Here is a 55779-nt window from a genome sequence, read left to right on the forward strand (position 1 = left end):
CGCAGCAGTCCCTATCTGCGGAGGGTCGGCCTCAGCCGTCCGGCAGCGGGAAGTGCAGCGTGACCTTGGTGCCGCCGACCGTGCCGCTGCTCCAGTCGACCGCGCCGCCGAGCGCTTCGGCGCGGCGGCGCATGCCGTGCACACCCTGCCCCGGCGGCTCGGCGACGCCGGGGCCGTCGTCGGTAATGTCGAGATAAAGCGCGCCGCCGTGGCGGCGCACGCGGATGCGCACGGTGCGCGCCTGCGCGTGCCGGAGTGCATTGCTGAGCGCCTCGCGGACGATGCGGTACAGATGCAGCGCCTGCGCGGCGTCGAGCGCCGGATCGGGCAGCTCGTCGGCGGCCTCCCAGGCCAGCCGCGCGCCGGCGGCGGCCAGGCGCTGCTCGGCCTCGCGGCGAATCTCGCCGAGCGCCATCTGCAGCGTGCCCGGCTCGCCGCGCGTGCGGCTGACCACGTCGCGCAGATCCTGCAGCGCGCTGCGCGCCAGATCGGCGAGGGCCGGATCGGCGGCGCCGTGCACCAGCGTCAGCAGCTTGGCGCCGAGATCGTCGTGCAGATCGCGATAGATGCGCTCGCGCTCGGCGGCGACCGCGGCCGCCTGCGCCTGCAGGCTCTGCTCCTGTGCGATCAGGCTGCGGCGGCGGCGCATGATGCGGCCGTACGCGAAGGCGACGGCGGCGGCGGTCGCTGCAGCGGTCGCTGCGGCGAGCAGCGCCGCGAGCACCCCGCCGTTCACGACGCGGCCGGCACGGCGCGCACCTGCCCGAGCTTGGCGCGCAGCTCGCGCGTGCGCACATGCTCGGCGCCGAACTTGGCCTCGCAGAGCTGCGTCGCGCGCTCCAGCTCGGCGCGCGCCTCGGCATCGCGGCCGAGCGCCAGCAGCGCTTCGCCGTGCAGGCCGCGGATCGTGAAGCTGCGCGGGTGCTCGTCGCCGAGCGCGGCGATCGAGCGCGGCAGCAGGCTGGCGAACTCGCGTTCGGCCTGCGCCTCGCGCCGCGTCTTCAGCAGCAGCTCGGCATAACCCTGGCGGCGCGCCAGCGTCTCGTTGTCGTCGCCGTAGTTCAGCCGCGCCAGCGTCGCGAGCAGCTCGCGATACAGCGCCTCGGCCTGCTCCGCCCTGCCCTGCGCGAGCGCGGCGCGCGCGTAATCGTCGAGCGCCTGCTGCGTCGCGCGATTATCGATGCCGTATTGCGAACGCAGCTGCTCGGCCGTCTCCTGCGTCAGCCGGTACAGCTCCGGCGAGGCCGGGTCCTTCATGCGCAGCATCTGCAGCATCAGGCGCCGCGCCGCCAGCGTGAAATCATGCGTCGGCCCGAACACGCGGGCGCGGTCGGCGGCGACCTGTGTGATCGTCGCGATCGCCGCGTCCAGCTCGCCGAGATCGCGCAGTACGATGGCCTGCTGCTGGCGCATGATCAGCGTGTACGCGTGCAGCGCGCCGATGCTGCGGTCCATGCGCGGCAGGATTTCGTCGAGCGCGGCGCGCGCCTCGGCGAGCTTGCCGTTCTGATACAGCAGCGTGATCTCGTTGGCGCGCGCGCTGAAGGTGCTGACATCGTCGGCACCGAGCAGACGCGCCGACAGATCGCCGAGGCCGGCCATGTACGCGCCGGCCTTGTCGAGATGACCCTGCGCGAACTGCGTGTTGGCGGCCACCGCGCGCGCGTCGATCCAGATGCGCGCCAGGCCGGGCTCGGACGGCGGCTCCGCCGTCAGCAGCGGCTGCAGCGTCTCGAACGCGCCGGCCCAGTCGGGCAGCTGCGTCTGCACCTGCGCACGCACCAGACGCAGCTTGGCGGCAGCCATCGCGTTGAGCGCCTGGGCGGCGGTGCGCTGCGCGGCGCCGTCGAGCAGCGCCATCGCCGCCGTGTTGTCGCCGAGCTGGCTGTAGCTCATCGCCAGCGCGACGCTGGCCAGCACGTCGGCCGACGGCGGCAGCGTGTGCTGCTGTTCGAGACCGATGCGCGCGCGGTCGATGATCTGCCGCACCGTCATCGGCTGGCCCTGCGCCTTCTCGGGATCGGCGGCCGACAGCAGATCCTCGAGGAAGCGGTTGGTCGCCTCAACCGCGGCGGTCTGTTCCTCGGCAACACGGCGAGCCGCCTGCTCACGCAGCGCGAAGGCCGTCGACACCAGCGCCGCCGCCACCAGCGCGACGAGCGTGAGCGCGGTCGCGACCGTCAGCGCGCGATGGCGGCGCACGAACATGCGCAGCAGGTAGCGCGTGGTCGGCGGCCGCGCTTCGATCGGCAGGTCGGCGAGGAAGCGCTCGATGTCGCTGGCCAGTGCCAGCGCCGAGTCGTAGCGCGCCGCCGGGTCCTGGGCGAGCGCCTTCATGACGATGGTGTTGAGATCGCCGCGGCAGTCCGGGGCGATCGACTGCAGCGGCGCCGGCTTGCCCTGGCGCAGCACTTCGAGCGCGGCGGCCACCGAGTGCGTCGGCAGCTCCGGATACGGACGCTGTCCGCCGAGCAGTTCGTAGGCGATGACGCCGAGCGCGTAGACATCGACGCGCGGATCGGCGCGGCCGGCCTGGCCGCTCAGCTGCTCCCAGGCCATGTACGGCAGGGTGCCGAGGATTTCGCCGATGCCGGTCAGCTGCGTCGCCTCGCCGTCGTCGCGCGCGCGGGCGACGCCGAAGTCGAGGATCTTCGGCTCGCCGTCGGCCGTCACCAGCACGTTGGCCGGCTTGAGGTCGCGGTGCACGACGCCGCGCGTGTGCGCGTAGTGCACGGCGCGCGCGAGCTTGGCGAGCAGTTCCAGCTTGCGGCGCTGCGGCCAGCCGGCGGTCGCGCTCGTCAGCGGCTGGCCGTCGACCAGCTCCATCGCCAGATACGGCACCTCGCCCTGCTCGGTGACGGCGACGCCGGCATCGTAGAGGCGCGCGATGTGCGGGTGCTCCAGCGTCGCCAGCAGCGCGATCTCGCGCCGGAAGCGCTGGAACGCATCGCGCGCCGCGCCGCTCTGCGGCAGTTTCAGCGCCACCGCGCGCTGCGGCGATTCCTGCCGGGCCCGGTAGACCCGGCCCATTGCCCCCTCGCCGATCAGATCGACGAGCTGATAGGGCCCCATCCGCCCTGACGGAAAGGCTGTGCTCATGTACGCGCCCTGAAAGTGGAAACCGCGCGGCACCCCCCGGTGCCGCCGCGGCGATCCCAAGTGTCCCGGATTCGCCCGCGCTTGTGCAGGGGCGCCGCGTCACGGCGACTCTGGCGGACCTGCTGCGCTGGCCAAGCCGGCGACGCGCGGGCAACATCGCGCCCATGTTCGCAGCCCGAATCCCGGCCCCCACCGCCCGCCCGGCGGACCGCCGATGAAAATTCCATCGCCGCGACCGTCCTCGCGCCTGTTCGTGCGCGCCAGCCGCTCGCCGGGCCAGATGCTGCTGGCGCGCATCGCGCTGCTGGCGGCGCTGGTCGCGCTGGTGATGGCGATCTTCTGGTTCGACCGCGACGGCCTGCGCGACCAGATCGACGGCGAGATCAGCTTCGGCGACGTCGCCTACTTCACGGCGGTGACGGTCTCGACCGTCGGCTACGGCGACATCGTGCCGGTGACGCGGCGCGCGCGCCTCGTCGATACGCTGCTGGTCACGCCGATCCGCCTGGTGATCTGGCTGATCTTCCTCGGCACCGCCTACGAGCTGGTGCTGCAACGCTGGCTGGAGGCCCGGCGCATGAGCCGACTGCAAGAAACCCTGCGCGGACATCTGATCATCTGCGGCTACGGCCACAGCGGCGAAGCCGCCGCGCAGGAAGCCGTCGCCCGCGGCACGCCGCCGGCCTCGGTGCTGGTGCTCGACATCGACCCCGGCCGTCTGGCGCAAGCCGCCAAGCGCGGTTACATCGGCCTGCTCGGCAACGCCACGCACGAACAGGATCTGCAGGACGCCGGCGTCGGCTACGCCCAGGCCGTGCTGATCTGCCTGCCGCGCGACGATGCCGCGGTGCTGGCCGTGCTCACGGTGCGCCAGCTCAGCCGCAGCGTGCGCGTGATCTGCTCGGTGGCCGAGGAAGAGAACATCAAGCTGATCCGCCAGGCCGGCGCCGACGCGATCATCGCGCCCTCGATCGTCAGCGGCTACCTGATGGCCGATTCGATGCGCTCCTCGCACATCAGCGACTACATCGATGACCTGATGCGCTCCGACGGCCGCGTCTGCCTGATCGAACGTCCCGCCACGGGCGCCGACGTCGGCCGGCCGATGCGCGAGATCGGCCCCGGCCTCATCGTGCGCCTGATCCGCGACGGCCAGCACATCGGCTTCTGGGAAGGCGAGCGCGCCATCGTGCAGACCGGCGACCAGCTGCTCGAGATCAAGCCGCAGGCCTGAAACGGTGCGGCGGCTGCGCCGCCGACGTGACGGCCGCAGTCCGGACTACATCGACGCGCCTCGTCCATCGGGCCTGCGGCTCTCTTCATCCACGGCCGCTCGCGCTGCCGCGCTGACGGCCCCGCACCTCGGCCGCAGATCAGTCGCCGAGTTTCAGTTTTCCCTGCCGGAAAACCGTACGCGGTGGTTTTCCCTTCGGCACAAAGCCGTGCTCCCGCATCCAGCCGAGCCATTGCTTCAGTGTTTCGGGGCTGAAGCGTTCCTTGGCGATGTGCCAGTTTTCCCTTACCTCGACGACCATCTCATCATCAGTCGGCACACGCCCATCGAGAAGCGCATCGTTCCACACCGCGAATAGCGTGGCGATGATCTCCACGTCTTCCGTTCTCTTGTTCTGCATGAGCCCAATGACACGCTCGAATTCCGCTGCAGTGGAACTGTTCGGGCGTGAGGGGCATGGCTGGGTTTATGGAGGAAGCGGTTCAGTGTCGCGGCTCAGCAGCACCAGATAGGCGTCGTAAGCGAACAAGCGGTTCCGGCGATAGCCGGTGAGTTCCCGGACGATGCCCAACTCGATCAGCTTGTTCAGCGCCGTTACGGTGCTGCTGCGATTGACCCCCGTCTTCTCTGCCGCGACACCGGCGCTGCTGACCACGCGCAGCCGCAAGTGTTCGTGGAGACGCAGCGCGCTCCCGGAAAGGCGGCCGAGTTGGGCGATGCGAGCGCGATCCGCATCGAACAGCGCGAGAATCTTCTGGGCGGTTTCGGCGGCTTCGCGGGCCGTATGAATGACACCACGCAGGAAGAATGCCAGCCATCCCTCCCAGTCCCCATGGGTGCGCACTCGGCCGAGGCGGTCGTAGTACTCGGGGCGATTGGCCTTGAAGTGGAGACTGAGATAGAGCAGCGGGTACTGCAGCACCTTGGCCTCCACCAAGAGCAAAGCGATGAGCAGGCGCCCGAGACGACCATTGCCATCCAGGAAGGGGTGAATGGTCTCGAACTGCACATGGGCCAACGCAGCCTTGATCAGCGGCGGGGTGTGCGGATCGTGCAGGAAGGTTTCGAACGGGCCGAGACAATCCATCAGCTGTTCGGGTGGCGGCGGCACGAACTCCGCATTGCCGGGGCGGGTACCGCCCAGCCAGTTCTGACTACGGCGGAATTCGCCAGGCTGCTTGGTGGCGCCGCGCCCGCTCGATAGCAACACCGCATGGATCTCGCGGAGCAAACGTAGCGAGAGCGGCAAGGAGTTCAGGCGCTCCAAGCCATGATTGAGCGCGCGGACATAACAGGACACCTCTTCGACGTCGTCCTCCGGAACGCCCGGCACTTCCTCCATCTCGTGGATCAGCAGGTCGGATAGCGACGACTGCGTCCCCTCGATTTGAGAGGAGAGCACGGCTTCCTTGCGGACGTACTGGTACAGGAGAAGCTGGGGGTCGGGCAGGGCGGTGGCCAGACCGTCGAGGCGGCCCAGCAGTCGATTGGCCTCCTCCAGCAGGCCAATCAGCTCGCCGCCGAATGCCAGCGGCGGTTGCGGCGGCAGGGGAGGCGGCACGAACGCGCGATAGGGCTCTCCCGCGCCATTGCAGGTCACATAGCGGCCTTGGCGACCTGCCTCCATGGGCCTTCCCCAACCCTTTATAAGAGCCGGGATATTGCTCCCTTACAAAGAGTTTGGCAATAAAGTCTTTATAAGGCAGGACAGGTGGCCGCCTTGCGCAGACTTCGCGGCTACATGCGGAACACGCCGTAGCGCGGATCGCCGATCGGCGTGTTGAGCGCCGCGGAGATCGACATGCCGAGCGCGTTGCGGGTGTCGACCGGATCGAGCATGCCGTCGTCCCAGATCTCGGAGGTCGTGTACCAGGCGCTCTGCTTGCGCTTGAACTCGCCGAGCACCGGATCGCGGATCGCGGCGATGTCGGCCTCGCTGAGCTTCTTGCCCTGCTTGGCGAGCTGGCGGATCTTGACGTCGGCGAGCGTGTTGGCCGCCTGCTCGGCGCCCATCACCGAGGTCTGCGACTGCGGCCAGCTGAACAGGAGGCGGCTGTCGAAGGCGCGGCCGCTCATGCCGTAGTTGCCGGCGCCGAAGGAGCCGTGGCACATGACGGTGAACTTCGGCACCTCGCAGTTGCTCACCGCCATGATCATCTTGGCGCCATCCTTGGTGATGCCGCGGCGCTCGTATTCCCTGCCGACCATGAAGCCGGTGATGTTCTGCAGGAACAGGATCGGCACGCGGCCCTGGTTGCACAGTTCGATGAAGTGCGCGCCCTTCAGCGCCGAGTCGTTGAACAGCACGCCGTTGTTGGCGAGGATGCCGATCTTGTAGCCCCACAGGTGCGCGTAGCCGCAGATCAGGGTCTTGCCGTAGTTCGGCTGGTACTCGTGGAAGCGCGAGCCGTCGACGAGGCGTGCGATCACTTCCTTCATGTCGAACTGCGCCTTGATGTCGCGCGGCAGGATGCCGTACAGCTCGCGGCCGTCGTAGTACGGCGCTTCCGGCTCCTGCCATTCGATCAGCGATTTCTGCGGCCGCTTGAACTGCGCGACGATGTCGCGCGCGATCGCAATCGCTTCCTCTTCCGAGCCGGCCGGATAGTCGGCGGTGCCGGACACGCTGGTGTGCATGTCGCAGCCGCCGAGTTCGTCCACGGAAACATCTTCGCCGGTCGCCGCCTTCACCAGCGGCGGGCCGGCGAGGAAGATCGCACCGGTGCCGCGCACGATGACGTTGTAGTCGGACAGGCCCGGCACGTAGGCGCCGCCGGCGGTGCAGTGGCCGAGCACGACCGACACCTGCTGCACGCCCATCTTCGACAGCATGCACTGGTTGCGGAAGATGCGGCCGGCCATGTACTTGTCGGCGAACAGATCCGCCTGCAGCGGCAGAAAGCCGCCGGCGGAATCGCAGAGATGCACGACCGGCAGGCGGTTCTCGATCGCGATGTCGAGCGCGCGCACGGTCTTCTTCACCGTCAGCGGATACCAGGCGCCGCCCTTGACCGACGCATCGCCGGCGTTGATGACGACTTCGCGGCCCGAGACGATGCCGATGCCGGTCACGCAGGCCGCGCCCGGCACGTCGCCGTCGTAGGCTTCGTTGGCGGCCAGCGACGAGAACTCCAGGAACGGCGTGCCCGGATCGAGCAGCAGCTTCAGGCGCTCGCGCACCAGGAGCTTGTTCTGCTGGCGCAGGCGGTCGATGTCGCGCTGCGGCCGCGCATGGCGGACCTTGTCCTGCTTCTCGCGGAATTCCTCGGCGAGTCGGCGATTGTGCTCGGCGTTCGCCTGGAAATCGGCCGAGGCGGTGTTGAGCTTGCTCTCGATTCTTTTCATGGGTCTTCTCTCGTAGGGCGGGTTGGCGGCGAAGCGGCGTAACCCGCTTGATCGCGGACGGCGGCTTGCACCCGCCCTACGTCTGCGCTTCCAGACTCAGCAGCAGCGCGTCGCGATCGAAGGTCTGTCCCTTCTCGTACGTCACCGTTGCGATCACGCCGTCGCGCGGCGCGGCGATGGTCGTCTCCATCTTCATGCTCTCCATGACCAGCAGCGTCTGGCCCTTCGTCACCGCGTCGCCGGCCGCCACCGAGACCAGAACGATGCTGCCCGGCATCGGCGCGCGGATGTGATCGTCGGCACTGCCGCCGGCCTGCGCCGCAAGACGGTCGAGCGGATGCCGGTAGCGCAGCTGGTAGGCCTCGCCGTCGACGTGCACGAACACGTCGTCGCCGCGTGTCGCGACGACGACTTCGAGATGGCGCTCGCCGAGCGTCAGCCAGGCGCGGCCGTCGGCGCCGACGGCGAGATCGACGTCGAGCACCGCATCACCGATATGCAGGCGGTAAGCCTGCGCCGAGCGCGACAGCGCGACGTTGTGCTCGGCGTCGCCGAGCTTGAAGGCGTGATGCATGCGTTAGCTCCTGTTCCCCTCTCCCGCCTGCGGGACGAGGTCCCGGGTTTCATACGGGAGAAGGGTTGGGGGAGAGGGCGCCTCGCCGGCGGCGAGGCGGATGCTTTCGAGTACCGCGTCGGTGTTCTGCAGAATGTCGTCGTTCCAGAAGCGGAGTCCGCGGAAACCACGACACGCCAAGAACGCGTCGCGCGTCGCGTCGTGTCCTGTGTCGCCGTGCTGGCCGCCATCGGCTTCAACGATCAGGCCGTGCTCCAGACAAACGAAGTCGGCGATGTAGGGACCGATCGGATGCTGGCGCTTGAACTTCAAACCCAGGAAGCGGCCAGCGCGCAGGCGATACCAGAGGCGCAGCTCAGCGTCGGTCTGGTCGCGACGCAGTGCTTTGGCCCTGCCGAGCGCGACGCGCTTTGCCTTCCGCGCCTGCGGCGCGGCCCTCTCCCTGCCCCTCTCCCGCTTTGCGGGAGAGGGAATGGTTGCTTCACCCCTTCCCGCTTGCGGGACTAGGTCCCGGGTTTCATACGGGAGAGAGGCTGGGAGAGAGGGCGCCTGCGTAGCAGGCGTGGCGCGCGCTCGTCGCATCAGTTCCGCCACGCGCCGATCGCCGCATGCAGATCCGGCACCGCGTCGGCGACGTCGCGCATCGGTCGTGTCGACAGCGCCGCGGCAGCGAGCAGGGCCTGCAGGGTTTCGGCGGGCAGCTCCGGCTCGGCGGCGATCTGCGGATTGGCGTCGAGAAAGCCGGTATGCACGTCGCCGGCGACGAAGGCCGGATGCGCGATCAGGCGGCGCAGGAAGGCGGTGTTGGTCTTGCAACCGAGCAGCACCGTTTCCTTCAGCGCGCGGTCGGCGCGCGCGATAGCGTCGTTGCGATCCACGCCGCGGACGATCAGCTTGGCGATCATCGGATCGAAAGCCGAGGTCACTTCGCCGCCCTGCAGGATGCCGCTGTCCCAGCGCACGCCCTCGCCCTGTGGCGGATGCAGCACCAGCACCGGGCCGGTGGTCGGCGTGTAGCCGCGCGCGGCGTCCTCGGCGTAGATGCGGAACTCGATCGAATGGCCGCGCGACTTCACGTCGGCCTGGCCATAGCCGAGCGTCTCGCCGGCGGCGACGCGCAGCTGCTCCTGGACCAGATCGATGCCGGTGATTTCTTCGGTCACCGGATGCTCGACCTGCAGGCGCGTGTTCATCTCCAAAAAATAGAAATAGCCTGCGCCGGCGCCGTTTCCGGCGCCTGGGTCCCCGCCCTGACCGAAGATGAACTCGACGGTGCCGGCGTTGCGGTAGCCGATCGAGCGCGCGATGCCGGCCGCGGTTTCGCAGATCTTGTCGCGCAGCGCGGCGTCGAGCGCCGGAGACGGTGTCTCCTCGACGATCTTCTGGAAGCGGCGCTGCACCGAGCACTCGCGCTCGAAGACATGCACGACGCCGCCCTGGCCGTCGCCGAGCACCTGCACTTCGATGTGGCGCGGATTCTCGATGTAGCGCTCGACGTAGAGGCGGCCGTCGCCGAAGTAGCGCTGGCCTTCCGAGCGGCCGCGCTCGATTTCCTGTTCGAGCAGCGCCAGGTCGCGAACGATGCGCATGCCCTTGCCGCCGCCGCCGGCGCTCGGCTTGATCAGCAGCGGCGCGCCGACTGCGCGCGCGCGTTCGACGAACGTCGCCGGATCGTCGTCCTCGATCGCGCTCGGCGCGACCGGGAAGCCGGCCTTCTCGACGAAGTTGCGCGCCCGCACCTTGTCGCCCATCAGGTCGATCTGTTCCGGCGTCGGGCCGATGAAGCGCAGGCCCGCCGCCTCGACCGCCTGGCAGAAGCCCTTGTTCTCGGACAGGAAGCCGTAACCGGGATGGATCGCGCCGGCGCCGCAGCGCTGCGCCGCGGCAATGATCTGCGCACCGTCGAGATAGCTGGCGACCGGCGTGGCGCCAGTGATTTCGATGGCAACGTCGGCCATCTTCACCGCGGCCGTACCGCGATCGGCGGCGTGGTAGACGACGGCGCCCTTCAGGCCGAGTTTCTGCACGGTGCGCAGCACGCGCACCGCGATCTCGCCGCGATTGGCGACCAGCACGGTATCGAAGGGCCAGCGGCGGACGTCGGGTGCGGGCGTTTGCGTGACGGGCGTTTCAGTGAGGGGCGCGGTCATGCGCGGCTCCGGTTGCGGGGCGTGCCCTTGGCACGGGAATCGAGGGTCGATTCGAGACGGGCGGCGATGCGGCTCAGACGCTGCATGCCGTCTTCGAGCGTGGCGTCGGGCCGCGCGATGCCGTCGCAGACGATCGAGGTGATCTGGTCGGCGAGCGTGTCGATGTCGAGCGTGTCGCGCCCGCCGCCGGCACGGCCGTTGGCCGCCGCGCTGCGATGGATGAACGCCCAGGTGTGGTGCTCGGCGGCGCCGTAGATCAGATCGCGCAGCAGCGCGGTCGGCACGTCGCTGCGCAGTTCGCCGGCGGCGCGGCCTTCGTCGATCACGTCGACGAGGAACTGCGTGTACTGGCGGTTCAGCGCATGCAGACCGGAGCCGTGATAGTCGGCCTCGCCGTGGATCTCGCGGAACATCAGCCGGCACAGCAGCGGGTAATCGCGGATCGAGCGCAGATGGCGCCAGACCAGCAGGCGCAGCCGCGCGCGCGCGCCCTTCACGGCGATGAGGTCGCGCGCGTAGTCGCCGAACATCTCCTCGTACCAGTGTTCGAGCACCTTCAGCAGCAGCTCGCGCTTGGTCGCGAAGTATTTGTAGACGGTGCCCTCGACGACGCCGATGCGCGTGGCGATCTCGGCCACCGCGGTCTGCTCGTAGCCCTTCTCGCAGAACACGTCGCGCGCGGCGACGAGGATGTCGGCGATGCGATCCTCGCGCGCCAGGCGCGGCGCATGCGGCTTGGCGGCGCCGCGGCTCATGCGGCGAGCAGCCCCTGCTCGAAGAACGCTTCCGGCACCTCGAGCGGGAAGTCCATCAGGATCTGCGCCAGCATCTTGCCCTGCGGGTCGTAGCGCAGCGAGGCGACGCCGCCGCCGCCGAGCGCGTCCTGCATCAGGAAGTTGAAGCCGTTGAGGCCGGGAAGCTCGAAGCGCTCGACGGCGCCCTCGACGAAGTGCGCGAAGTAGCGCCGCACCGCTTCGGCGGTGAGCTGCGCGCGCAGCAGCGGCACGAACTCGGCGCGGCGCGCGAGCACGCCGATGTTCGCCGCGTTGCCCTTGTCGCCGCTGCGCCCGTAGGCGAGCGCGAGCAGCGGCACCTGGCGGCGCGGACCGGCGGGCAGTTCGGCGGCCGGCGCCGGCGTCGCCGCGGGCCGCACGGCGTCAGGCGCCGGCGCGGCCGGCGTGAACGGCACGTCGCGGCCGTCGACGTCGACGCGGATCGTCACGCTCGATTTCGGCACCAGACACGAGAACAGCCGCACCAGCGGCGTCACGCCCGGACGACCGCCGGAGAAGCCGGTGATGCTCTGCGCCATCGCCGTCGCCGCCGGGATGAACTCGCGCGAGAAAATCTCCAGCGCGTTCTTGTCGGCGTGCTGCACGGCGAGCTTGAGCACTACCTCGCGTGTCGCCCGGGCGCGCGCCTGCGCACCCCAGTTGCTCTCGGCGCCGAGCACCTCGACGTCGGTGCGCGTGTAGTCGGCCAGACCGCGCTCGGCAAACAGGCGCCGCGTGCGCTTGAGCACCGCACGCGCGACCGCCTGCGCCTTGTCGACCGCGCCCGGGCCGCCGAGCATCATCGTGCCGGTCGCGCGAAAGCCGTCCTGATAGGTGGCCGAAACCTTGTAACGGTCGGTCGGCGCGCGGCCGCGCGCGCCGCTGACGGCGACGCGGTCCGGGCCGGCCTGCACCAGCCGCACCTCGCGGAAGTCGCAGCTGACGTCCGGCAGCAGATAGGTCGCCGGATCGCCGATTTCGTAGACGATCTGCTCGGCGACCGTCTCCGGCGTGACCTTGCCGCCGGTGCCGGCCGGCTTGCTGACCTCGAAACGGCCGTCGGCATGGCAGATCGCGATCGGAAAACCCATGCGGTCCCAGTCGTCGGCGACTGTCGCCCAGTCGGTGACGATGCCGCCGGTCGCCTGCACGCCGCACTCGACGATGTGGCCGGCGAGACTGCCCATCGCCAGCTGGTCGTAGTCGTCGGCCCGCCAGCCGAACTCATGGATCAGCGGCCCGAGCGCGACCGCCGAATCGACACAGCGGCCGGTGATGACGATGTCGGCGCCGGCGTCGAGCGCGGCGGCGATCGGGAAGGCGCCGAGGTAGGCGTTGACGCTCCACGGCTTGGCCGGGAACGCAGCGCCGGTGAACATCTCCGGCACGTCCTTGAGCGACGCCGCCTGCGCCAGCAGATCGTCACCCTCGACGATGCCGATCGACAGCTCGATGCCCTGCGCCTTGAGCTTCTGCTGCAGCAGCTCGCGGCAGGCCTGCGGGTTGACGCCGCCGGCGTTGCTGACGACCTTGATGCCGCGCGCCTTGATCTGCGGCGCAAGGCGCGCGATGACGTCCGGGAAGTCGGTCGCGTAGCCGAGGTTCGCGTCCTTGGCGCGCGCCTTGGCGAGCAGCGACATGGTGATCTCGGCCAGGTAGTCGAGCACCAGGTAATCGATCTCGCCGGATTCGACGAGCTGGCGCGGGCCTTCGGCCGAATCGCCCCAGAAGCCGGCGCCGCAGCCGATGCGGATGACATCTTTCATGGCTCAGATCCTGTGCAGAACAATCGCCGCGCGGAACACGGCGGCGCGGGGCGGCGCGAGGCGCGCGGCCGGCGGATGCGGCCGGCCGTCACGGCGTCGCGGCGCGATGAAGGGACGCACGGCGCGCTCAGTTGCCCGTGAAGTTGGGCGCACGCTTTTCCTGGAACGCGGTCATGCCTTCCCTGGCGTCCTGCGTCGACGACATCACCGGCACCATCGCCTGCGCGTACTCCAGCGCCTCGCGCAGGCTCATGTCGCGCGTCGCGTTGAAGGCCTGCTTGCCGAGGCGCAGCGCAGTCGGGCTCTTGTCGGTGATGCGCGCCAGCAGCCAGTCGAGCTTGGCGTCGAGCTCGGCGCGCGGCACCACGTAGTTGACGACGCCCCAGTCGAGCGCGTCCTGCGCCGTGAACTGTTCGCCGGTGATGCACATCTCCTGCAGCCGGCGCGGCGGCAGCACGCGCATCATGTACGGCAGGATCATCATCGGCGTGACGCCGATCTTCGGCTCGGTGGTGCCGATGCGGATGTCGTCGGCGGCGATCGCCAGGTCGCAGGCGCAGAGCAGGCCGAAGCCGCCGGCCATGACGTGGCCGTTGACGCGCGCGATCACCGGCAGCGTGCATTCCTGCAGGCGCTTGAACAAATCGACGATGTAGTGCTTCGGCCGCGCGAAGTCGACCGCGAACGCGAAGCCCTGCACGTTCTTGGCCAGATCGGCGCCGGCGCAGAAGGCCTTGTCGCCGGCGCCGGTGATGACGATCGCGCGCGACACGCCGTCGCCGACGGCGGCGGCGATCGCCTGGTCGATCGTGCGCACGACCTGCTCGTTGAGCGCGTTGCGGCGCGCCTCGCGGTTGATCGTGATCCACGTGACGGCGCCACGGCGCTCGACAAGGACGTCCGATGCGGCTTCCGACATGCTCGCTCCTGGGCTGTGCTCACCACGGCGGCAACGACGGCCGGCCGCGGTTTCGGGTTTGCTGGAACGACAGCGTGCCGGGGTTTTGGTGAGTCGGCCTCACCCGTTCAGCGGAGACCGCCGCGGCGGCGGCGCGCGCCGGGCCGGGCGCACGCCGCCGCCCGTACAATGGCCGCCGCCCCGCCGTCCCCTGCCCCTCTCCGATGATCGTCCGCCCGCGTTCCCACTGGCTGCGCATGCTGTTCGTCTGGCGCGGCTCGGTGATCCCGCACATCCTGCCGCAGCTCGCGCTGATCGCCGCGGTCGCCGCCGTCGTGACGCTCGCCGACGGCGCCGTGTTCGGGCACAAGCTGGCGCTGACGGCGGTGCCGTTCACGCTGCTCGGCATCACGCTGGCGATCTTCCTGGGCTTCCGCAACACGGTCAGCTACGAGCGCTACTGGGAGGCGCGCAAGCTCTGGGGCGGACTGCTCAACGACAGCCGCTCGCTGGCGCGGCAGGTGCTGACCGTCGCCGACGCCGCACCGGAACGGCAGCGCGAGATCGTCTACGCGCTGATCGCGTTCGTGCACGCGCTGCGCCACCAGTTGCGCGGCAGCCGCGCGGACGCCGACCTCGCGCGCCTGCTGCCGGCCGACGCGGCGGCGGCGCTCGGCGGCGCGCGCTTCGTGCCGGCGCTGCTGCTGCTGCGGCTCGGTGAATCGCTGCGCGCGCTGCGCCGCGAAGGCGCGCTGGAGCCGGTGCTGCTGCCGGCGCTCGAACAGACGCTGTCGCGGCTCAGCGACGTGCTCGGCGGCTGCGAGCGCATCGCCGGCACGCCGATCCCGTTCGCGTACTCGCTGCTGCTGCACCGCACGATCTATCTCTACAGCTTCCTGCTGCCGTTCGCGCTGGTCGACGCGATCGGCGCGGTGACGCCGCTGATCGTCGTCTTCATCGCCTACACCTTCTTCGGCCTCGAAGCGCTGGCCGAGGAGATCCAGGACCCGTTCGGCGTCGAGCAGAACGATCTGCCGCTGGCGGCGATGAGCGACTCGATCGAGGCGACGCTGCGCGAGATGCTCGGCGAAGGTGCGCTGCCGCCGCCGCGTGCGGCGCGCGACTACGTGCTGCTGTAGCGCCTCAGCGCCGGCGCGCGACGGGCGTCGTCGCCGTCGCCGCCGCGGTGCGGAAGCTCCACGCGTAGGCCGAGCGCGGCACTTGGCCGAGCTGGTCGACGAGCCGGTCGGTCACCACCACCGTGTAGCGGTGATCCGGCGCCAGATCGGCGGCCGGCGTGAAGTTGATGACGTGGCCCCAGTCCGGATCGTAGATCCCGGAGATCGTCTGGCCCTCGACGCGGCGGCCGTCCTCGTCGAACAGGCAGATCACGCCGGCGCGCTCGACGGCGGATTCGGGCGCCGACTGCGCCGTGAAGGCGCGGATGTAGCCCTCGGCCGCGCCGGCCCGGTACGGCACGCCGGCCTCGCCGTTGCGCGGATGCACGCCGGCGACGGCGATCGGCAGCGGCTCGCCGAGCAGCTTCGCCCACAGATGCTCGTAGAGCGCGGCGATCGCCTGCGCGGTGTCGACCACACCGCCGGAGTTCATGTAGTAGTTCGCGCTCGCCCACGGCATCGCGCTGCGCACCAGCGGCGCCAGCGGCAGCGCCGCGGCGCGCTCCAGCGCCAGGCCGGCCTTGGCGATCATGAAGCCGCGCTGCACCTGCGCCGCGCCGATGCCGAGTTCCGGACGGTTCAGCGCGTGCGCGGCGACCAGATCGTCGACCGGCGGAAACACCAGCAGCGGCACGTCGTCGTCCCAGAGGTGCTGGTCGACGATCGCCACCATGTCCATGGCCAGCTCGATGCTGAGCGCCGCGGCCAGATCGAGCGCCTTGGCCGTTGCCGCGTCGTCGCCGCGTCCGAGCGCGGCCTTCAGCGCCTGCGGATCGCGCACCGCGTCGAACACCGAGCAGTGCGGGCCCTCACCGTGCAGCGGCGAGACCTTGGCGGCGGCGTCGAGATCGCGTTCGCGCACCACGGTTTCGAACAGGCTGTCCCAGATCTCGTCGCCGAGCCCGTGCGCGGCGTTGCCGAACGCGAAGGCCACCAGCCGGGCGCAGCGCGCCGAAACCGCCGCCAGCGCCGAGCTGCCGTTGCCGGGCCAGGCGGCGAGCGCCGCGCGCGCCTGCGCGTCGCAGCCGAGCGCGCGCAGGTGCGCGATGAAGGCGTCGTTGAAATCCTCCCAGTGCGCGCGCTCGGCCATTTCGCGGTCGCCGTCGAACAGCGCGCCGGTCGCATAGCCGCCGTCCGGGTTGATGGCGCCGGCGAGCAGCGCGCCGCGCTGCTGCGCCAGCAGCGACTTCAGCGCGCCGTCCGCGAGGGCCTGGCGGCCGAGATCGGCCATCAGCGCGTGCGTGGTCATGCCGGCGGCCAGCGCCGGCGCCGCGCCGCCCGCCAGCAGCAGCGCCGCGAGCATCCGCACGACGCGCCTCATGACTGCGCGCCGTCGGCGGCCCGGCAGCAGCCGGCTTCGAGCGCGTGCAGGCGATCGAACTCGCGCTGCGCGGCCGCCGTCTCGTCGCTGCCGCTGCCGCTGCCGCTGCCGGCGACCGAGGCGTCGCCGCAGGCCGCCAGACCCGCCGCCGCCAGCATCAGGCACGACCACGCCCGCCACGCGCCCGCCAGGCGCCGCTGTTCGCCACACTGCATGTCCCCGCCCCCGTTCGTTTTGCCGTCTGCGCCGGCGCCAGCGCCGGTGCGCGCAAGCTAGCGGAACGGCGTGACAGGCCCGTGGCGGCGCGCCGCGGACGGCCGCGTATTCAGGCTTCGGCGCGTTGCGCGGCCGGCGGCGGCGCGTCGAACGCCGCGGCGGGGGCGTCGTCGAGTGCGGCGAGCGGCAGCAGATCGCGGCCGGACGCGCGCCAGGCGTCGAGGCCGCCGAGCAGCGGCCGCACGTCGCTGAAGCCGAGCGCGCGCATGCGCTGCGCCATCTGCGCTGCGGAAATCTCGTTCGGGCACGCGCAGTAGAGGACCACGGTGCGATCGCGCGGCAGATCGGCGAGCGCCAGTTCGAGCACGTCCGGCTCCGGCGTGCTGGCGCCGGGAATGCGCCAGGGGTCCTGTTCGCGGTTCGGCGCCGAGCGCACGTCGATCAGCAGCGGCGGCGCTTCGGCGGCCATCAGCGCGTGCAGCTCGTCGACCGAGATGCGGCTGGCGCGCAGCGCGCGCAGTAGGCGCTGGCGCCGCCAGACGCGCTGCGCGATGAAGACGGCGAGCACCAGCAGCACCACGCCGCCGAGGCCGAGGCCGGCGTTCTGCAGCCAGGCCAGCAGCGCGTCGACCTGGCCGGCGAGCAGCGCGCCGAGCGCGAGCCCGCCGCCGACCCACAGCGACACGCCGGCGAGATCGTGCACGGCGAAGCGACGGAACGGCACGCGCGACAGGCCGGTCATCGGCACCGAGACGACCGCCAGCCCCGGCAGGAAGCGGGCGACCAGCAGGATGCGCACGCCGCGCCGCGCGAAGAAGGTTTCGGTGCGGCGCACGCAGGTGTCGCGCGACAGCGACAGGCGGCACAGCACGCGCAGCACGCGAAAGCCATAGCGGCGTCCGGCCAGATACCAGGCCGCATCGCCGGCGAAACCGCCGGCGACGGCGGCGGCGAAGGTCGCGGCCAGCAGCGCCGCCGCGTCGGCGCGGCCGACGGCGACGCTGCCGGCATAGATCAGCGCCGGCATCGTCGGCACCGGCAGGCCGAGCGCGGCGCCGCTCACGCACAGCGCCGCCAGCAGCGGCGCGAGGATCGTCGGGGACGGGGCGTCGAGCACGGAAAACCGGGAGCGGAAGCAGGGCGCGCAGTATTGCACCGGCGCGGCGATCACAGGATGCCGTCGATGCCATGACGTGGATCAAGGTGAGCACGGCGGCCGCGGCGCATGTTGAATTGCCGCCATTGCCCCTGCCGGAGACCCCTGATGCCGAGCAACAAGACCGAGATGCCTGCGGAAAGGAACCTTTACGCGGCGCTCGGCGGGCATGCGGCGGTGGTCGCACTGATCGACGCGTTCTACCGGCGCGTGCTCGCCGATCCGCTGCTGGCGCCGTACTTCAAGGGCGTGCCGCTCGAACGCCTGCGGCGCATGCAGTACGCGTTCTTCTCGGCGGCGCTTGGCGGCCCGGAAGACTACAAGGGCCGCGTCATCGCCCACGCGCACCAGGGCATGCACATCAGCCGCGAGCACTTCCAACATTTCGTCGATCATCTGTTCGAAACGCTGTCGCGCCTGCCGCTGAGCGAGCAGGACCGCTACGACATCATCGCCCGCATCAACCTGTATGCCGACGACGTGATCGGCGTCGGCTCGGACTTCGGCGACTGAGCGCCAGGCGGCGGCGGACAGCCCCCTAGTTCTGCGCCGCGAACTCGAACGCTTCGACGCTGCGGCGCTCGCCGCGCAGGAAGGCGTCGGCGACGTGCCGCAGCGGCGCGAGATCGACATCGCTTTCGCCGGCGGCGATCAGCTCGGCGAAGCGCGCGTACAGGCCGCGGTACTCGGCCTCCGCCGGCAGCGCCCGGGCGACGCCGTCGATCTCCAGCTCGCTGCCGCCGCGACCGACGCGCAGCGCGCCGCCGTCGGTCTCGACGACGATGTCCCAGGTCTGCGCTCCGCTCTGCAGGAAATCGAACGAGGCGCGAATGACGGTGTCCTCGCCGTCGATGAAGGCCAGCTCGGCGGCGATCGGCGCCTGGCGGTTGAGCGGAAAGTCGAGCGTCGCGCCGGTCAGGAAGAAGGCGCGCGGCAGGATGCGCGTGACGATCGACAGCGCGTTGATGCCCGGATCGAACACGCCGAGCCCGCCGGGCGCGAAGATCCAGTCCTGGCCCGGATGCCAGACGCGCACGTCCTCGCGCCAGTCGACGCGCACGCGGTGGATCGCGCGGCCCTGCAGCCAGGCGCGGGCCGGCTCGACCGCCGGCGCGTAGCGCGAATGCCAGCTCGCGAACAGCGTGCGCCGCTGCGCGCGCGCCAGCGCCGCCAGATCCTCGACCTCGCTGAGCGTGGCGCCCGGCGGCTTTTCGAGAAACACGTGGCGACCGGCGAGCAGCGCGGCGCGCGCCTGCGCATGGCGGCCCTGCGGCGGCGTGCACAGGGCGACCGCCTCGACACCCTCGCCGCCGGCGAGCAGTGCGTCAATGTCGCGGTAATGGGCGATGCCGTCGACGCTGGCGTTGCGGCTCGCCGCCGCGAGCAGCCGGAACGCCGGCGTCGCGGCGATCGCCGGCAGGTGCTGGTCGCGCGCGATCTTGCCGACGCCGACGATGCCGAGTCTGATCATGAAAGGTGCAGGCGGTGCGAAGGGACGCGCGCATCATAGCGGTGCCGCCGCACGGCGGAGCACGCCGCGGCCTGCGCCTCGGGCGAAGCCGCAGCGCAGCAGGCGCCGCACGCGCGTCAGCGCTGCGGCGCGATGCGCCAGATGCGGCCGCCGGCGTCGTCGCTGACCAGCAGCGCGCCGTCGCGCGCGACGGCGACGCCGACCGGGCGGCCCCAGACGCCGTCGTCGGCCGTGACGAAGCCGGTCATGAAATCCTCGTAGCCGCCGGCCGGCCGGCCGTCGCGGATCGGCACGCGCACCAGCTTGTAACCGGTGCGCAGGCTGCGGTTCCACGAGCCGTGCAGCGCGACGAAGGCATCGCCGCGAAACGCCGCCGGAAAGCGCGCAGCACCGGACGTCGCCTCGTAGAAAACCAGGCCGAGCGCCGCCGAGTGCGCCTGCAGCGGCACGTCGGGCACCGTCACCTGATCCTTCAGGTCCGGGCGCACGCCGGCATGGCGCGGGTCCTCGTGCGCGCCGAGGTAGTACCAGGGCCAGCCGTAGAACGCGCCTTCGCGCACGCTGGTCACGTAGTCGGGCACCAGATCGTCGCCGAGGCCGTCGCGCTCGTTGACCGCGCACCACGGCAGGCCGGTCGCCGGCTGCAGGGCCAGACCGACGCAGTTGCGCAGGCCGTTCGCGTACGGACGCAGCCCGCCGCGGCCGAGCGCATCGGTGACCCTCACCGTCGCGCGGCCGGCCTCGCTGCCCCAGGCGGCGCCGAGTCCATGCGCGCGCTCCCAGTCGCGCAGCGCCGCGCCGCTCAGCGCCGTTTCGCCCTCGGCGACGTTCGAGCCGGAGCCGATCGAGACGAACAGGCGGCTGCCGTCGGCCGAGAATTCGAGATCGCGCGTGCTGTGGCCGCCGCTGCTGTCGCTGAGGCGGTCGACGATCGTCTGCGGCCGCCCGCGCGCGGCCAGCTCGCCGCTGCGGTAGGCGTAACGCACGACGGCATTATGGGTGGCGACGTAGAGCCACTGCGGCTCGCCGCCCGGCGGATAGAAGGCGAGGCCGAACGGCCGGTCGAGTCCTTCGGCGTAGACCGCGCTCGTTTCGGCGCGCGCCGCGCCGTCGGCGGCGCGCAGCACGCGCACGCGGCCGGCGGCGGTCTCGGCGACGAACACGTCGCCGTTCGGCGCGACGCGAATGCGGCGCGGCGCCGCCAGTTCCTCGGCCCAGGCGCTGACCGCGAAGCCGTCCGGCACCGCCGGCAGCGCGCCGTCCGGACGCGCGGCGATGCTGGCGCGATTGCGCGACGACGGCGTCGCATACGGCGCCGGCAGCGCGGCGAGATCGACGCGATGCGTCTTGCCCGGCGCGTCCTCGCGCCCGTCGCCGCTGCGCTCGCGCGCCGGCGCGGCGGCGGCGGCGGGCGCCGCGCCGGGCGCACGCGTCGTCGCCAGGAAGGCGATCAGCGCCTCGCGCTGCGCGGCGTCGGGCACCGCGACCGTCATCGCCGTGCCCGGCACCTGCTGCGTCGGCGCGGCGAGAAAGCGCGACAGCGTCGCCGCATCCCAGCGCAGCTGCGCGTTCCTCAGCGCCCGCGTGTAGGCGTAGCCCGGCGCGCTCGCCGCGGCGCGACCGACGACGCCGCCGAGATCGGGGCCGACCGCGCCGCCCGGCGTGGCGCCGGCCGCGTGGCACAGCGCGCAGTGCCGCTCGAACAGCGCGCGACCGCGCGCCGCATCGTCGTCCGCCGCCGAGCCCGGCGACGGCACGCCGCTCAGCGCGGCGACCCACAGGGAGACCAGCACGAACGGCGGCGAAACGCGCGAGGGGGTCATGGCGGCGACGTCGGCAGCGGGGGACGCTCAACACTACCCGATGCCGGCCGCCGGCCGACAGGGCGCGCGCCGCGCGCCGGCGCCGCGGTCAGATGCAGGTCAGCAGCGCGGCGGCTTCGGCCAGCTCGATCAACGCGCCGGCGACGTCGCCGGTGAAGCCGCCGAGGCGGCGCAGCGCCAGCGCGCGCACGAAAAAAACGACGCCGGCGACCGCCAGCAGTGCCGCCCAGGCGCCGCCGGCCAGCGCCGCCAGCGCGGCGAGCGCGGCGACACCGAACTGCGCGCGCCGATCGGCATCGCGCGCCAGCGCCGCGCCGAGGCCGCCGTCGCGCACGTAGGGCGTACTCGCGAACAGCGCCGGCACCGCGGCGCGGGCCAGCGCCGGCGCCAGCAGCAGCGCGGGCGTCGCCGTGCCGGACGCCAGCAGCGTCTGCAGCGCCGCGAACTTCATCAGCAGCACGAGCCCCAGCACCGCGACCGCGGCGCTGCCGGCGCGCGGGTCCTTGAGGATCGCCAGCGTGCGCGCGCGATCGCCGTGGCCGCCGAGCCAGGCGTCGGCACAGTCGGCGAGTCCGTCGAGATGCAGCAGCCCGGTCAGCAACGCCCACAGCGCGAGCAGCAGCGCGGCGCGCGGCGCCGGCGGCAGCGCCGACGTGAGCCACGCCGCCAGCAGCAGCGCGGCGCCGATGACGAGTCCGACCGCCGGATACCAGTACAGCGAACGCCGCTGCGCGGCGGCGTCCGGCGCGCGCGACAGCGACAGCGGCAGCCGCGTCAGGAACTGCAGCGCGACGCAGAACGGATGCGGCGGCACGGTCACGGCGCGGCCACGACCGGCGGCGGCGCGCACGCGGCCAGACGCAGTCCGTCCGTCGCGGCGTGCGCGTCGAACGCGAGGCAGGCACCGTGCGGCACCTCGATCTGCGACAGCGCCGACAGCGCCAGGCCGTCGCGCCGCGCGCAGGCAATGCGCAGCGGCCCGCCGTGCGTGACGAGCAGCGCGTCGGCGCCCAGCGCGGCGACGTCGGCAAGCGCCGCGAGCACGCGCGCCGCCAGCGCCGGCAACGTTTCGCCGCGCGGCGGCGGGTGCGCGAGCGGATCGCGCCAGAACGCGGCGAGCGCCTGCGGCTCGCGCGCGTGCAGCGCCGCCACCGGCACGCCGTCCCAGTCGCCGAAATCCAGTTCGGCGAGCCGTTCGTCGAACGCCAGCGGCAGGCCGTGCGCGGCGGCGTAGGCGCGCGCGAACGCGGCGCAGCGCCGGCGCGGCGAGCTGAGCACGCGCGCCCAGCGCCCGTCGCGCGTCGCCGCGCGCATTTGCGCGTAGCCGCGCGCGCTCAGGCGCGGGTCGCTGCGGCCCAGGTAGCAGCCGGGCTGCCGCGTCTCGCCGTGGCGCAGCAGCGTCAGCCGCGTCACGCGCCGGCGCCGGCGACGCCGGCCTCGGCGAAGGTCGCCATGCCGGCGTGCAGCGCGCAGGCCAGACGCAGCAGCGGCACCGCCAGCGCCGCGCCGCTGCCTTCGCCGAGGCGCAGGCCGAGATCGAGCAGCGGCTCGGCGCCGAGCGCGGCGAGCAGATGCGCGTGGCCGGGCTCGGCCGAGCGGTGCGCGTACAGCAGCCACGGCGCGCAGGCCGGCGCCAGCCGCGTCGCGACCAGCGCCGCGGCGGTGGCGATGAAGCCGTCGACCAGCACCGGCACGCCGCGTTGCGCGCAGGCGATGAAACTGCCGGCGAGCGCGGCGATCTCGAAACCGCCGAGCCGGCGCAGCGCCTCGCGCGGCGCGCCCAGCGCCGCGCCGTGCAGCGCCAGCGCGCGCTCGATGACGGTGGCCTTGTGCGCGACGCCGCGCGCGTCGAGTCCGGTGCCCGGCCCGGCCAGCTCGCGCGGCGGCCGACCGAGCAGCGCGCAGGCGAGCGCGGTCGCGCTGGTGGTGTTGGCGATGCCCATGTCGCCGCCGACAAACAGCCCGGCGCCGGCCGCGTGCGCGCGGCACGCCGCGTCGGCACCGCAGCGCAGCGCTTCTTGCAGCTGCGCCGCCGTCATCGCCGGCTCGCGGGCGAGATTGGCGGTCGACGGCGCGATATGGGCGCGGCGCACGCCTGGTGCGCGGCTGGCGGCGACGGTGCCGAGGTCGATCACCTCCAGCGTCGCGCCGAGCTGCGCGGCGAGCACGCTGATCGCGGCGCCGCCGGCGGCGAAGTTGTCGATCATCTGCGCCGTCACCGCCTGCGGAAAGGCCGAGACGCCTTCGGCGGCGACGCCGTGGTCGGCGGCAAACACACTGATCCACACCGTGTCGAGCTGCGGCCGTTCGCGACATTGCAGCGCCGCCAGCCGCACCGCCAGCGCTTCGAGCGCGCCGAGCGAACCCGGCGGCTTGGTCAGCTGCGCCTGGCGCGCGCGCGCCGCGGCGGCGCAGGCGGCGTCGGGTGCGGCGATCGGCCGCTGGTCATCGGCAGCATCGGATGCGTCCATCTAGCGTCCCGTCTCAGAAGTTTCTTGATGAAGTCGCCGGGGGCTTTTCGCGGCTGGCAAGGCGCAACGACGAGGCACGGCACCGCTATGGCGAGGAGGCGCAACGCCGCCAGGCACGAAAAGAACCGGCGAATTCGCATGCGAATTTCGGAGACAGGACACTAGAGACTTCCCTTGAGCGCCAGCGGCAGGCCGGCGACGGTCAACAGCACGCGCTCGCAGCGCTCGGCGAGGCGCTGGTGCAGCACGCCCGCCTCGTCGACGTAGCGCCGCGTCAGCGCGCCGAGCGGCACGATGCCGAGGCCGGTTTCGTTGGCGACGAGGATCAGCGTGCCGGGCAGCGCCGGCACGGCATCGAGCAGCGCCTCGCGCTCGCGCTCGATGCCGGCCGCGTCGGCCTCGCACAACAGATTGGTCAGCCACAGCGTCAGGCAGTCGACGATCACGACGCGCCCGGCCGCCGCCTCGCGGCGCAGCGCCGCGGCGAGCGCCAGCGGCGCCTCGACCAGCGCCCAGTGCGGCGGCCGCCGCGCGCGATGCGCGGCGATGCGCGCGCGCAGTTCATCGTCGCCGCTGTCGCGCGCGGTGGCGATGTAGCAGACCGGCGCGCCGGCGGCGGCGGCGAGGCGCTCGGCGAGCCGGCTCTTGCCGGAGCGCACGCCGCCGAGGATCAGGGTTTTCATGACGCGGCTCCGCTGCAGGCCGCGAGCAGCCGCGGCAGATCGAGATGCGTTTCCAGCGCGTCGGCGAGGCGCTCGATCGCCGCTTCGCGCAGCGCCTCGCGGTCGAGCGGCGCGGCCTCGGCGAGGCCGGCCCAGGCAAGCAGCGCCGTGCAGGCCGCCGGCGTGTCGAACAGGCCGTGCAGGTAAGTGCCGGCGATCTGGCCGTCGTCGCTCCGCGCGCCGTCGGCGCGGCCGTCGGCGAGCTGCGCGAACGGCTGCGCCAGCGCCGGTCCGGCGCTGACGCCGGCGTGGATCTCGTAGCCGCGCACTGGCGTCGCGCCATCGCCGAGGCACAGATGGCCGGCGACGTTGCGCAGCTGCTTGTCGGCAGCCAGCCGCGTCGTCAGCGCCAGCCAGCCGAAACCGTCGGCGGCGCCGGGCGGGCCTTCGAGGCCGAGCGGATCGTCGATGCGCGCGCCGAGCATCTGCAGGCCGCCGCAGATGCCGAGCACGCGGCCGCCGTAGCGCAGATGGCGGCGCAGATACGCGTCCCAGCCCTGCGCGCGCAGCTGCGCCAGATCGCTGCACACCGCTTTCGAGCCGGGCAGGATCACGAGGTCAGCCGGCGGCGGCGTCTGCAGCAGGCCGACGTAGCGGAAATCGACCTGCGGGTGCGCGCGCAGCGCATCGAAGTCGGTGTGGTTGCTGATGTGCGGCAGCGCCGGCACCACCACGCGCAGGCCGTCGCCGCTGCCGCCGGCGTCGAGCGCGTCCTCGGCGTCGAGCGCCAGGCCGTGCAGGTACGGCAGCACGCCGTAGACCGGCAGGCCGGTCTGCGCCTCCAGCCAGCGCAGGCCCGGTTCGAGCAGCGCCGCATCGCCGCGGAAGCGGTTGATGACGAAGCCGCGCACGCGCGCGCGCTCGCTGGCCGAGAGCAGCGCCAGCGTGCCGACCAGCTGCGCGAACACGCCGCCGCGATCGATGTCGGCAATCAGGATCACCGGACAGTCGACCGCTTCGGCGAAGCCCATGTTGGCAATGTCGTGCGCGCGCAGATTGATCTCGGCCGGCGAGCCGGCGCCTTCGACGACGATCGCCTCGTACTGCGCCGCGAGCCGCGCGTACGAAGCCAGCACCGCGTCGCGGGCGACGCGCTTGTAGTCGTGATAGGCGCGCGCGTCCATGTTCGACAGCGCGCGGCCGTGGACGATGACCTGCGCGCCGGTATCGCTGTTCGGCTTGAGCAGGATCGGATTCATGTCGGAACTGGGCGCGATGCCGGCGGCCTGCGCCTGCAGCGCCTGGGCGCGGCCGATCTCGCCGCCGTCGGCGGCGACCGCGCTGTTCAGCGCCATGTTCTGCGGCTTGAACGGCGCCACGCGCACGCCGCGCCGGCGCAGCACGCGGCACAGGCCGGCGACCAGCGTGCTCTTGCCGGCGTCCGAGCTGGTGCCCTGGACCATCAGCGTGCGCGCGCTCATGCGGCGACCGCTCCGCGCCCCGCTGCGCCCCGCTCGCGCAGCACCGCATGCAGCGTCGCGTCGAGCCGCGCCCAGCCGTCGGGCGGCGGCAGGCCGAAGCGCAGCCCGGCCGGCGTGCGCACGGCGCCGGCGTACAGCCGCGTCAGCACCGCGCGCCGCGCCAGCGCCTCGTGCACGGCCGGCGCGGCCGGCGTCGGGCACCACTGGAACAGCGCGCAGCCGCCGGCCGGCGCCAGGCCGTGCGCGTGCAGCAGCGTCGCGAGCCGCGCCGCGTCCGCTGCGAGACGGCGGCGCGCAGCGGCCTGCCAGGCGCGGTCGCGCAGCGCCGCCGCGGCGATCACGCGCGACGGCCCGGCCAGCGGCCACGGGCCGAGCGCGTCGGCCAGCCGCGCGCGCAGCGCGGCGCTGGCGGCGACGAAGCCGACGCGCGCGCCGGCGAGACCGAAGAACTTGCCGAGCGAGCGCAGCACGATCAGACCGTCGCGCCGCCCCGCCTCGGCCGCCAGGCTGGCCCCGGCCTCGGCGTCGATGAAGGCCTCGTCGACGATCAGCCAGCCGCCGCGCGCGGCCAGCGCGGCGTGCCAGCCGAGCAGCGTCGCGGCGTCGAAGCGCGTGCCGTCCGGATTGTTCGGCCGGGCGACGACCAGCACCTCGCAGTGCCGCGCCGCGTCGGCGCATTGCGCGGCGTCGACGGCGCGCAGCGCGTGCCCGGCCTCGTGCCAGCAGTGCGCATGCTCGCCGTACATCGGCGTCAGCACCGCGACGCGCGAGCGCGGGCGCAGGCGCGGCAGCTGCTGGATCGCCGCCTGCGAGCCGGCGACCGGCAGCAGTTCGGCGCCGTAGGCTTCTCGCGCCGCGGCGCCGAGGCCGTCGTCGTCGTCCGGCAGCGTGTGCAGCGCCGCCAGCGCGGCATGCGCGACCGCCGGCGGCGGCGTCCACGGCTGCGGATTGAGGCCGGTCGACAGATCCAGCCAGTGCGCCGGCGCCTGGCCGTAGCGCGCCGCCGCGGCGCGCACGCGTCCGCCGTGCTCAAGCATCGCGCGCACCGCCGCCGAACGCCGCGAGCAGCGCGCCGCCCAGCGCCAGGCCGGACGCGAGCAGCAGCCACAGCGCCAGCGTGCGCGCGACCAGACGCAGCGCGCGCTCGATGCCGGCCGCGTCCGGCGCGGCGCCGGCGCCGAGCGCCGGCCGCGCCTTCCACACGCCGCGGTAGTGCGCGCCGCCGCCGAGCGCGAGCCCGAGACTGCCGGCGCCGCTGCTCATCACCGGCCCGCCGTTCGGGCTCTCGCAGGCGGGCGCCTGCTGCCGCCAGCAGCGCAACGCCGCGCGCGTGTCGCCGAGCACGGCGTAGCTGAGCGCGGTGAGGCGCGCCGGCACGTAGTTCAGCGCGTCGTCGAGGCGCGCCGCCGCCCAGCCGAACGCGCGCAGGCGCGGCGTGCGGTAGCCCCACATAGCGTCGAGCGTGTTGACAAGGCGGTAGGCGAGCGCGCCCGGCGCGCCGGCGACGGCGAACCAGAACAGCGCGCCGAACACGGCGTCGTTGCCGTTCTCGAGCACCGATTCGGTCGCCGCCGCGGCGACGCGCGGCGCGTCGAGATCCTGCGGGTCGCGGCTGACCATCGCGCCGACGCGCGCACGCGCCGCCGGCAGATCGCCCGCCTGCAGCGCGACGGCGACGCGCCGCGCATGCTCGCGCAGGCTGCGATGGCCGATGCAGGCGTACAGCAGGGCGACGCCGACGCTGAAGCCGAAGACCGGCACCGCCGCAAGCGCGGCGGCGGCCGCCACCGGCGGCACGACGAGCAGCAGCAGCGCGACGACGCCGCGCGCGCGGCGCGCGCAACCGCGGTTCAGCCAGGTTTCGGCGCCGGCGGCGAGACGCCCGTACGCGACCAGCGGATGGCCGCGGCGCGGTTCGCCGAGCGCCGCATCGAGCGCGATCGCGAGCAGCATCGCCAGCGCCGTCGCCGTCAGCCCGCTCATGCGCACGCTCCGAACAGGCGCGCCGTCGCCGCCGGGTTCGACGCGAAGTAGAAATGCACGTACGAGGCGGTCAGTGCGCCGCAGCGGTAGATCGACTCGCCGGCCGCGCCCTGCGCGTCCTGCGCGCGCAGCGCCGGCGTCAGCGCGGTCTCGAGCGTCGAGTAGTGGAAGCTGTGGCCGCGCAGGACGCCGGCGCCGAAATCGGCCTGCTGCAGCGCCAGCGCCTGCAGGCGCGGCTGCATCGTCGCCGTCGCGTCGAGCAGGCCGGCGAGCGGATGCGCGAGGCCGTCGCGGTCGACCAGCGCGCGGCACACCGCCATCAGCCCGCCGCACTCGGCGAGGATCGGCCGGCCGGCGGCGTGATGCGCGCGCAGCGCGGCGAGCAGCGCGTGGTTCTGCGCGAGCCGCGCCGCGTACAGCTCCGGATAGCCGCCGGGCAGCCACAGCGCCTCGCAGTCCGGCAGCGCGGCGTCGTGCAGCGGCGAGAAGAAGCGCAGCTCGGCGCCGAGCGCGCGCAGGCAGTCGAGATTGGCCGGATAGATGAAGCCGAATGCCGCGTCGCGGGCGACGGCGATGCGCCGGCCGGCGAGCCGCGGCGGCACCGCCGGCGCCGGCTCCGGCGCGGCGAAGCGCACGCGCGGCAGCGCCGCGAAATCGAACGCGGCGCCGAGCGCATCGGCGGCGGCGTCGAGGCGCGCGTCCAGATCGGCGATCTCCGCGGCCTGCAGCAGCCCCAGATGCCGTTCCGGCAGCGCGTAGCGCGCATCGCGCGGCAGATGGCCGCGGCAGGCGAGGCCGTCGGGCAGGCCGGCACCGAGCATCCGCGCGTGCCGCGCGCCGCCGACGCGGTTGGCGAATACACCGTGCATCGGCAGGCCGTCGCGATAGCGCGCCAGGCCGTAGGCGACGGCGGCGAAGGTCTGCGCCATCGCCGACGCGTCGATCACGGCCAGCACCGGAATGCCGAAGCGCTGTGCCAGATCGGCGCTCGACGGCGTGCCGTCGTAGAGACCCATCACGCCTTCGACCAGCAGCAGATCGGCCTGCGCGGCCGCCTCGTGCAGAAGCGCGCGGCAGCCGGCTTCGCCGACCATCCACAGATCGAGCTGATGCACCGGCGCGCCGCTCGCGCGTTCGAGCAGCATCGGATCGAGAAAGTCCGGGCCGGTCTTGAACACACGCACGCGGCGACCCTCGCGCACGGCGCGGCGCGCCAGCGCCGCCGTCACCGTGGTCTTGCCCTGCCCGGAGGCGGGCGCGGCGATCAGCAGCGCAGGGCAGGACGCGCTCACAGCTCGATGCCCGGCTGCGCCTTGATGCCGGCCGCGAACGCGTGCTTGAGCGCACCCATGTCGGTGACGGTGTCGGCGGCGGCGATCAGTTCCGGCGGCGCCGCGCGGCCGGTGACGACGACGTGCTGCAGCGGCGGCCGCGCGGCGAGCGCGGCGACGACTTCGCCGACCTCGAGGTAGCGGTGCTTGAGGGCGATGTTGAGCTCGTCGAGCACGACCAGCCCGAGCGCCGGATCGCGCAGCATCTCCCGCGTCACGTCCCAGGCGGCGCGCGCGGCGCGAATGTCACGCTCGCGGTCCTGCGTCTCCCAGGTGTAGCCCTCGCCCATGACGTGATAGCGGACCTGCGCGTAGCGCCGGAAGAAGCGCTCCTCGCCGGTTTGCCAGCGGCCCTTGATGTACTGCACGACGCCGACCTGCATGCCGTGGCCGAGCGCGCGCGCGACCATGCCGAACGCCGACGAACTCTTGCCCTTGCCGTTGCCGGTCAGCACCAGCAGCACGCCGCGCTCGGTCTGCGCCGCCGCGATCCTGCCGTCGACGACAGCCTTCTTGCGCTGCATGCGCGCGCGATGACGCGCGTCGAGACCGGCTTCGTCGTCGCGGCGCATGTCGCCGGCGTCCGCGGTCGCGTGGCTCAAGCCTGCGGCCGTTCGTCGCGGCCGCCGCGCCACTGCGGCAGCACCGCGGCGGCGACGATGTGCAGCAGCGCGATCAGGGCCAGATACGCCGGCGTGACGGTGACGAAGTTGACGTAGTAGCGCGCGAAGCGCTGCAGATACTCGGCCAGGTTCGGCTCGGCGTAGCGGCCGCCGAGCCAGTAGAACGAACCGTTCGAGATCAGATAGGCGAGATGGGTGGCGACGATCGCCGCGCCGGCAAAGCGCAGCAGCGTCCGCGGACGGAAGCGGTAGCCGCGGCGCAGCCACGCGCCGGCCAGCCACAGCGCGCCATGCGCCGGCACCAGAAAGGCGTAGGCCGGCGTCACGCAATAGTTGCTGATCCCGAGATGCTGGATGACGACGTAGTCGATCGCGACCGCTTCGAGCATCAGCGCGGTGAACACCACGAGACCGCGGCGACCGGCGAAGTAGAAGCCGCCGGCGAAGAACGTCGCCCACGATGCATCGGGCAGTTGCGCGAAGTGCGCGTAGCGCGTGCTCAGCATCAGCAGCGCGAGCAGGCCGAAGATCGTCAGCGCCGCGGGACGGCTCAGATTCAAGGTGCTGTTCATGTGGACCTCCTGTTGAGCAAGAGGCCCGGCGCCGGACGGCGCCGGGCGCAGTTTCAGCCGGCCGGCGCGTAGCGCACGGTGAAGAACCAGCCGGTGCCGGGCGAGCCGTAGCCGGCAGCCGTCTGATAGTCCTTGTTCAGCACGTTGGCGGCCTTCGCCTGCAGCGTCCACGACGGCAGTACGCGCCAGTCGGCGCGCAGATCGAACGTCGTGTAGCCGCCGAGCTTCACCGTGTTGGCGACGTTGTCGTAGCGCTCGCCGGACGCGAACACCGTCGTGCCGATCGAGAACGCGCGCCAGTCGTGGTCGAGATCGACGCGCGCCGTCTGCCGGGCGCGGCGCGGCAGCGCCTTGCCCTTGCCGGCGCCGTCGCTGCGGTTCTCGGCGTCGAGCCAGTTCAGGTACAGCTGCGCGCGCAGTGCGTCGCGCTGCGCGCCGAGCTGGGCCTCGGCGCCGAGGATGCGCGCCTCGCCGATGTTGTCGGGCGCGCCGTAGTCGCCGCTCAGCGGGTTGTAGACGATCAGCTGGTCGACGGTCGTGCGGTAGCCGTTCAGCGCCCAGTTCCAGCGGCCGCCGGCGAAGCGGCCATCGCCGCCGGTGCTGAGCTCGACGCTGTGCGAGCTTTCCGGCGCGAGCGTCGCATTGCCGTAGCCCGGGTAGTAGAGATCGTTGAAGCTCGGCGCCTTGAACGCCGAGCCGTACGAGACGCCGGCATGCAGGCCCTCGGACCAGCGATAGGCGTAGGCGACGGCGCCGGTGTCGTGCGTGCCGTACTGCTGGTTGTCGTCGTGGCGGCCGCTCAGCTGCAGCTCGTGGCCGGCGCGACGCAGCTGGTACTGCGCGAAGACGCCGGTGTTGTCGCGCGTGTCGACCGCGTAGGCGGTATCGCCGCCGACGCGGTCGTGCGTGAAGTCGACGCCGGCGCTGAGCATCTGGCCGGCGCCGACGCGCAGGTCGTTCTGCCAGGAATAGCTGTCGCGATAGGTCTCGATCGAACCGCGGTTGCGCGTCAGGCCGCCCATGTAGTCGTCGACCGGCGTGTCGTGGAACGAGTCGCCGAAGTCCTGGCTCTGGCCGGCGCCGAGCGTCACGTCCCAGACCGGCAGCGGCGAGAAGCGCGCGCGGCCGCCGAACAGCTGCTGGCGGTTGTAGGCCTCGTTGCTGTAGCTGCCGTCGTACTCGTTGTGACTGTCGGCGCGCAGGTAATGCGCTTCGAGCGTCGCGCCGTTCGCGAAGGTCCAGCCGCTGTTCAGCGAGCCCGACGCGCTGCGGAAACCATCGTGATCCGGCTCGTCGCCGGCCGGCCTGACGTTGATGCCGTCGGTCGTCGAGCCGGCGAGACCGACGCTGTACCAGCCGCCGCGGCCGTAGCCGCCGCGCACGCTGCCTTCGACCTTGCCGCTGCCGTAGTTGCCGCCGCCGAGCGAGAACGCCGGCGTCAGCGCGCCGCCGGCGCTGCCGCGCCGGGTGAAGATCTGGATCACGCCGCCGATCGCCTCGGAGCCGTACAGGCTCGAACGCGGGCCGCGCACGATTTCGATGTGGTCGATCAGGTCGACCGGAATCTGCTCGTAGGCCGTGGTGCCGAGCGTCGCCGAACCGACCTTGAGGCCGTCGATCAGCACGACCAGATGATCGCCGTTGGTGCCGCGCATGAACAGCGAGCTCGCCTTGCCGGGGCCGCCGTTGCTGACGACGTTGACGCCGGGCAGGCCGACCAGCAGCGCCGGCAGATCGCGCGGCTGCAGGCGATCGATGTCCTCGCGGGTGATGACGGTGACCGGCGCCTGCGTCTCGCCGGCTTTCTCGGCGACGCGGCTGGCGGTGACGATGATGGTGTCCGGATCGGCCGCGGCGACTTCGAGCGGTGCGGCGGATTGGGCGTAGGCCGGCGCGACGCCGGCGGCGATGAGTGCAACGAGCGCCTTGTTGAAAGGCATGGACGATCTCCCGGTGCCGTCGCCCCACGCGACGGCCAGTGGTCTTGGGTCGAAGACCGCGGGAGAAACCTTCGGGCAGGCGCGACCGGGAACGGATCTCGCCTGTTCCGGCAGCGCCCACCGCGAGCCTTCACGTGATCCGGGCCGGTATCCGGGCTCGCGGTTTTGTCGATCCGCGCCTTCCCATGTCGGATGACACAGTGGCTCGTTGCGGACGACGACACGCTTACCGTTGCGGGGGCAGCGCCGGCCTGATCGTCGCCGCAAGGCGAACGACGCACCGGCTTCCCGTTTAACCGCACCGCCGGTGAAAGGCGGCGCGGCACCTGGAACGGCGCGCACTGTATGCGAGCGCGCGCGGCGGAACAAGCGCCGACCGGACGAGGCGGCGCCGCATCTACAATGCGCCGCGTCCCTCATTTCGCGCCCCATGATCACGCTCTACGGCATCAAGAACTGCGACACCGTCCAGCGCGCCCGCCGCCGTCTCGACGACGACGGCATCGCCTATCGCTTCCACGACTTCAAGACCGAGGGCCTGAGCGCCGCGCTCGCGCAGCAGTGGCTCGACGCGCTCGGCGTCGACGTCGTCGTCAACCGCAAGGGCACGACCTGGCGCCGCCTCGACGAAGCCACGCGCGCCGGCCTCGACGCGTCGAACGCCGCCGCGCTGCTGGCGCGCGAGCCCTCGCTGGTCAAGCGCCCGGTGATCGTCTGGCCGGGCGGCATCCTCGCCGGCTTCGCAAAAAGCGACGAGGACGCGATCGTCGCGCGCCTGCGCGGCTGAAGCGCCGCGCGGCCACCTTCAGACCGCGAAGTACGGCGCCAGGCGACGGCGGCGGGATGCCGCGCGCGCGGCTCGACGAAACCGCGGCAGCAGGCCGCGGTTCTCCGTTCGTTGCCGTTCAGACCATGCCGCCGTTGGCGCGCAGCACCTGGCCGTTGATCCAGCCGCCGTCGGGGCCGATCAGGAACGCGACGCTCGCGGCAATCTCGTCCGGCGTGCCGAGCCGTTCGAGCGGGTTGAGCCTGGCGAGGCGCTCGATCAGCTCCGGCGACTTGCCGTCGAGGAACAGCTCGGTCGCGATCGGGCCCGGCGCCACCGCATTGACGGTGATCGAGCGGCCGCGCAATTCCTTGGCCAGCACCCCGGTCAGCGCTTCGACCGCCGCCTTGCTCGCCGCGTAAATGCCGTAGCGCTCCAGGCGCAGGCCGAGCACGCTGGTCGAGAGGCTGACGATGCGGCCGCCGTCGCGCAGGCGCCGCGCGGCCTCGCGCAGGCCATTGAACGCCCCCTTGAGGTTGATCGCGATCTGGCGGTCGAACAGTTCGTCGCCGGCCTCGCCGATCGCCGCCAGCTGCATCACGCCGGCGTTGTTGACGAGCACGTCGACGCCGCCGAACGCGGTCGCGGCGGCGTCGAACAGCTGCGCGACGGCGGCCGGATCGGCGACGTCGGCGCGCACCGCGAGGCCGCGGCCGCCGGCGGCTTCGATCTCGTGCACGAGCGTTTCAGCGGCGGTGCGGCTGCCGGCGTAGTTGACGACGACGGCGTAGCCGTCGTGCGCGAGCCGGCGGGCGATGGCGGCGCCGATGCCGCGCGCGGCGCCGGTGACGATGGCGACGCGGGCGTTCGGGGTCTCCGGAATCCGGGGGACGTTCATGGCAATGCTCCTGTAGCGGGAATGGCCTCATGGCCGACCCGCACAGGCTATGAATTCACGCTTTCCGGATAATCCCGCAGAATCCGCGAAGACCTTCCGGATTATCCGAACAAAGGACGGCGATGGACCGGATCGACGCGATGCGCCTCTACACCCGCGTGGTCGAGCGCCGCAGCTTCACGCTCGCCGCCGAGGACCTCGGCCTGCCGCGCTCGACGGCGACCGATGCGATCCAGGCGCTCGAAGCGCGGCTCGGCGTGCGCCTGCTGCAGCGCACGACCCGCCACGTGCGGCCGACGCTCGACGGCGAGGCCTACTACGCGCGCTGCCTGCAGCTGCTCGACGAGTTCGAGGACGCCGAGTCGGCGTTCCACGGCAAGAAGCCCGGCGGCCTGCTGCGCGTCGACGTGCACGGCACGCTGGCGCGCCGCTTCGTGCTGCCCGGCCTGCCGCGCTTCCTCGCCGAGTACCCGGAGCTGCAGCTGTACCTGAGCGAGGGCGACCGCCTCGTCGATCTGGTCCGTGAGGGCATCGACTGCGTGCTGCGCGTCGGCACGCCGAGCGAACCGGAAATGGTCGCGCGCCGCGTCGCGACGCTGGCCGAAGTCAGCTGCGCCGCACCCGGCTATCTCACCCGGCACGGCGTGCCGGCCTCGCCGGATGCGCTCGACGGCCACCGTATGGTCGGCTTCCGCTCGTCGGCGAGCGGGCAGCTGCTGCCGCTCGAATTCACCGTCGACGGCGTCGTGCAGACGCGCCTGCTGCCGGCGACGGTCTCCGTCAACGGCGCCGAGAGCCTGGTCGCCGCCGCGCGCCTGGGCCTGGGCCTGATCCAGGTGCCGCGCTACCACGTCGAGGACGATCTGCGCCGCGGCACGCTGGTCGAGGTGCTGCCGCAGCATCCGCCGTCGCCGTCGCCGGTCTCGCTGCTGTACCCGCGCAACCGGCATCTGTCGCCGCGCGTGCGCGTGTTCATCGACTGGGTGGTGCGCGCGTTCGAGGCGCAGCCGGACAGCGACGGCGTGGCGCGCGCCTCGACCTGAAGCCCGGCAACGGCGCGCGACTCCTGCGCAGCGCGCACACCGGGCCCCGGACTTCGGCGCCCGGACGTCGGCCCGGCGCGCCTCAATGGCGCCGGAGCCGCGCGGTCAGTGCGCCGTCGCGCGGTCAGTGCGCCGTCGCGCGCCACGCGAACGACACGCGCGCGGTCCGGCCGGGCGCGACGGTCACGGTCGCGGTCTGCTCCTGCTCCGCGTAGCGCGCACGCACGACGTAGCGGCCCGGCGGCAGGTCGGCGAGCAGGTAGGGACCGTCGGTGACGACATCGAGCAGCGTCGCGCCGCCGACTTCGCTGACGCTGACCGGGATCGACGCGAGAAACACGCCGCGGCCGTCCTCGTTCGCCGACAGCGTCAGCGCCAGCGAGTAGCGCGCGGCGGCAGCCTGGATCGCGGCCGCCTCCTCGCTGCCGACGCCGCCGGACAGATACGGCACGCCGCCTTGTACCCGGACCGGCGGCAGCGCCGGATCGCGTGCCGCGGTGCCGGCGTCCGTTGCGGGCGCCAGCGTCGGCGCCGCGCTCGGCGGCGCGGCCGCCGCCTCGTTCGCCGCCTCGTTCGTCAGCTGCGACCAGCTCAGCGCGAGGCGCTGCGGCCGGCCGGCGACGAGCTGGACGACGCGCGTCCGCGTCTCGCCGCCGTAGCGCGCCGCGATCTCGTAGCGGCCGGGCGGCAATTGCACCAGCAGATACGGGCCGTCGCTGACGACGTCGAGCAGCGTGCGCCCGGCATCGTCGCGGATCGTCAGCGGCACCGTCGCCAGATAGACGTCGCGGCCGCCGCTGCGCGCCGACAGGCTGATGCTCAGCGCGAACTGCTCGCGCGCGGCCTGGATCGCCGCGGCTTCGTCGCTGCCGATGCCGCCGGACAGATAGCGGATCTCGCCCTGCGTCTGCAGCGGCGGCAGCGCGGCCGCGGGCGAGGCCGCGGCGACCGACGACAGCATGACGGCGAGCAGCGCCGCGCCCACCCACGCGCGCACCAACGTGCCTTTCCCGGCCATGGCGGAACTCCTGCGACGTCCTGTCGAAACCCGAGGATGCGGCAAGCCCGCCGCGCCCGCCAGCGGCGGCCGGCCATCGCCCCGGCGCGCGCGCAGGCCGGCCGACGCCGCGCGGACCCGGAAACCGGCGCGCCGTTCGTCGCCCGGGCCGGGCCGCTCGTACCGACGAGCGCCGCGCCCGCGCGAGGTGCCGGTCGGGTTTTTCCCGATCCGCCGTGCACCGCGGCATTCGCACGGCAGCGGGCCGCGAAACGGCCGCCGGCACGCCGCGCCGGAACGCGCGGCCGGCGCGGTCGGGCGATACCCGTCCGGATCGCGCTGACGCGAGGCCGCACCGCGCTGACGAGACTGCGACGGCGAGCGCTGTTTCCGTCGTCCGCCCGACCGTCCGCCATGCCGACCATCGCCCCGCCCGTCCGCCGCCCGATGCGCCTGCTCGCCCTGCTGGGCGCGGTGCTGGCGTTCGGCGCCGGCTGCGCCGCCTCGGCGGCACCGAGCCCGCCGGCCGACGACGATGCCGCCCGCATCGGCGCTGGCGCCGCGCGCGCGCCGGGCACCGACTACCGCAGCACCGCGCTGGCGGACGGTCGCACCCGCGTCAGCACCCGCATCCGCAGCTTCGACGGCGAAACGCTCGATCTGACGTTCGAACTGCCGGCCGCGGCCGGACGCGATTCGCTGCGCGAGTTCGGCATCCACGACGCGGAACTCGAATCGCTGCGCGCCGCCTGTCTCGCCGCGCCGCGCTGCGAGCAGGCCGCCTTCGACCGGCAGACGACGCGCTACTACCGCGAGCACGCGCTGCGCCTGCGCCCGGTCGCCGGCCAGGTCTCGCGCCTCTCCGTGGATATCGCCGAAGTCGTGCGCCGCAACCGCGCTCGCGTGCGGCCGGTCGCGCAGGCCCTGCGCGCCGCCGCCGCCGCGCGCGGCCGCGACGCGGACTGGACGATGCGCGCGGCGATCGCGCTAGTGCAGACCGGACTCCTCTACCGGCGGCCGGCGCTCAGCGAAGACGGCCGCCAGATCCTCGGCTTCTATCCACCGCCGCGCGCGCTGGAACAGGGTTACGGCGACTGCGATACCAAGGCGGCGCTGCTGGCGGCGATCCTGCAGAACCTCGGCGACACGCCGCTGGTCGGCGTGCACGTGCGCCGCCACTACCTGCTCGGACTGGCGGCGACGCCGCGCGCCGGCGAAGCGGCCATCACGCACGGCGGCCGCCCCTGGGTACTGCTCGAAGCGGCCGGCCCCGCGCAGCGCGCGCCCGGCCGCATCGCCGACAGCACGCAGGCCGCGCTCGCGCGCGGCGAGGGCCTGCGCATCGATCCGCTGTGAGCGGCCTTCAGCGGCCGCGGTAGGCCGGCGGAATCGTCAGCTCGTAGGTGACGCCGGAGCCGGTCTTGCCGATCGCCAGGTTCGGTCCGCGCTGCGAGCTGAAGTAAAGCCGCGAACCGTCGGCGGTGAACGCCGGGCCGGTCAGTTCCGAGCCGCCGAGCGTGATCTGCAGCAGCGTCTTCGCCGGCGCGCCGGGCACGATCACCATCAGCCGCATCGCCTCGCCGTCCTCGGCGACGACGATGTCGCCGGCCGGGCTGACCACGAGGTTGTCGACGTCGTCGAACGGCGGATCGATCGAGGCGTTGTCGAACACGGTCTGGATCAGACCGTTGTCGATGTCGTAGGCGTAGACGCGGTTGTCGCCCTTGGTGGTGAAGAACACCAGCGCGCGCGTCGCGCCGCTGCCGCCGGCCGGGATCGCGGTCAGCGCGTCCGGCACCGCGTAGTGCCAGATGCCTTCGCCGCCCTTGAACACCGTGCCCGGCACCGCCTGACCGGCGGCGGCGAGCGCCGAGCGCACCTCGCCCTGGGCGCGGCCGGGCTCGGCGACGTCGATCCAGCTGACCTTGCGCAACAGGCGGGCGTGGTCGTCGCCGTCGATGTAGGCGTCGTTCTCGTAACCCTCGACGTTCATCACCTGCAGGCGGCCGCTTTCCATCTTCAGCCGCGTCACGCCGTTCTCGGTGACGAGATCGCTGGCGTCGGCGACGAAGCGGTAGAAGCGGCCGTCGCCGGCGTCCTCGGTCAGAAACACCGTGCGCGTCGCCAGATCGATGCAGGCCGCCTCGTGATTGAACAGGCCGAGCGCCGGCAGCGCGCGCGCGTCGTCCGGCGTGCCGAACGGCTGGCACTCGTAGACCTGGCCGTCGCCGGTTTCCTCGCAGGACAGCCAGGTCTGCCACGGCGTTTTGCCGCCGGCGCAGTTGCGGCGCGTGCCGTCGAGGATGCGGTAGGCGGCGGTAACGGTGCCGTCGGCGGCGAAGCGCAGCGCGCCGACGCCGCCGTCGCGGCTGGAGCCGAACACGCTGCCATTGACGCTGGTCTCGCTGTTGCTGACGTAGACCCAGCCGCCGTCCGGCGCATCGAACACGGCGCCGCCGTCCGGTGCGTTGTGCCAGACGTAACCGCTGAGGCCAAGCAGGTCGAAATTGCCGGTGACCGGATTCGTGTAGTGCCGGGCGACCGCGCGGATCGAGAAGCCTTCCGGGATGAGGATGCCGTCGAGCCCGGCGTCCTGCAGCTCGCTGATCGTCGACAGCGGCCCCGGCGTCACCGGCAGCGCGTCGCTGCGCGGCGCCGCGGCGTCCGAGCCGCTGCCGCCGCAGGCGGCCAGCCACGACGGCAGGCCGAGCGCGCCGGCGCCCAGGAACACGCGGCGCAGGAATTCGCGACGATCGCTCGTCGCAGTGAACATGGCATGAGGCATCGAATCACCCGCTCGCTGGCAAGGAAAACGCGGCAGCTTCGAAAGGCCTTGTGACGCTTTGATGTATTGCCAGACGGCCGACCGCAGGGCGTCAGCAAGGGGCTGGATTTACCTGTATTGCCGGCGTTTCGACGGGCTTGCGACGGCGGGCGCCGGCTCAGGGCGACGGCCCCGCCGCACCGCGCCGGTAGTCGCCGGGACTGACGCCGGTCCACTGGCGGAACGCGCGGTGGAAGGCGCTCGGTTCGGCGAAGCCGAGCGCCTGCGCGATCTCGCCGACCGGCAGGCGCGAACGCGTCAGATAGCGGATCGCCAGATCGCGGCGCAGCGCGTCCTTGATGCGCCGGAACGACTGGCCTTCGTCGTCGAGGCGACGGCGCAGCGTCGACACGCCGAGGCCGAGGGCGGCGGCCAGCGCCGGCAGATCCGGCCACTGCTCCGGCGGCGTGCCGCGCAGCTGGCGGCGGACGCGCGCGGCGAGGCTGCGCGGGTTGCGGTACTTGACGATGAAATTGCGCGGCGCGCGCTGCAGGAACTCCTTGGCGCTGCGCTCGTTCTGCACGACCGGCGCAGCGAGCTCGATGGCGTCGAAGGTGAAGACGGTCTCGGGCGCGTCGAAGCCGACGTCGCCGGCGTAGACGATCATGTATTCGCGCCACCACGGCGGCTGCGCGTAGGCGAAGCGCGCGGTGCGGATCGCGATGCGGCGGCCGATCAGCCAGCAGAGCAGGCCGTGCAGCAGCACGAACAGGGTCTCGTGCGCGAAGCGGCGGCGCTGCTCGCCGGCGTCGCGCAGCACCACGAAGCGCAGCCGCGCCAGCTCGCCGTCGGCCTCGAAGACGATGCGGGTGTCGTCGAGCAGCAGGTTCAGCAGGCGCGTGCCGCGCAGCAGCGCCTCGCGCAGCGTGGGCGTGTGCAGCGTCAGGTGGGTCAGCGTCGCGAAGCTGCCGACCTTGAGGCGCCGCGCGTCGAGCCCGAAGAATTCGTCGTCGAGCGCGCGCGCGATCTCCAGCCACAGCGTGCCGAAGGCGTCGGCCGAGACGCGCGCCTCGTCGGCCGCCAGCCAGTCCGGATCGATGCCGGCGCGGCGCAGCAGCGGCAGCGGCTCCAGGCCGCGCCGCGTGACGCCTTCCAGCGCCTCCCGCACGAAGGCAATCGCCACGCTGCCTTTTTCCATCGTGATCATGGCCTTGCCGATGCGCTCCGGGTCCTCCGAATGGACGGCAAATTATGGCAAATTCGCTCGCTGCTCACGGCGCTTTCCGGCATCCTCGCGGCGCCGGCCGGCGCCTAGAATCTGCGGTCGTCCCAGAGGGCCGCCAGGCCCGAAGCCGGTATCCGCCATGAACGACCTCTCCGTTGCCGCCCATCTGAAGCCGTACAAGGCCCAGCACAAGATCCGCCTCGTCACCGCGACCTCGCTGTTCGACGGCCACGACGCCTCGATCAACATCATGCGCCGCATCCTGCAGTCGACCGGCGCCGAAGTCATCCACCTCGGCCACAACCGTTCGGTCGGCGAGATCGTCAAGGCCGCGCTCGAGGAAGACGCACAGGGCATCGCCGTGACCTCGTATCAGGGCGGCCACGTCGAATTCTTCAAGTACATGGTCGACCTGCTGCGCGCCAACGGCGGCGAGAACATCAAGGTCTTCGGCGGCGGCGGCGGCGTGATCGTGCCGGCCGAGATCAAGGAGCTGATGGGCTACGGCGTCACCCGCCTCTATTCGCCCGAGGACGGCGCGACGCTCGGCCTGCAGGGCATGATCAACGACGTCATCCAGTCGAGCGACTACGATCTCGGCGCGCTCGCGCCGCAGCCGGCCGAGGTACTCGACGCGCTGCGCAGCGGCGACCGCCGGCGCCTGGCGCGCACCATCACCGCGCTCGAGAACGGCGAGTATCCGGACGGAGTGCGCGAGGCGATCCGCGCCGCCGCCGCCGAAGTACAAACGCCGACGCTCGGCATCACCGGCACCGGCGGCGCCGGCAAGTCCTCGCTGACCGACGAGCTGGTGCTGCGCCTGCGCCTCGACCAGGGCGACCGCCTGAACGTCGCCATCGTCTCGATCGACCCGTCGCGCAAGCGCACCGGCGGCGCGCTGCTCGGCGACCGCATCCGCATGAACGCGATCGACACGCCGAAGGTCTACATGCGCTCGCTGGCGACGCGCGACACCGGCTCCGAGCTGTCGGCGGCGCTGCCGGACGTGATCGCGGCCTGCAAGCTGTCGGGCTTCGACCTCATCATCGTCGAGACCTCGGGCATCGGCCAGGGCGACGCCGCGATCGTGCCCTTCGTCGACACCTCGCTGTACGTGATGACGCCGGAGTTCGGCGCCGCCTCGCAGCTCGAAAAGATCGACATGCTCGATTTCGCCGACTTCGTCGCCATCAACAAGTTCGACCGCAAGGGCGCCGAGGACGCGCTGCGCGACGTGCGCAAGCAGTACCAGCGCAACCGCGAGCTGTTCATGCAGGCGCCGGACACCATGCCGGTCTACGGTACGATGGCCTCGCGCTTCAACGACGACGGCGTCACCGCGCTCTACCAGGCGCTCGCCGCGAAACTGCAGGCGCTGGGTCTCAAGCTCGACGACGGCCGCCTGCCGAAGGTCATGGTCAAGGCTTCGTCGCAGGGCCGTGCGATCGTGCCGGCCGAGCGCGTGCGCTATCTCGCCGAGATCGCCACCACCGTGCGCGGCTATCACCACGAGATCGCGCAGCAGGCGCGCATCGCGCGCGAGCGCCAGTCGCTGAAGATCGCCAAGGCGCTGTTCGAGCAGGCCGGCCGGCCGGCCGCCGGCTTCGACGAGCTGGTCTCGGCCAAGGACGGCGAGCTGACGCCGCAGGCGCAGAAACTGCTCGAGCGCTGGCCGACGCTGGTCGCGCAGTACAGCGGCGACGAGCACGTGGTGAAGATCCGCGACAAGGAGATCCGCACCAAGCTGACGAGCGAATCGCTGTCCGGCACGCGCATCCGCAAGGTCGCGCTGCCGCGCTACGAGGACGACGGCGAGACGCTGCGCTTCCTGATGAAGGAGAACGTGCCCGGCGAGTTCCCGTACACCGCCGGCGTGTTTCCGTTCAAGCGCGAGGGCGAGGATCCGACGCGCATGTTCGCCGGCGAAGGCGACGCCTTCCGCACTAACCGCCGCTTCAAGCGCGTCTCGGAAGGCATGCCGGCGCATCGCCTGTCGACCGCCTTCGACTCGGTGACGCTGTACGGCTGGGACCCGGACCTGCGCCCGGACATCTACGGCAAGATCGGCAACTCGGGCGTCTCGATCGCCACGCTCGACGACATGAAGGTGCTGTATTCGGGCTTCGACCTGTGCGCGCCGACGACCTCGGTGTCGATGACGATCAACGGCCCGGCGCCGATGATCCTGGCGATGTTCATGAACACGGCGATCGACCAGCAGGTCGAGGCCTTCGAGCAGGCGCAGGGCCGCAAGCCGGATGCCAGCGAGTACGCGCAGCTGCGGGCGCGCACGCTGTCGACCGTGCGCGGCACCGTGCAGGCCGACATCCTCAAGGAAGACCAGGGCCAGAACACCTGCATCTTCAGCACCGAGTTCGCGCTGAAGATGATGGGCGACATCCAGGAATACTTCGTCGCCCACAAGGTGCAGAACTTCTACTCGGTGTCGATCTCCGGCTATCACATCGCCGAGGCCGGGGCGAACCCGATCAGCCAGCTCGCGTTCACGCTCGCCAACGGCTTCACCTACGTCGAGTCGTACCTGGCGCGCGGCATGAAGATCGACGACTTCGCGCCGAACCTGTCGTTCTTCTTCAGCAACGGCATGGACCCGGAGTACTCGGTGATCGGCCGCGTCGCGCGCCGCATCTGGGCGGTGGCGATGAAGAACCGCTACGGCGGCAACGATCGCTCGCAGAAGCTCAAGTACCACGTGCAGACCTCGGGCCGCTCGCTGCACGCCCAGGAAATGGCGTTCAACGACATCCGCACGACGCTGCAGGCGCTGATCGCGATCTACGACAACTGCAATTCGCTGCACACCAACGCCTACGACGAGGCGATCACCACGCCGACCGAAGAGTCCGTGCGCCGGGCGATGGCGATCCAGCTGATCATCAACCGCGAGTGGGGCCTGGCCAAAAACGAGAACCCGAACCAGGGCAGCTTCATCATCGACGAGCTGACCGATCTGGTCGAAGAAGCGGTGCTCAAGGAGTTCGAGGCGATCGCCGCGCGCGGCGGCGTGCTCGGCGCGATGGAAACCGGTTTCCAGCGCGGCAAGATCCAGGAAGAGTCGCTGCACTACGAACACAAGAAGCACGACGGCTCGCTGCCGATCATCGGCGTCAACACCTTCCGCAATCCGCACGGCGAGTCGGTGCCGGAGACGATCGAGCTGGCGCGCTCGACCGACGACGAGAAGCAGTCGCAGCTCCAGCGCCTCGCCGACTTCCACCAGCGCCACGCCGCCGACGCGCCGCAGCTGCTCGCGCGCCTGCGCGACACCGTGATCGCCAACGGCAATGTCTTCGCGGTGCTGATGGACGCGGTGCGCGTCTGCTCGCTGGGACAGATCACGCAGACGCTGTTCGAAGTCGGCGGCCGCTACCGCCGCAACATGTAGGCGCCGGCCGGCGGGGCGGGCGCCGCTGCCGCTGGGCGGCGGCGCGCTTCGTCCCTTCGGAGGAACAGCGGCGACGGCGCGCGGTGCTACGGTCGGCGCTCACCGACCGGAGAACCCGATGCGCCCGGACCTCGAACGCGAACTCGAAGCGCTGCTCGACAAGCAGGCGATTCATGAACTGATCGCCGCCTACTGCAACGCCGCCGACCGCCACGACTTCGACAAGATGCGCGCGCTCTACCACGACGACGCGATCGACGAGCACGGCCGCTTCGCCAAGGGCCCGGCCCGCGAGTTCCTCGACAAGCTGCCGCAGATCCAGGCGCCGATGGCGATCCTGCATCACAACGTGACGACGGTGAACCTCAAGCTCGACGGCACCTGCGCCGAGGGCGAGGTCTACCTGATCGCGATGCATCAGGTGCGCGACGGCGACGCGCTGTACGACGTGCTGATCGGCGGCCGCTACTTCGACAAGTACGAGAAGCGCGACGGCGTGTGGAAGTTCAGCCACCGCTCGATCGTCGCCGACTGGGCCTATCCGGCCTCGCCGAGCAAGGTCGACCTGCAGCATCCGTTCCTCGCCGGCGCCTACATCGGCGAGCCGGGCCCGGCCGATCCCTCGTACGGCTTCTTCCGCCTGCTGCGCCGCGGCGTGCGCTGAGCCCCCGTTTGCCGCACAGCACGTCGCTTCCTTACCGTGACGACATGAATTCCGACTTCCCGATCCTGAGCGTGCCGCAGGCCGAAGCGCTGGCGCGCCTGCACGAGCGAGCGCGCTACGGTCCGCTCGGCGCGCCATGCCTGCTGCTCGATCTCGCCGAACCGGCCGCCGACGCGGCAGCGCTCGCACGCTGGCTGCACGAGCTGCCGGCGCCGGTGATCGGCATCGGCGCCGCCGTGGCTGGAGACGCGCTCGCCGCGGCCTGCGACGCGCACGTCGAAAGCGCCGAGGCGGCGCTGGCGCTCGCCGAAGCCGCCGCGCGCACGCCGATCGCGGCGATGACCCTGGTGCAGCTGCTGCGTCTCGCCGAAACGCTGCCGCTCGCCGACGCGCTGGTCGCCGAATCGCTGGCCTACGCGACGCTGCAGAACGGCGCGGAGTTCCGGCGCTGGCGCGCGTCGTTCCGCGCACCGCAGGCGCCCGCGGCTTGCGCAGCACCGGACGACGGGCCGGCGGTCATCGCCGAGCGCGACGGCGCGATGCTGCGGCTGACGTTGAACCGGCCGGCGAACCGCAACGCGATGACGGTCGAGATGCGCGACGCGCTGTGCGAGGCGCTGCAGCTGGCGGCGGCCGACGAGGAGATCGCACGCGTCGAGATCGGCGCGCGCGGCAAGTGCTTCTCGACCGGCGGCGACCTGCGCGAGTTCGGTTCGGCCCCGGACCCGGCGACCGCGCATCTGGTGCGCAGCCTGGCGCTGCCCGGCCGCTGGCTGGCCGCCGTCGCGGCGCGCGCCGAGGTCGTGGTGCATGGCGCCTGCGTCGGCTCCGGCATCGAATTCCCGGCCTTCGCCGGCCGCCTGCTCGCCACCGACGGCGCCTGGTTCCAGCTGCCGGAGCTCAAGTTCGGCCTGATCCCGGGCGCCGGCGGCTGCGTCAGCGTCGCGCGCCGCATCGGCCGCCAGCGCACCGCCTGGCTGGTGCTGTCCGGCCAGCGCATCGACACCGCGCAGGCACTCGACTGGGGGCTGGCCGACGCACGGTGTTGAGACCCCGCGGATAGGCGGCGCCGCGCGGCACGCGTCCGGTTAGTCTGCACAGGCGATCCGGAGGAGCAACCGCGTTCGCGGAACATATGAACGACACGGACGTCTACCCCAGCGCGCCCCGGGCCGACGCGGCGCGCGAGCGCTCGCTCGATCTGATCGGGCATGTCAGCCTCAGTCTCGGCATCGATATCCTGCTGCTGGCGCTGTTCGTCGCCGCCGGCACGATCAGCGTTCGCGTGCCGCTGCTGTACGCGGCCATCATCGGTGCCACGCTCGCCGCCCTGCGCGCCCTGCTGCAGCAGCCGTGGGTCCGGCAATGGCGCGATCCGGGACTGACGCGGCCGGCGCTGCTGCTGCTGTCGGCCATCGAGCTCGGCTTTTCGCTGTACAGCCCGCCGCTGGCGTTCTACTTCCTGAACCTGCTGTTCCTGGCCTTCGCGTTCGCCGCGCTGAACCTCGATCTGCGCGGCATGCTGTCGAGCTTCATCCTCGTCGCGCTCGGCGGCATGTGGGTCCGCCTGCGGCTCGGCGACGCGCTGCACATTCCGAGCCGCACCGGCGCGGAACAGGTGCTGGTCTGGCTCGGCCACGCCAGCATCCTGCTGCGCTGCTGCGTCGTCGGCTGGTACGGCAACCGCCTGAGTCTGCAGCTGCAGCAGCGCAATCACGAACTGTCCGAAGCGGCGCAGGAAATCACTTATCTGGCGACGCACGACAACCTTACCGGCGTCTTGCGCCGCGTCCCGCTGTGGGAGCTGATCGAGCGTCAGCCGGCGCCGCCACCGGGGCACTGCGTGGCGATGCTGGATCTCGATCGCTTCAAGAACGTCAACGACCGCTACGGACATGCGGTCGGCGACGAGGTCCTGCGCCTGTTCGCGACCACCGTGCGCAACGCGATCCGTCCCGGCGACGCCCTCGGCCGCTACGGCGGCGAGGAGTTCCTCATGCTGCTGGCCGGCACGGCGCCGGCCGCGGCGCTGGCGGTCGCCGAGCGCGTGCGGCTCGCCGTCGCCAACGCCGACTGGCCGCGCCTTGCGCCGGACCTGCGGGTCACGGTCTCGATCGGGGTCGCCGCCGGCAAGCCCGGCGAGACCGTCGAGCAGCTCGTCGAACGCGCGGACCGCGCCGTCTACGCCGCCAAGCAGGCCGGCCGCAATCGCACCATGCTGCTGCGCGACGACGGCGTCTTCGAAGCGGCGACGCCGCCCGAGGCGGTGCCCGCCGGCTGATCGCGCCGCGATCTGGCCATGCCGGCGCCGCCGCGGCATGCTCGACGCATGAACTTCCTCGCGCACCTGTGGCTCGCCGACCGGACCGGCACCTCGCTGGCCGGCAGCGTGCTCGGCGACGTCGTGCGCGGCGCCGAGCTCAGCGCCTATCCGGCCGAGATCGCGCTCGGCGTGCGCCTGCACCGGCGCGTCGACGCGGCCACCGACCGCCATCCGCTGACGCAGGCGCTGCGCGCCACCTTTCCGGCGGCGACGCGGCGCTACGCCGGCATCGTGCTCGATCTCGCCGCCGACTATGCGCTCGCCCGCGACTGGGCGCGCCACGCGGACGAGCCGCTGGCGGCGTTCGCGACGCGGGCCGGCGCGGCGATCGCCGAGGCGGCACCGTGGTTCGAGCTCGCCGGCGGACGGCGCAGTTCGGCGCAGGGATTCAGCGCGCTGCTGCTGTCGTACGGCGAGGCCGCCGGTATCGACCGCGCGCTGCAGAGAACGGCGCAGCGCCTGCGTGCGCCGGAGCCTCTGCTGAGCGCCGCGCGCGACTGGCGCGAGCAGGTGCCGGCACTGCAGGCCGCGTTACCGGCGCTGCTCACCGACCTGCGCCTGGACATGCAGGCCGCCGCCTCGCGCTGAGCCGTGGCGCCGACGGCCAGGCGCCGCGGCACCGCGGATGACATCGACGGAAATTCCGATTTCCACCGTCGGTCGCGCCGTTCCCGCCGTTCGCCGCACTGCAACAGAGAAACGCCGAAACGCACAGGCATGCTCGGAGCGCTTTTTCTCCAGCCCGGAGTGCACGGATGCGCCCTCACCTACGCCCATTGCACCGTCAACGCGGTGCGGTCGCCATCTTCGTGGCCGTCGCCATCACGGCCCTGCTGATTTCGGTGCTGCTCGCCATCGAAGTCGGCCGTATCTATCTGGCGCACCGTCATCTGCAGAAGATGGCGAACCTCGCCGCGCTCGACGCCGCCCGCGTCGTCAGCGGCTGCGCAAATCCCGACAACGTCACGCAATCGAGCCTGGTCGACGCGGTCAACACCAGCCTCGACCGCAACGGCACCCGCAGCTCGCTGACCTCGGTGGTCGTCGAATCCGGCGTCGTCAAGGCCGGCGCGCAAACCAAGCGCCGCTATCTGCAGCCGACCGCGCTGTGGCAGGCGCGCGCCGCGCGCGTGACGCTGAACGCGCCGTTCCCGACCGCGCTGGTGCCGCTGCTGCTGCCGGGCCAGAACAGCACGATGAGCGCGTCGGCGACGGCGCAGCAGGAAGCGGTCGGCAGCTTCTATCTCGGCTCCGGCCTGCTGTCGCTGAGCGGCGGCCTGCTCAACGATCTGCTCGGCGCGCTGCTGTGCCCGCTCGGCACGCCGGGCAGCAGCTGCCGCACGCAGGTCGTCAATCTCAATCTGCTCGACAGCACCAAGGGCCTGGCCAGCGTCAACCTCTCGCTCGGCAACCTGCTCGGCGGGGCGACCAAGATCGGCCTCAACGTGCAGGACCTGTCGCAGCTGATCGACCTGCAGCTGACGCTGCCGCAGTGGCTCGGCATCCTCGGCTACGGCCTCGAATACGCCGTCAACGAGACCGGCGGCCAGCTCGGCAGCGGCGTATCCGGCCTGATCCGCGGCCTCGGCGGCGTCGCCGACAGCAGCCAGACTTTCAGCCTGGCGCAGATCCTCAACGTCACCGGCGGCCTGCTCAACAAGCCGGTGTCGGGCCTGCTCGGCGCGATCCCGATCGTCAACGGCCAGGACCTGCTGCTGGCGCTCGGCCAGGCGGCGAAGGCCAACGCCAGCGGCAGCGTGCAGCCGATCGCGCTGCCGGTGCAGGTCAGCCTCGGCGGCCTGCTCAACGTCTACGTCTTCCTGCAGGTGCTCGAACCGCCGAAGTTCGCGCTCGGCCGCGCCACCGGCCATCCGGCGTCGTGGAGCGGATCGGCCGCCTATGCCGACTGCAGCGACGGCGACTACACCTGCGCGCAGACCAGCCAGATCCGCCTGCTGGTGCGCGCCGGCATCAACGACAAGATCCTCGGCCTGCTCAAGCTGCGCCTCGGCGTCGATCTCAACGTCGCCGCCGCGGCCGCCTATCTCGACGCGCTCGAATGCCCGTCGTCGCAGGTTCCGCATCCGACCGCGCATCTCAGCGCCGTGCCGTCGGTCGCCGTCGTCGCGCTCGGCCCGTACGCCGGCAACCCGGAAGACGCCAAGAATGCGCCGAAGATTCTCAACATCCCCGGCAATCCGCAGGAAACCAAGCCCTATCTGCTGCAGCTGTTCCCGGACCAGGGCCTGCTCGGTGCCCTGCAATGGCTGCTCGGCTGGGCGCTGGGCGACCTGAAAACCACCATCTCGCTCAACGCGCCGGTGACGGGGACCGTTGGCGATAGCAGCTTCCGCGCACTGTCGCCGGTCGAGGAATACGACCGCACCGCCACCGCCGGCAAACCGACCGTCTACGCGGCGGAGGGGCGGACCGGCGCCGCCGCCGCCCACAATCCGCAGACCGTCGGCACGACCGGCGTGCTGCACAGCCTCGTCGGCAGCCTCATCAACAGCCTGGCCTGCGGCGATCTGTCGGCCACCTGCAACCTCGCCCAGATGCCGAACATCAGCGTGCAGGGCCCGGAATGGCAGAAGGATTCGGCCAACGTCGTGACGCTGCTGCTCATAGGGCTGGCCGATCTGCTGAACATGGCGATGCCGGTCGTCTCCGGCATCCTCGACATTCTCAATTTCCTGCTGCAGCCGCTGCTGTCGCTGCTCGATCTCATCGTCGACGGCCTGCTCAAGCTGCTCGGCATCCAGCTCGGCACGGCGATGGTGATCATGAATTCGGTGACGGTCGACCAGCCGCACCTCATCACCACTGCGCTGCCGAGCGACATTCCGCTGTAGGCCGCGCACGCGCGGCGCGGCCCCTCGTCAACATGGGTGAGGCGGCCGCGCCGGCGGCTGCGTATCGTGCTGGTAAGTCTGACTCACCAGCATACGAACATGGCCGACAACAGCGGTAGCGTCGAACGTCCCAGCGTCCTGCAGGCCTTCTCCGGCCTGTCGCTCGATGAACTCGAAATCCTCAACAACGCCGACCGCTTCGCGCAGGCCGAGCTGTATCCGCTCGCGCAGAAGATGGACGACGAGGAATGGTGGCCGACCGAGATCTTCCCGAAGATCGGCGCCACCGGCTATTTCGGCGTCACCGCGCCGGAAGCCTACGGCGGCTCGGGTCTCGACGTGTTCACCTCCGGCCTGATCCTGCAGGCGTTCTCGCGCTGGAACCACGCGCTGGCATTGGCCTGGGTCGCGCACGAGAACCTGTGCATGAACAACATCCTCGCCAACGCCAACGAGGCCCAGAAGCAGAAGTACCTGCCGGGCCTGAACAGCGGCAAGCTGATCGGCGCGCTGGGCCTCACCGAGCCGGGCGCCGGTTCCGACGCGATCGGTTCGATGCGCACGACGGCACGGCGTGAGGGCGACTTCTATGTCCTCAACGGCCGCAAGATCTACATCACCAACGGTCCGGTCGCCGACGTGCTGCTGGTCTACGCCAAGACCGACAAGGAAAAGGGCAATCAGGGCGTCTCGGCCTTCATCGTCGAAAAGGGCTACCCCGGCTTCAAAGTCGCGCAGAAGCTGATCAAGATGGGCTTCCGCGGCTCGCAGACCGCCGAGCTGGTGTTCGACGAATGCAAGGTACCGGCGGCCAATCTGGTCGGCGAAGAGAACAAGGGCGTGCGCGTTGTGATGTCCGGCCTCGACCTCGAACGCTCGATGATCTCGCCGATCAATCTCGGCATCGCCGAGCGCGCGCTGGCGCTGTCGCTCGACTACGCCCGCCAGCGCAAGCAGTTCGGCAAACCGATCGCCGATTTCCAGATGGTGCAGTCGATGCTCGCCGAGATGTATGTCTGGGTCGAATCGATGCGCCTGTACACGTATCAGGTGCTGCGCGCCGCCAGCACCGTCGCCGAAGGCGAGGGTGGCCGCGGCGACATCCACAAGCTGACCGCCGCCGGCGTGATGTACACCGCCGAGACCCTGAACAAGGTGCTCAACCACGCCGTGCAGATCCACGGCGGCAGCGGCTACATCTGGGAATCCGAGATCAACCGTCTGTACCGCTCGATCAAGCTGCTCGAGATCGGCGCCGGCACGACGGAAGTGCGCAAGATGATCATCGCCGGCGAGCTGTTGCGCAGCTGAGCCGGCACCGATGACGCACGCCTACCAAGCCCAGCTCGACGCCAACAGCGCCGAGGCGATCTGGAACGCCGACACGGTTTATCGCCCCGACCTGTTCAAGGGCAAGGTCGCGCTGGTGTCCGGCGGCGGCAGCGGCATCGGCCGCGCCGTCGCGCTGCTGTTCGCGCGGCTCGGCGCGAACGTCGTCATCTGCGGCCGCACGCCGGAGAAGCTCGACGCGGTCGTCGACTTCGCGCGCGCGCGCGGCGCGACGATGCTCGCGGTGCCGACCAACGTGCGCGAGCCCGAGCAGGTCGACGCGCTGTTTGCGCGCATCCATGCCGAATTCGGCCGGCTCGACTGCACCGTCAACAACGCCGGCGGCCAGTTCCCGCAGAACGCGATCGACTACGCGCCGAAGGGCTGGGCCGCGGTCATCAACAACAACCTCAACGGCAGCTGGTACATGATGCAGCGCGCCGCGCAGTACTGGCGCGAGCATCCGGCCGGCGACGGCGCGTGGCGCTCGATCGTCAACGTCGTCGTCGTCACCGAGCGCGGCATGCCGGGCGTCGCGCACACGGTCGCGGCGCGTGCCGGCATCATCGGCGCCTCGCGCACCGTCGCCGTCGAGTGGGCGCCGCTCGGCATTCGCGTCAACTGCGTCGCCCCCGGCCTGACCGCGACCGAAGGGCTGGAGGTCTATCCGCCGGAAGCCGTCAAGGAATTCCCGCTCGCGAATCCTTTGAAACGGCCGGGAACGGCGCTGGAGATCGCCGAAGGCTGCATCTATCTCTCGGCCTCGAGCGGCAGCTTCATCACCGGCGAGGTGCTGACGATCGACGGTGGCGGCAAGCTCTGGGGCGAGCTGTGGACGGCCGGCCGGCCGGACTACTACAAGCTGCCGACCTAGCCCGAGCGGCGATCATCAGGGCGCTGCTTCGCCGCCGGCGCCGGATACGGCGGCTCGTCAGGGCGCAGCCTTTAGAGACGCTCTGAAAAATTTCAGACCTCGTCATGGCGAGGCGCCGCAGCCGTCCAGCGGCGCACGACGCCGGTGACGTCTCTGGATCGCCACGGGGCCGCCGCGCGGCCTCGCAATGACGGTGTCATTCGAACCTTCCCGCGCCGTGACGTGCCGCGTCGGCGCCGCGAGCAGGACCGCGGTCGCGTCTTCCGCACACCGCCGTACCTGAGCACGGCGAGCATGAAAAGCGCGAGATCGGCCCGCGCAGCGGCCGAATCGCCACGTCACTCGAACCAGGCGCGGATAAGGTTCTTGCCCTCGCGCTTGGCCTTGTACAGGGCCGCATCGGCGTTGCGCAGCAACTCGCCGAAGTCGCGCGTCAGCGGCCGCAGGGCGGCGAGGCCGCCGCTGACGGTGATCGTGATGTTGCGCTGGCCGGGCTCGGTGACGATCTTCTGTTCGGAGAGCTGCAGCCGCAGCCGCTGCGCGACTTCGAACGCCGGTTCCTTGTCGCAGCGCGGCAGCAGGATCGCGAATTCGTCGCCGCCGAGGCGGCCGATCGAATCGATCTTGCGCAGCTGCAGCTGCGCGCTGCGCGCCACCGTCTGCAGCGCGCGGTCGCCGACTTCGGAGCCCCAGGTCTCGTTGAGTTTGCGGAACTGGTCGATATCGAACAGCACGACCGACAGCGGCTCGGCGAAGCGCCGCGCCCGTTCGACTTCCTGCACCGCGACTTCGATGAAGTGGCTGCGGTTGAAGACCTGCGTCAACGTGTCGCGGGTGGCGCGCTCGTAAAGCTCGTTCTGTCGGGCTTTCTGCTCGGTGATATCGTGGAACACCTCGACGAAGCCGATCAGCTCGCCGTTGTCGCCGCGCACGGCGTCGAGCGTGCAGTCGACGATGAACACCGAGCCGTCCGGCCGGCGGCGGCGCTGCTCGTCGCGGCAGTGGCCGTGCGCGCGCGCAAAGTCGAGCACGCGCCGTGCCGTGGCTTCGCGCTGCGGCCCCGTGTCGGCCAGCAGGCGCTCGTACGAACGGCCGATCACCTCGTCCTCGCGCCAGCCGGACAGATTGCGCGCACCGCGGTTCCAGCTGCCGATCAGGCCATCGCGATCAATGAGGTAAATGCCGAAGGCGCTGACCGAGCGCACGAGGTCGGCATAGCGCCGCGGCTCGCGCTGCAGCAGCTGCTCGTACTCGCCGCTGCGCAGCGCGACCGGATCGGCCGGCAGGGGCTCGGCGAAATCGAGCGGCGGGTAGGCGCCGAGGGACAGGGCGGTATCGTTGTACATCGGCGCATTCTAGGAACGCAGCCGCGCCGAGCCGAGTAGGAAAAGCGCCTTCCTGCTGCCAGCCGAACGCCCGACACCGCCCGGCATCGCCCCGACCGATCGGCACCGGGCCGCGCCGGCCGGCCGTTCCCGTTACGGCACAATACGCACCCCGTCTTGCGGAAGAGTCCCTGATGAAAGCGATGTCGAAAGCCGCGCATGGCGCCACCACCGTGGCCCTGGCGCTCGTCCTGACGCTGGCCGCCGCAGCCGTTTGCGCCGCCGAGCCGGCATCGCCGGTCGGCGTGTGGAAGACGATCGATGACGAGACCGGGCAGGCCAAGTCGCTGGTCGAGATCCGCGAGCAGAATGGCCAGCTGCACGGCCGCATCGTCAAGCTGTTCAATCCTTCGAAGCCGAATCCCGGCTGCGATCGGTGCGAGGGCGACAAGCACGGCGCGCCGATCACCGGCCTGGAGATTCTCTGGGGGCTGAAGAAGAAAGGCGACGAATGGACCGGTGGCAAAGTCCTGGACCCGCAGAACGGCAAGGTCTACGACGCCAAGCTCGCGCTCGCCGAGCAGGGCCGCAAGCTGAATCTGCGCGGCTTCATCGGCTTCTCGCTGCTCGGCCGCTCGCAGACCTGGCTGCGCGAGGCCGATCCGGCCGCGGCGCCGGCAGCACCGGCGGCGCCATAAGCCCCGGCGCGTCCGCGTCGTCGACGGCCTCTTGCGCCGGCGCCGGCGCACCCCCATCAGGCCAGATGCAGGTCCGCGGCGCCTTACCTAGAATCGGCAGTCCGCTCCCTATTCCGAACCCGGCGCACTCGCGTGCCGCCGACCATCCAAGGATTCCCTCCATGCTCGATTCCGATTTCATCCACGCCCAGAAGGACGACGACGACGCCAAGGCCGCGGCGGCGCGCAAGGTGCCGGGCCTCGAGGAGCGGCTGTTCAAGGCGCGCACGGTCCTGATCTACGGCGCGATCAACCAGAAGCTCGCCGAGTCGTTCAGCGCGCGCCTGCTGGCGCTGGCCGCCGAATCGGACGATCCGATCACGATCTATATCAACAGCCAGGGCGGCCACGTCGAATCGGGCGACACGATCCACGACATGATCAAGTTCGTGAAGCCGCCCGTGCGCATCATCGGCACCGGCTGGGTCGCCAGCGCCGGCGCGCTGATCTACAGCGCCGCCAAGCGCGAGAACCGCCTGTCGCTGCCGAACACGCGCTTCATGCTGCACCAGCCGTCCGGCGGCGCCGGCGGCACCGCCTCCGACATCGCGATCATGGCCAAGGAGATCGTGCTGATGCGCCAGCGGCTCAACGAAATCTTCGCGCGCGAGACCGGCCAGCCGCTGGAGCGCATCCAGCGCGACACCGAGCGCGACTACTGGATGAGCGCGCAGCAGGCCCAGGAATACGGCCTGGTCGGGCGCATCATCGACAACGCCGGCCAGATCGACGGCTGAGCCGAGCCGCAGCGCCCGGCAGGGCCGTACGGGACGCCGCCGTGATCGGCGGCGTCCTGGATTGCGGAACCCCGGCCGCGCTCAGTGCTGCAGATCGAGCGCGTCGGCCTGCAGGCCGCGCGCGCGCAGCAGCGCGACCAGCAGCGCGCTGTCGCCGTGCATCGCCAGCACGCGGCGCGCGCCGGTTTCGTCGATCGTGCGCAGCAGCGACGGCCAGTCGGCATGGTCGGACAGCGTGAAGCCGCGGTCGTATTTGGCGGCACGGCCGTTGTCTGCTCCCATCCAGCCCGACGCGAAACCGGTGCGGTACGGCGCCAGGCGTTTCAGCCACGGCGTGCCGAACGCGTGTGGCGGTACCAGGATCAGCGCGCCGCGGAAATCGTGGCTGCGCACGCACTCGTTGACCGGTTTCGTCGCCAGCATGGCGATGCCTTCACGCCGGTAATGGCCGACCAGCTTGGTCATCGCCTCGTGCAGGTAGACCGTCGTCTCGGCGTCGACGTGACGCCGCAGTTCGGCGAGCACGCGCTGCGCCTTGCCGAGCGCGTAGCAGAACAGCACGGAGGCAAAACCGTCGGCGCGGTTCTGCATCCACCACGCGTGAATCGCGGCGCTGGCGCTGCCGGACGGCGGCCAGACATAGTCGGGTGACGCGAAGGTCGTCTCGGTGACGAAGGTATCGCAGCGCACGACCTCGAACGGCGCGCAGCTCGGATCGTCGTCGCGCTTGTAGTCGCCGGACACGACCCAGACCTCGCCGTCGACCTCGATGCGCACCTGCGCCGAACCGAGGATGTGGCCGGCCGGATGCAGCGAGACGCGCGCGCCGCCGAGTTCGAAAACCTGTCCGTAATCCTGCGGCTTGATCTGCGCGGCGGCGCCGAGCCGCGTCTTCAGCAGCCGATAGCCCGGCGTCGCCGTCCAGTAGCGCGCACAACCGCTCTTGGCGTGGTCGCCGTGCGCATGCGTGACCACGGCGCGCGTCACGCGCTTGTGCGGGTCGATGTAGAAGTCGCCGGCGGGACAGTAGAGGCCTTCGGGACGAAGGACGACGAGATCGCTCATCGCGGCGATGGTAACGCGGATGCGGTCGCGCCTCCTGCGTCCGTTCGAACTTCTCTCGCAGGCATCGCTGGCGCCTGCCCCGGGTGCGCGGACTCGCCGCCGACCTGCCAAGGCCCGACGCGACCTTCGCGTTCAGACCTCGCCGATCTGCTGCAGCAGGCGCTGCAGCGCGCCGCGGTTGGCGTCGACCACGCGGCGGCCGGCTTCGCCGATCTCGTGACGGCGGCGCTCATCGCGCAGCAGCACGCGCAGCGATTCGGGCAGCGAGTTGGCGCTGATCTGGATGCCGCCCTGGGCGTCGAGCAGCAGGTCGCGCGCCTGCACGAAGTTGTGCATGTGCGGACCGAACAGCACCGGCAGGCCGAGCGCCGCCGGCTCGAGCACGTTGTGGCCGCCGACCGGCACCAGCGAGCCGCCGACGAAAGCGACGTCGGCGGCGGCGAAATACGCGTACATCTCGCCCATGCTGTCGCCGAGCAGAACCTGCGCCGTCCCCGCGGCGCCGGCGGCGCCCGGCGCGCCGAGCGCGCTGCGCCGCTGCACGCTGAAGCCGGCCTTCTCGGCCAGCCGGCCGACCGCGTCGAAGCGTTGCGGATGGCGCGGCACCAGCATGAGCAGCGCCTGCGCATCGGTGCGCAGCAGTTCGCGATGCGCATCGAGCAGGATCTCGTCTTCGCCCTCGTGCGTGCTCGCCGCGATCCAGATCG

The 55779-nt window shown here is 71.6% G+C and carries 50 protein-coding genes and 1 riboswitch (1 of these 51 cut by a window edge); of the genes, 16 read left to right on the forward strand and 34 right to left on the reverse strand.

Translation table 11 applies throughout. From position 1 onward, the window contains the following. Positions 1-31: 31 nt before the first annotated feature. Both K343_RS0105345 and K343_RS0105350 read right to left on the reverse strand, forming a co-directional pair. The gene (locus tag K343_RS0105345; RefSeq protein ID WP_028007168.1) at positions 32-736 is read right to left on the reverse strand and encodes a sensor histidine kinase; all 705 of its coding nucleotides are present in this window, start codon (positions 734-736) and stop codon (positions 32-34) included. Next, the gene (locus K343_RS0105350; RefSeq protein ID WP_084615710.1) at positions 733-3099 is read right to left on the reverse strand and encodes a serine/threonine-protein kinase; all 2367 of its coding nucleotides are present in this window, start codon (positions 3097-3099) and stop codon (positions 733-735) included. The genes K343_RS0105345 and K343_RS0105350 overlap by 4 nt, the downstream gene beginning before the upstream one ends. A gap of 214 nt (positions 3100-3313) precedes the next feature. On the opposite strand from K343_RS0105350, the gene K343_RS0105355 reads away from it, so the two are divergent. Further along, on the forward strand, positions 3314-4333 hold the full coding sequence (locus K343_RS0105355) for a potassium channel family protein (RefSeq protein ID WP_028007170.1): 1020 nt from the start codon (positions 3314-3316) through the stop codon (positions 4331-4333). A gap of 139 nt (positions 4334-4472) precedes the next feature. Here the strand turns inward: K343_RS0105355 and K343_RS0105360 are convergent, their stop codons facing one another. From K343_RS0105360 to K343_RS0105405, 9 genes are all read right to left on the reverse strand, one after another. Then, positions 4473-4733, reverse strand: coding sequence for a hypothetical protein (locus K343_RS0105360; protein WP_028007171.1), 261 nt, complete (start codon positions 4731-4733; stop codon positions 4473-4475). Between the two features lie 66 nt (positions 4734-4799). Next, on the reverse strand, positions 4800-5960 hold the full coding sequence (locus K343_RS0105365) for a Fic family protein (protein ID WP_028007172.1): 1161 nt from the start codon (positions 5958-5960) through the stop codon (positions 4800-4802). A gap of 110 nt (positions 5961-6070) precedes the next feature. Continuing rightward, positions 6071-7678 carry an acyl-CoA carboxylase subunit beta gene (locus K343_RS0105370; RefSeq protein WP_028007173.1) on the reverse strand — a complete coding sequence of 536 codons (1608 nt, stop codon included), beginning with the start codon at positions 7676-7678 and terminating at the stop codon, positions 6071-6073. 76 nt (positions 7679-7754) lie between these two features. Next, entirely contained in the window at positions 7755-8252 is a 498-nt protein-coding gene (locus K343_RS0105375) for an acyl-CoA carboxylase biotin carboxyl carrier protein subunit (RefSeq protein ID WP_028007174.1), read from the reverse strand. 3 nt (positions 8253-8255) lie between these two features. Further along, complete coding sequence (locus K343_RS24895) at positions 8256-8834, reverse strand: endonuclease domain-containing protein (protein WP_245585138.1); 579 nt, start codon at positions 8832-8834, stop codon at positions 8256-8258. Beyond that, entirely contained in the window at positions 8834-10402 is a 1569-nt protein-coding gene (locus K343_RS0105385) for an acetyl-CoA carboxylase biotin carboxylase subunit (RefSeq protein WP_051277981.1), read from the reverse strand. The genes K343_RS24895 and K343_RS0105385 overlap by 1 nt, the downstream gene beginning before the upstream one ends. Next, positions 10399-11157, reverse strand: coding sequence for a TetR/AcrR family transcriptional regulator (locus K343_RS21100; RefSeq protein ID WP_051277982.1), 759 nt, complete (start codon positions 11155-11157; stop codon positions 10399-10401). The genes K343_RS0105385 and K343_RS21100 overlap by 4 nt, the downstream gene beginning before the upstream one ends. Beyond that, on the reverse strand, positions 11154-12941 hold the full coding sequence (locus K343_RS0105395) for an acyclic terpene utilization AtuA family protein (RefSeq protein ID WP_028007177.1): 1788 nt from the start codon (positions 12939-12941) through the stop codon (positions 11154-11156). The genes K343_RS21100 and K343_RS0105395 overlap by 4 nt, the downstream gene beginning before the upstream one ends. 127 nt (positions 12942-13068) lie before the next feature. After that, positions 13069-13860, reverse strand: coding sequence for an enoyl-CoA hydratase-related protein (locus K343_RS0105405; protein ID WP_028007178.1), 792 nt, complete (start codon positions 13858-13860; stop codon positions 13069-13071). 203 nt (positions 13861-14063) lie between these two features. On the opposite strand from K343_RS0105405, the gene K343_RS0105410 reads away from it, so the two are divergent. Then, positions 14064-14978 (forward strand): bestrophin family protein, encoded by a 915-nt coding sequence (locus K343_RS0105410; RefSeq protein ID WP_028007179.1) that lies wholly within the window; start codon positions 14064-14066, stop codon positions 14976-14978. Positions 14979-14982: 4 nt separating this feature from the next. Here the strand turns inward: K343_RS0105410 and K343_RS0105415 are convergent, their stop codons facing one another. The 3 genes from K343_RS0105415 to K343_RS0105425 form a co-directional block, all read right to left on the reverse strand. Next, positions 14983-16338, reverse strand: coding sequence for an Ig-like domain-containing domain (locus K343_RS0105415; protein WP_154662452.1), 1356 nt, complete (start codon positions 16336-16338; stop codon positions 14983-14985). Then, the gene (locus K343_RS24345) at positions 16335-16553 is read right to left on the reverse strand and encodes a hypothetical protein (RefSeq protein ID WP_154662453.1); all 219 of its coding nucleotides are present in this window, start codon (positions 16551-16553) and stop codon (positions 16335-16337) included. The genes K343_RS0105415 and K343_RS24345 overlap by 4 nt, the downstream gene beginning before the upstream one ends. Before the next feature lie 110 nt (positions 16554-16663). Next, positions 16664-17671 (reverse strand): DedA family protein/thiosulfate sulfurtransferase GlpE, encoded by a 1008-nt coding sequence (locus K343_RS0105425; RefSeq protein WP_154662454.1) that lies wholly within the window; start codon positions 17669-17671, stop codon positions 16664-16666. 147 nt (positions 17672-17818) lie between these two features. Here K343_RS0105425 and K343_RS21105 point away from each other — a divergent pair, with 147 nt between their 5' ends. Then, the gene (locus tag K343_RS21105; protein WP_051277983.1) at positions 17819-18223 is read left to right on the forward strand and encodes a group I truncated hemoglobin; all 405 of its coding nucleotides are present in this window, start codon (positions 17819-17821) and stop codon (positions 18221-18223) included. 25 nt (positions 18224-18248) lie between these two features. Here the strand turns inward: K343_RS21105 and K343_RS0105435 are convergent, their stop codons facing one another. From K343_RS0105435 to K343_RS0105495, 13 genes are all read right to left on the reverse strand, one after another. Continuing rightward, entirely contained in the window at positions 18249-19181 is a 933-nt protein-coding gene (locus tag K343_RS0105435; RefSeq protein WP_028007182.1) for a Gfo/Idh/MocA family protein, read from the reverse strand. A 116-nt stretch (positions 19182-19297) separates the two neighbouring features. After that, the gene (locus K343_RS0105440) at positions 19298-21004 is read right to left on the reverse strand and encodes a PQQ-dependent sugar dehydrogenase (protein ID WP_028007183.1); all 1707 of its coding nucleotides are present in this window, start codon (positions 21002-21004) and stop codon (positions 19298-19300) included. A gap of 88 nt (positions 21005-21092) precedes the next feature. Then, on the reverse strand, positions 21093-21824 hold the full coding sequence (locus tag K343_RS0105445) for an adenosylcobinamide-GDP ribazoletransferase (protein WP_084615753.1): 732 nt from the start codon (positions 21822-21824) through the stop codon (positions 21093-21095). Further along, positions 21821-22417: a histidine phosphatase family protein gene (locus K343_RS21110; protein ID WP_051277984.1), complete on the reverse strand. Its 597-nt coding sequence runs from the start codon at positions 22415-22417 to the stop codon at positions 21821-21823. Before K343_RS21110 ends, K343_RS0105445 begins: the two co-directional genes overlap by 4 nt. Beyond that, positions 22414-23475 carry a nicotinate-nucleotide--dimethylbenzimidazole phosphoribosyltransferase gene (gene cobT / locus K343_RS0105455; RefSeq protein WP_051277985.1) on the reverse strand — a complete coding sequence of 354 codons (1062 nt, stop codon included), beginning with the start codon at positions 23473-23475 and terminating at the stop codon, positions 22414-22416. Before cobT ends, K343_RS21110 begins: the two co-directional genes overlap by 4 nt. A 161-nt stretch (positions 23476-23636) precedes the next feature. Further along, the gene (cobU, locus tag K343_RS0105460; protein WP_028007186.1) at positions 23637-24158 is read right to left on the reverse strand and encodes a bifunctional adenosylcobinamide kinase/adenosylcobinamide-phosphate guanylyltransferase; all 522 of its coding nucleotides are present in this window, start codon (positions 24156-24158) and stop codon (positions 23637-23639) included. Further along, the gene (locus tag K343_RS0105465; RefSeq protein WP_028007187.1) at positions 24155-25618 is read right to left on the reverse strand and encodes a cobyric acid synthase; all 1464 of its coding nucleotides are present in this window, start codon (positions 25616-25618) and stop codon (positions 24155-24157) included. The genes cobU and K343_RS0105465 overlap by 4 nt, the downstream gene beginning before the upstream one ends. Beyond that, positions 25615-26655 (reverse strand): threonine-phosphate decarboxylase CobD, encoded by a 1041-nt coding sequence (gene cobD, locus K343_RS21115; RefSeq protein ID WP_043112238.1) that lies wholly within the window; start codon positions 26653-26655, stop codon positions 25615-25617. Before cobD ends, K343_RS0105465 begins: the two co-directional genes overlap by 4 nt. Then, a complete protein-coding gene (gene cbiB, locus K343_RS0105475) occupies positions 26648-27601 on the reverse strand; it encodes an adenosylcobinamide-phosphate synthase CbiB (RefSeq protein WP_043112239.1) in 954 nt (317 codons plus the stop codon). The genes cobD and cbiB overlap by 8 nt, the downstream gene beginning before the upstream one ends. Next, positions 27598-28893 (reverse strand): cobyrinic acid a,c-diamide synthase CobB, encoded by a 1296-nt coding sequence (locus K343_RS0105480; RefSeq protein WP_028007189.1) that lies wholly within the window; start codon positions 28891-28893, stop codon positions 27598-27600. Before K343_RS0105480 ends, cbiB begins: the two co-directional genes overlap by 4 nt. After that, positions 28890-29504: a cob(I)yrinic acid a,c-diamide adenosyltransferase gene (cobO, locus tag K343_RS0105485; RefSeq protein WP_028007190.1), complete on the reverse strand. Its 615-nt coding sequence runs from the start codon at positions 29502-29504 to the stop codon at positions 28890-28892. Before cobO ends, K343_RS0105480 begins: the two co-directional genes overlap by 4 nt. 26 nt (positions 29505-29530) lie before the next feature. Beyond that, positions 29531-30127, reverse strand: coding sequence for a hypothetical protein (locus K343_RS21120; RefSeq protein ID WP_051277986.1), 597 nt, complete (start codon positions 30125-30127; stop codon positions 29531-29533). Positions 30128-30180: 53 nt separating this feature from the next. Continuing rightward, positions 30181-32067 (reverse strand): TonB-dependent receptor domain-containing protein, encoded by a 1887-nt coding sequence (locus tag K343_RS0105495; RefSeq protein ID WP_043112194.1) that lies wholly within the window; start codon positions 32065-32067, stop codon positions 30181-30183. Between the two features lie 125 nt (positions 32068-32192). After that, positions 32193-32413, reverse strand: a riboswitch (cobalamin riboswitch). Positions 32414-32497: 84 nt separating this feature from the next. Here K343_RS0105495 and K343_RS0105500 point away from each other — a divergent pair. Next, the gene (locus K343_RS0105500; protein ID WP_028007192.1) at positions 32498-32854 is read left to right on the forward strand and encodes an arsenate reductase; all 357 of its coding nucleotides are present in this window, start codon (positions 32498-32500) and stop codon (positions 32852-32854) included. 118 nt (positions 32855-32972) lie between these two features. Here the strand turns inward: K343_RS0105500 and K343_RS0105505 are convergent, their stop codons facing one another. Next, on the reverse strand, positions 32973-33731 hold the full coding sequence (locus K343_RS0105505) for an SDR family oxidoreductase (protein ID WP_043112195.1): 759 nt from the start codon (positions 33729-33731) through the stop codon (positions 32973-32975). Positions 33732-33853: 122 nt separating this feature from the next. On the opposite strand from K343_RS0105505, the gene K343_RS0105510 reads away from it, so the two are divergent. Beyond that, complete coding sequence (locus K343_RS0105510; protein ID WP_028007194.1) at positions 33854-34774, forward strand: LysR family transcriptional regulator; 921 nt, start codon at positions 33854-33856, stop codon at positions 34772-34774. Positions 34775-34898: 124 nt separating this feature from the next. Here K343_RS0105510 and K343_RS0105515 read toward each other — a convergent pair whose 3' ends face one another. Continuing rightward, positions 34899-35792, reverse strand: coding sequence for a carboxypeptidase-like regulatory domain-containing protein (locus tag K343_RS0105515; RefSeq protein ID WP_028007195.1), 894 nt, complete (start codon positions 35790-35792; stop codon positions 34899-34901). 393 nt (positions 35793-36185) lie between these two features. Here K343_RS0105515 and K343_RS23270 point away from each other — a divergent pair, with 393 nt between their 5' ends. Next, positions 36186-37127 carry a hypothetical protein gene (locus K343_RS23270; protein WP_051277987.1) on the forward strand — a complete coding sequence of 314 codons (942 nt, stop codon included), beginning with the start codon at positions 36186-36188 and terminating at the stop codon, positions 37125-37127. 7 nt (positions 37128-37134) lie between these two features. On the opposite strand, the gene K343_RS0105530 is transcribed toward K343_RS23270, so the two are convergent. After that, positions 37135-38544 (reverse strand): alkaline phosphatase PhoX, encoded by a 1410-nt coding sequence (locus K343_RS0105530; protein WP_043112196.1) that lies wholly within the window; start codon positions 38542-38544, stop codon positions 37135-37137. 169 nt (positions 38545-38713) lie between these two features. Beyond that, entirely contained in the window at positions 38714-39742 is a 1029-nt protein-coding gene (locus K343_RS0105535) for an AraC family transcriptional regulator (RefSeq protein WP_084615713.1), read from the reverse strand. A 157-nt stretch (positions 39743-39899) separates the two neighbouring features. Here K343_RS0105535 and icmF point away from each other — a divergent pair, with 157 nt between their 5' ends. The 8 genes from icmF to K343_RS0105575 all read left to right on the forward strand — a co-directional run bounded on the left by icmF (position 39900) and on the right by K343_RS0105575 (position 51208). Then, positions 39900-43166 (forward strand): fused isobutyryl-CoA mutase/GTPase IcmF, encoded by a 3267-nt coding sequence (icmF, locus tag K343_RS0105540; RefSeq protein WP_028007198.1) that lies wholly within the window; start codon positions 39900-39902, stop codon positions 43164-43166. A 118-nt stretch (positions 43167-43284) separates the two neighbouring features. Continuing rightward, entirely contained in the window at positions 43285-43830 is a 546-nt protein-coding gene (locus tag K343_RS0105545; protein WP_028007199.1) for a nuclear transport factor 2 family protein, read from the forward strand. Between the two features lie 44 nt (positions 43831-43874). Continuing rightward, positions 43875-44879 carry an enoyl-CoA hydratase/isomerase family protein gene (locus K343_RS0105550; protein ID WP_028007200.1) on the forward strand — a complete coding sequence of 335 codons (1005 nt, stop codon included), beginning with the start codon at positions 43875-43877 and terminating at the stop codon, positions 44877-44879. A gap of 86 nt (positions 44880-44965) precedes the next feature. After that, positions 44966-46111 (forward strand): GGDEF domain-containing protein, encoded by a 1146-nt coding sequence (locus K343_RS0105555; RefSeq protein WP_028007201.1) that lies wholly within the window; start codon positions 44966-44968, stop codon positions 46109-46111. A gap of 48 nt (positions 46112-46159) precedes the next feature. Continuing rightward, on the forward strand, positions 46160-46741 hold the full coding sequence (locus K343_RS21130) for an ACP phosphodiesterase (RefSeq protein WP_051277988.1): 582 nt from the start codon (positions 46160-46162) through the stop codon (positions 46739-46741). Between the two features lie 167 nt (positions 46742-46908). Then, entirely contained in the window at positions 46909-49005 is a 2097-nt protein-coding gene (locus K343_RS0105565; RefSeq protein WP_084615715.1) for a pilus assembly protein TadG-related protein, read from the forward strand. 99 nt (positions 49006-49104) lie between these two features. Continuing rightward, on the forward strand, positions 49105-50316 hold the full coding sequence (locus K343_RS0105570; protein WP_028007203.1) for an acyl-CoA dehydrogenase family protein: 1212 nt from the start codon (positions 49105-49107) through the stop codon (positions 50314-50316). 10 nt (positions 50317-50326) lie between these two features. Further along, positions 50327-51208 carry an SDR family NAD(P)-dependent oxidoreductase gene (locus K343_RS0105575; RefSeq protein WP_028007204.1) on the forward strand — a complete coding sequence of 294 codons (882 nt, stop codon included), beginning with the start codon at positions 50327-50329 and terminating at the stop codon, positions 51206-51208. A gap of 338 nt (positions 51209-51546) precedes the next feature. Here the strand turns inward: K343_RS0105575 and K343_RS23275 are convergent, their stop codons facing one another. Further along, positions 51547-52554, reverse strand: a complete 1008-nt coding sequence (locus K343_RS23275) for a GGDEF domain-containing protein (protein ID WP_028007205.1) — start codon at positions 52552-52554, stop codon at positions 51547-51549. A 173-nt stretch (positions 52555-52727) separates the two neighbouring features. On the opposite strand from K343_RS23275, the gene K343_RS0105585 reads away from it, so the two are divergent. Together K343_RS0105585 and K343_RS0105590 are read left to right on the forward strand one after the other, a co-directional pair. Further along, positions 52728-53231, forward strand: coding sequence for a DUF2147 domain-containing protein (locus K343_RS0105585; RefSeq protein WP_028007206.1), 504 nt, complete (start codon positions 52728-52730; stop codon positions 53229-53231). 161 nt (positions 53232-53392) lie between these two features. Then, positions 53393-54007, forward strand: coding sequence for an ATP-dependent Clp protease proteolytic subunit (locus tag K343_RS0105590; RefSeq protein WP_028007207.1), 615 nt, complete (start codon positions 53393-53395; stop codon positions 54005-54007). 81 nt (positions 54008-54088) lie between these two features. On the opposite strand, the gene K343_RS0105595 is transcribed toward K343_RS0105590, so the two are convergent. Together K343_RS0105595 and waaA are read right to left on the reverse strand one after the other, a co-directional pair. Beyond that, entirely contained in the window at positions 54089-55072 is a 984-nt protein-coding gene (locus K343_RS0105595; RefSeq protein WP_028007208.1) for a ligase-associated DNA damage response exonuclease, read from the reverse strand. Positions 55073-55204: 132 nt separating this feature from the next. Next, positions 55205-55779, reverse strand: partial view of a lipid IV(A) 3-deoxy-D-manno-octulosonic acid transferase gene (gene waaA, locus K343_RS0105600; protein WP_028007209.1) — the end only. The gene runs 706 nt beyond the window's last position; 575 of the gene's 1281 nt are visible here — the last part of the coding sequence; the start codon falls outside the window, past its right edge; the stop codon is at positions 55205-55207.

It is taken from the genome of Solimonas flava DSM 18980 (assembly GCF_000426685.1).
GTDB lineage: Bacteria > Pseudomonadota > Gammaproteobacteria > Nevskiales > Nevskiaceae > Solimonas > Solimonas flava.

Excerpts from the sequence above, each read along its gene's own strand:
- K343_RS0105350 (WP_084615710.1), bottom strand. The coding sequence starts at position 3,099 with ATGAGCACAGCCTTTCCGTCAGGGCGGATGGGGCCCTATCAGCTCGTC.
- K343_RS0105355 (WP_028007170.1), top strand. The coding sequence starts at position 3,314 with ATGAAAATTCCATCGCCGCGACCGTCCTCGCGCCTGTTCGTGCGCGCC.
- K343_RS0105360 (WP_028007171.1), bottom strand. The coding sequence starts at position 4,733 with ATGCAGAACAAGAGAACGGAAGACGTGGAGATCATCGCCACGCTATTC.
- K343_RS0105365 (WP_028007172.1), bottom strand. The coding sequence starts at position 5,960 with ATGGAGGCAGGTCGCCAAGGCCGCTATGTGACCTGCAATGGCGCGGGA.
- K343_RS0105370 (WP_028007173.1), bottom strand. The coding sequence starts at position 7,678 with ATGAAAAGAATCGAGAGCAAGCTCAACACCGCCTCGGCCGATTTCCAG.
- K343_RS0105375 (WP_028007174.1), bottom strand. The coding sequence starts at position 8,252 with ATGCATCACGCCTTCAAGCTCGGCGACGCCGAGCACAACGTCGCGCTG.
- K343_RS24895 (WP_245585138.1), bottom strand. The coding sequence starts at position 8,834 with ATGCGACGAGCGCGCGCCACGCCTGCTACGCAGGCGCCCTCTCTCCCA.
- K343_RS0105385 (WP_051277981.1), bottom strand. The coding sequence starts at position 10,402 with ATGACCGCGCCCCTCACTGAAACGCCCGTCACGCAAACGCCCGCACCC.
- K343_RS21100 (WP_051277982.1), bottom strand. The coding sequence starts at position 11,157 with ATGAGCCGCGGCGCCGCCAAGCCGCATGCGCCGCGCCTGGCGCGCGAG.
- K343_RS0105395 (WP_028007177.1), bottom strand. The coding sequence starts at position 12,941 with ATGAAAGATGTCATCCGCATCGGCTGCGGCGCCGGCTTCTGGGGCGAT.
- K343_RS0105405 (WP_028007178.1), bottom strand. The coding sequence starts at position 13,860 with ATGTCGGAAGCCGCATCGGACGTCCTTGTCGAGCGCCGTGGCGCCGTC.
- K343_RS0105410 (WP_028007179.1), top strand. The coding sequence starts at position 14,064 with ATGATCGTCCGCCCGCGTTCCCACTGGCTGCGCATGCTGTTCGTCTGG.
- K343_RS0105415 (WP_154662452.1), bottom strand. The coding sequence starts at position 16,338 with ATGAGGCGCGTCGTGCGGATGCTCGCGGCGCTGCTGCTGGCGGGCGGC.
- K343_RS24345 (WP_154662453.1), bottom strand. The coding sequence starts at position 16,553 with ATGCAGTGTGGCGAACAGCGGCGCCTGGCGGGCGCGTGGCGGGCGTGG.
- K343_RS21105 (WP_051277983.1), top strand. The coding sequence starts at position 17,819 with ATGCCGAGCAACAAGACCGAGATGCCTGCGGAAAGGAACCTTTACGCG.
- K343_RS0105435 (WP_028007182.1), bottom strand. The coding sequence starts at position 19,181 with ATGATCAGACTCGGCATCGTCGGCGTCGGCAAGATCGCGCGCGACCAG.
- K343_RS0105440 (WP_028007183.1), bottom strand. The coding sequence starts at position 21,004 with ATGACCCCCTCGCGCGTTTCGCCGCCGTTCGTGCTGGTCTCCCTGTGG.
- cobT (WP_051277985.1), bottom strand. The coding sequence starts at position 23,475 with ATGGACGCATCCGATGCTGCCGATGACCAGCGGCCGATCGCCGCACCC.
- cobU (WP_028007186.1), bottom strand. The coding sequence starts at position 24,158 with ATGAAAACCCTGATCCTCGGCGGCGTGCGCTCCGGCAAGAGCCGGCTC.
- K343_RS0105465 (WP_028007187.1), bottom strand. The coding sequence starts at position 25,618 with ATGAGCGCGCGCACGCTGATGGTCCAGGGCACCAGCTCGGACGCCGGC.
- cobD (WP_043112238.1), bottom strand. The coding sequence starts at position 26,655 with ATGCTTGAGCACGGCGGACGCGTGCGCGCCGCGGCGGCGCGCTACGGC.
- cbiB (WP_043112239.1), bottom strand. The coding sequence starts at position 27,601 with ATGAGCGGGCTGACGGCGACGGCGCTGGCGATGCTGCTCGCGATCGCG.
- cobO (WP_028007190.1), bottom strand. The coding sequence starts at position 29,504 with ATGCGCCGCGACGACGAAGCCGGTCTCGACGCGCGTCATCGCGCGCGC.
- K343_RS21120 (WP_051277986.1), bottom strand. The coding sequence starts at position 30,127 with ATGAACAGCACCTTGAATCTGAGCCGTCCCGCGGCGCTGACGATCTTC.
- K343_RS0105495 (WP_043112194.1), bottom strand. The coding sequence starts at position 32,067 with ATGCCTTTCAACAAGGCGCTCGTTGCACTCATCGCCGCCGGCGTCGCG.
- K343_RS0105500 (WP_028007192.1), top strand. The coding sequence starts at position 32,498 with ATGATCACGCTCTACGGCATCAAGAACTGCGACACCGTCCAGCGCGCC.
- K343_RS0105505 (WP_043112195.1), bottom strand. The coding sequence starts at position 33,731 with ATGAACGTCCCCCGGATTCCGGAGACCCCGAACGCCCGCGTCGCCATC.
- K343_RS0105510 (WP_028007194.1), top strand. The coding sequence starts at position 33,854 with ATGGACCGGATCGACGCGATGCGCCTCTACACCCGCGTGGTCGAGCGC.
- K343_RS0105515 (WP_028007195.1), bottom strand. The coding sequence starts at position 35,792 with ATGGCCGGGAAAGGCACGTTGGTGCGCGCGTGGGTGGGCGCGGCGCTG.
- K343_RS23270 (WP_051277987.1), top strand. The coding sequence starts at position 36,186 with ATGCCGACCATCGCCCCGCCCGTCCGCCGCCCGATGCGCCTGCTCGCC.
- K343_RS0105530 (WP_043112196.1), bottom strand. The coding sequence starts at position 38,544 with ATGTTCACTGCGACGAGCGATCGTCGCGAATTCCTGCGCCGCGTGTTC.
- K343_RS0105535 (WP_084615713.1), bottom strand. The coding sequence starts at position 39,742 with ATGATCACGATGGAAAAAGGCAGCGTGGCGATTGCCTTCGTGCGGGAG.
- icmF (WP_028007198.1), top strand. The coding sequence starts at position 39,900 with ATGAACGACCTCTCCGTTGCCGCCCATCTGAAGCCGTACAAGGCCCAG.
- K343_RS0105545 (WP_028007199.1), top strand. The coding sequence starts at position 43,285 with ATGCGCCCGGACCTCGAACGCGAACTCGAAGCGCTGCTCGACAAGCAG.
- K343_RS0105550 (WP_028007200.1), top strand. The coding sequence starts at position 43,875 with ATGAATTCCGACTTCCCGATCCTGAGCGTGCCGCAGGCCGAAGCGCTG.
- K343_RS0105555 (WP_028007201.1), top strand. The coding sequence starts at position 44,966 with ATGAACGACACGGACGTCTACCCCAGCGCGCCCCGGGCCGACGCGGCG.
- K343_RS21130 (WP_051277988.1), top strand. The coding sequence starts at position 46,160 with ATGAACTTCCTCGCGCACCTGTGGCTCGCCGACCGGACCGGCACCTCG.
- K343_RS0105565 (WP_084615715.1), top strand. The coding sequence starts at position 46,909 with ATGCGCCCTCACCTACGCCCATTGCACCGTCAACGCGGTGCGGTCGCC.
- K343_RS0105570 (WP_028007203.1), top strand. The coding sequence starts at position 49,105 with ATGGCCGACAACAGCGGTAGCGTCGAACGTCCCAGCGTCCTGCAGGCC.
- K343_RS0105575 (WP_028007204.1), top strand. The coding sequence starts at position 50,327 with ATGACGCACGCCTACCAAGCCCAGCTCGACGCCAACAGCGCCGAGGCG.
- K343_RS23275 (WP_028007205.1), bottom strand. The coding sequence starts at position 52,554 with ATGTACAACGATACCGCCCTGTCCCTCGGCGCCTACCCGCCGCTCGAT.
- K343_RS0105585 (WP_028007206.1), top strand. The coding sequence starts at position 52,728 with ATGAAAGCGATGTCGAAAGCCGCGCATGGCGCCACCACCGTGGCCCTG.
- K343_RS0105590 (WP_028007207.1), top strand. The coding sequence starts at position 53,393 with ATGCTCGATTCCGATTTCATCCACGCCCAGAAGGACGACGACGACGCC.
- K343_RS0105595 (WP_028007208.1), bottom strand. The coding sequence starts at position 55,072 with ATGAGCGATCTCGTCGTCCTTCGTCCCGAAGGCCTCTACTGTCCCGCC.